Source organism: Nocardia sp. Tas62D01 (assembly GCF_055232035.1).
In genome coordinates this window covers 5,881,726-5,939,396 of sequence record NZ_JBUYUZ010000001.1, presented here as the reverse complement: position 1 = coordinate 5,939,396, position 57,671 = coordinate 5,881,726, and the positions used below count along the sequence as shown (strand labels likewise).

Genomic DNA, 57,671 nt, shown 5'->3' with positions numbered 1-57,671 from the left:
GAGCCAGGTCGGGACGCTTGACGTAGTCGGTAAGCCCGATCACATTCCCCCAAGGATCGGCGACCTCGACACTCCACCCGGTACCCACCTCGAAAGGGGCACCGAGCAATTCGACTCCGAACCTTTCCAGTTCCGCTGCCGCGTCCCGCGCGTCGGGCACCTCCAACCACAGCCGCATCCCGGATAGTCCGCCCTCACCCGCACGCGGATCCGTCCGCGCCATGACCCCGGCCATCTCACCACCGACATCGAACACCACGATCCCTTGCTCCGGCAGCGTGAACTTCACCCCCAGCCCCAGCATGCCCTCGTAAAATTCCACCGCGGCCGTCAGGTTACCGACCGGAACCAGCACGTTGTCGATACCTCGGATCTCCATCACGCCATGAAACCACGCCGATGCCGCTCACATCGGAGCTGTCGTTGAATGGCCCACGCGCGCCGCCCAGGGCGGATCAGGTTGTGGGCGAGGCGGATTCCGGTCCGGACCTAGAACGCGCAGCAGATCGAGCTGCGGGCGAGGCGAATTCGGCGTGGGGGGCGCAGAGTGCGGCCGCGATGACGATGCCATCGATGGTGCGCTTGGGGATCGCGAGCGGACCGTGGGCCGCCAGCATCGCGGCGGCCTCGGCGACACTTGCGGTGCCGAGTGCGGATCGGGTGCGCGAAGACGGGTTGGGGACGGGCACGCAGGCAAGATCGGCGGCGGTGTAAGCGCGGACCGGAACGGCCAGATGGGTAGCGGCGGCTCGGAGGCCGGGTTCGTCGGCTCGGCGGTCTACGGTTGCGAGGCAGCAGATGGGATTGTCGCCCAGCGCTTCCCGGATAGCGGCCAGGATTCGGCCGGCCGAGTTGCCGGGTCGCAGGCCGACGCCGACGGCGAACTCAGGTGGTGGCACGGGTGCGGGCGTAGTCGGCGGCCGCAGCGACGAAACGACCGATGGCTTTCGGGTTTCCGGCCGGGTGAGTGTGCAGGTAGGAGGCGTGCACGCGGTGGATGAGCGCGCCTTCGCGAACCCGCTCGCCGCCGACATGCCAACCCCAGGCCGGAGTGTCGGTGCCGGTGGTGACCAGTCGGGTCCGGTGGAACTCGTGTCCACGTACCCGCTCCCCCGCTCGCCACAGCGGGGAATCGGTGAGCGCCACCGCGTCTCGATAGCCGAGGGTAAGTCGCGGACCGAACTCCGCCACGGTATCGACCACTCCGGCCATCGAGTGGCCATCCAACGATCGGGTGAGATACAGCAGCCCAGCGCATTCGGCGTGTACAGGCATCCCGCGCCGAGCTTGTTCAGCCACCCGGCCCAGCAGCCGAGTGTTGGCCGCCAGTTCCGCAGCATGCTCTTCCGGGAACCCGCCGGGCAGCACCAGACCTGCTGTACCAGTGGGAAGTTCGTCGCGTATCGGGTCGAAAACAACCACCTGTGCGCCCGCGGCGATCAACAGTTCGCGATGTTCGGCGTACCCGAAGGTGAACGCAGGCCCGCCGGCCATAGCGATCATGGGTGCGAACCCCGTTGCGACAGGCAGTACGTCGGCATCCGTCACCCGCACCTCCACCCTGGGATCCCATACCGGGCCGGACACGGTCGAGTGGGCGAGAGCGGCGATGGCGCGCAAATCGACATGCGCGGCAACGAGATCCGTCATCGCCTCGACTGCGGCGGTTGCGGCGCCACCGTGTTCGACGGCGGGAATGAGGCCGAGGTGGCGGGAGGGGACTTCCAGCTCAGCCATGCGCGGCAGCGATCCGAGGACAGGCAGACCGACTCGGTCGCAGGCGGCGCGCAACACCTGGTCGTGGCGCTCACTGCCGACACGGTTCAGGATCACGCCGCCGAGCCGGATGGCGCTGTCGAAGGTGGCGAATCCGTGCAGCAGCGCGGCCAGGCTTTGACTGTGCCCGCGCGCATCAACCACCAAAATGACTGGCGCGCCAAGCAATCCGGCAACCTGGGCGGTGGATCCCTCGGCAATCGGCCCGGACTGATTCTCATTGATGCGACCGTCGAAAAGCCCCATCACGCCCTCGACCACCGCAAGATCACAGTCCTGCGCACCGTGCCGATACAGCGGCACCACACGTTCGATGCCGACGAGCACGGGATCGAGGTTGCGCCCCGGCCGCCCGGCGGCCAGCCCGTGATACCCGGGATCGATATAGTCCGGCCCAACCTTGAACGGCGCCACCCGATGCCCCGCCAGCCGCAACGCCCCGATTAACCCGGTCGCCAACGTCGTCTTCCCACTCCCCGAGGCCGGCGCCGCAATCACCACCGCAGGAACGCTCACAGCACCCGCCCCCCTTCTGGCAACCCGCACCCATTCCGAGCCCCTGCCAGGAGCGCGGCTCCGCAGAAGACCCACGAACTTGCCACGGTGGCCTTCCCGGATGCGATCACGCCTAACAGTTGCGCGAGTGGGACATGGCGGAGAAGGCCACTCGCTGTTTGCCGCAGCCAGGTGCCGTTCGGCGCGGCGACGATCACCATTCGATGCCGCGCTGGCCTTTGCGGCCTGTGTCCATAGGGTGCTTGACCTTGGTCATTTCGGTGATGAGGTCGGCGGCGTCGAGGAGGGCTGGGGGGGCTTCGCGGCCGGTGATGACCACGTGCTGGTTGCCGGGGCGGTTGCGCAGGGTTTCGACCACCTCGTCGATGTCGACCCAGCCCCACTTAAGCGGGTAGGTGAATTCGTCCAGGACGTAGAAGCGGTGCTGTTCGGCCTGCAGCCTACGGGCAATCTCCTGCCAACCGGCCAGAGCAGCGGCCGCGTGGTCCTCGTCGCTGCCCTGTTTGCGGGTCCACGACCAACCTTCGCCCATCTTGTGCCATTCGACCGGGCCGCCGGCGCCGGTCTCCTCGTGCAGCTTGCCGAGGGTGCGAAAAGCGGCCTCCTCGCCCACCTTCCACTTGGCGCTCTTCACAAACTGGAAGACCGCCACATCGAAGCCCTGATTCCAGGCGCGCAACGCCATCCCGAACGCCGCGGTCGACTTGCCCTTGCCCGGCCCGGTGTGCACCGCGAGCACGGGCTGATTCCGGCGCTGCCGCGTGGTCAGCCCGTCGTCGGGGACGGTCTCCGGCACACCTCTAGGCATTGCTGTTCCTCTCTGATACTTCGTTCGCCCGGCCTGCATGGACAGTTCTCGCCTGAATGCGCGGGGAGGGCGCGTAACTCATCGGAAGTGTCCGTTCAGATGGGGTCACGCGGGCGGGCACTCTGGGCGGCGTTCGGCGCTGGGCACCGACTTCGCTGGTCCCGTTGTGCCCGGACACTATTCGCCCGAAAGCGCAGGGAGCACGCATTGGCGATCGAAAGTGTCCGCTGGGGCCGACTCATGCGGCGCGCTGCCCCGCGTTCGAACGACCAGCGCGTACGACATCAGCGACGGAGTCACCCGTCAGCTCACCTAGCCGCAGGTAGCCGGCGCGCAGGGCGCGGGCGAGGTCGGCGGCCAGGCCGAGGCGGATCATGCCGCGCTCGCAGTCGACCACGATCGATGTGATGGCTTCATGTGCCAGCATGCCCGCGGCGGTCCTGGCGCGAAGAACCGGATCGGTACCACCTGTGGCGCGGCCGTCGGTGAGCAGTACGAGCATCGGTCGGCGGCGCGGGTCGCGCACCCGCTCCCGGTGCACTACCTCGCGGGCCTTCAAAAGCCCCGCGGCGAGCGGGGTTTTACCGCCGGTCCGCATGCCGGAGAGGCGGCGCACCGCGATGTCGACCGAGGATGTGGGCGGCAGGACGAGTTCCGCGTCCTGGCCGCGCACGGTGATCACGGCGACCTTGTCGCGGCGCTGGTAGGCGTCGCGCAGCAGGGCGACCACGGCGCCGGTAACGGCGGAGAGCCGGTCCCTGGCCGCCATCGATCCGGAGGCATCGACCACGAAGATGACCAGATTGCCTTCGCGCCCTTCGCGATACGCGCCGCGCAGGTCGTCGGCGGCCAGCACGAGTGGGCCGTCGGAGCGGCCTCGGGAGCGCTGATGCGGTGCGGCGGCGAAGACGGTACCGAGCAGGTGCAGTCCGCCGGAGGTGTCGGTGCTCGAGCGGACCGTACGGCCCTGCCTGGTCTGGGCGCGGGAACGGCGACCCGCCGCGCCCTCACCGACGCCGGGGACTTCCCAGCGCGGCGGTGTCACCGAAGACGAAGCGGGAGACCCGGTTCGGCCTTCGCGAGCGGACGGCGACTGCCCGCCGCCGGGGCCGCCGTTCGGGGAGTCGGGGCCGTCCGGACCACCGTCGGGTCCGTCATTCGGGGAATCACCGTTGTTCGGGCCGAGATCCGGATTGTCGTCACGCCTCCGGTCGACATCTGAGTTGTCGGAGTCGCCCGCCCCGGATGGAGGCTGAGCATTCTGCGACTCACCCGATCCGAATTCTTCACGCTCCGTGGCGTTTTCGTCGCCATGTTGCTGATCCGAGGCCCGTGCTGCTTCCGCACCGGCATCCCGCATCGCGTCGTCGAGCTGCTCTTCACTGATGCCGGGCTCGTCGAAGGGATCGCGGCGGCGGCGGTGCGGCACCGCGAGTTCGGCGGCTACCCGCACATCTTGTTCGCTCACGGCGTCGGCGCCACGCCAGGCGGCATGCGCGGTCGCGGTCCTGGCCACCACCAGGTCGGCGCGCATCCCGTCCACGTCGAAAGACGCACAGAGCGCGGCGATTCGGCGCAGCTCGACATTGTCGAGTACGACCTGGGCGACGCGGTCGCGAGCAGTGAGGATTCGCTCGGCGACCTCCCGATCAGAGGAGGCATAGCGAGACCCGAACCCCGCTGGATCCGCCTCGTAGTCCAGTCGACGCCGCACCACGGCCATCCGCACGTCCACGTCACGCGAGGCGACGACATCGACCGTGAGCCCGAACCGGTCCAGCAACTGCGGACGCAGCTCGCCCTCCTCCGGGTTCATGGTGCCCACCAGCACGAACCGCGCGGGATGCGAATGCGAGACGCCGTCGCGTTCGATGTGCACCCGCCCCATCGCTGCCGCGTCGAGCAGCACGTCTACCAGATGGTCGTGCAGCAGATTCACCTCATCGACGTAGAGCACGCCGTGATGGGCCGCGGCCAGTAGCCCCGGCCGGAACGCCTGTTCCCCGTCGCGCAGCACCCGCTCCAGATCGAGTGAACCGACCACCCGGTCTTCCGTGGCGCCGACGGGCAGTTCCACCAGCTTCGCGGGCCGCGCACCGGTCTCGTCCACGACCGGCGGCAGCAACTGCGCGAGCGCCCGCACCACAGTCGATTTCGCGGTGCCCTTCTCCCCACGCACCAGCACCCCGCCGATCCCCGGATGCACCGCGCATAGAATCAGCGCCAGCTGCAATTGCTCCTGCCCCACCACCGCCGAGAACGGAAATCTCACCTCGCCGTCCGCCTGCGAACGCGAACCGGTCAACGAATCGGCTGATCGTGCAGTTTCGGCATGGGACAAAGACACGCCCTGACTCTATTCGCGCCACCCCCACCCCTCACGAGCGCCCTCTCCCCACCACCACACCCGCCGAGCGGTACATAGCTGCGGCAAACGTCGAGTAGTGCTCCCCACCATGTACCACTCGGCCATTGGTTCGGCCTGGTCGCCGCGCTGGGGCGGCAATCGGGTGACGACGACATAGGGTTTGGCCCGGCGCAACCGCGGTCGCCGGGCACCTGCCGTCGTTGCACACCCCCGCAACGAGCGAACTCGAGGTTCCCAAAGCACCGCACCCGCATCAGAAATCTGGTGCGGGTGCGTACACAGCGAGTGGGATCAGCCCCTGCTCGGGACTCAGCCCCTGCGCATGGGCAGGTGCATGATGCCGTCGTCGTCGAACTCGTCGCCGTCGGGCTTGAAACCGTGCTTGGTGTACATGTCCATCAGGTAGGTCTGCGCGTTCAGGCGCACGGTGGCGGAACCGACCTCGGCGAGGGCGGCCTGCAGCAAGCGGGTGGTGTAGCCGTGACCGCGGGCGGGGACCGCGGTGCACAGGCGTCCGATGCGGAAGGATTTCACGCCGTCGTCGTGCTCCTCGCTCAAACGTAACGTCGAGATGACCTCACCTTCGTCGTCGAGCCAGAAGTGTCGGGTCTCCGGCAGCAAGTCCAGCCCGTCCAGTTCCGGGTAGGCGCACTTCTGCTCGACGACAAAGACTTCGACGCGAAGTTTCAAGAGCTGATAAAGAGTGGCGGTGTCGAGATCCTGCGCCCATGACCGTTTGAGTGCAACCGTTGACATCATCGAGTTTTGGTACCACACCTACGCCGTCGGCGCGACCACCTTGTCCTTTGGCGTGTTGTCCGACACAGGCGTGAGGTTCAGCGTCTTGGACGTCCAATCCCACACTTCCTGATACAGCGCCTTGTTCTCCGAGAGCCTTACGCCCAGTGAGGGGACCATTTCCTGGAGCTTCGGCGTCCAGTCGGCGTACTTGCGCGGGAAGCACCGCTGCAGCACATCGATCATGGCGCTGACACCAGTCGACGCGCCCGGCGACGCGCCGAGCAGACCGGCGATGGTGCCGTCCTCGGCCGCGATCACGGCGGTGCCGAACTCGAGCACACCGCCCGCGCCCTTGCGCCGGATCACCTGCACGCGCTGACCCGCTGTGATCAGCTCCCAGTCGCGTGCCTCGGCCCGCGGGATGAACTCCGAGAGCGTGTACACCTTGCCCGCCTCGGACTTCAGCAGCTCACTGATCAGGTACTTGGTCAGCCCCAACTCGGTGACGGCGACACCGAGCAGGGAGAAGATGTTGTTCGGCTTGACCGACTTGAACAGATCGATGTTCGAACCGTCCTTGAGGAACTTCGGCGTCCACCCGGCGTACGGGCCGAACAGCAGGCCCGGCTGTCCCTTGATGATGCGAGTGTCCAAGTGCGGCACCGACATCGGCGGCGCGCCGACAGCGGCCTTGCCGTAGACCTTGGCCGCGTGCTGCCGGATCAGGTCAAGGTTGGTGCAGCGGAAGAACTGACCGCTGACCGGGAAGCCGCCGTATCCCTTGGCCTCCCTGATGCCCGCCTTCTGCAGCAGCGGCAGTGCGCCGCCACCGGCGCCGACGAACACGAATTTGCTGACCAGCGTGCGGGTTTGGCGGGTGCGCAGGTTGCGGACCTTCACCAGCCACGAGCCGTCGGCCTGCTTGGTCAGATCGCGGACCTCGTGACCGAAGGCCAGATCGACGCCTGCCGAACCCAGGTAGGCAAGCAATTCGGTGGTGAGCGAACCGAAGTCGATGTCGGTGCCCGCGTCGGACCAGTTCAGTGCGACCGGATCGGAGAAGTCACGGCCCTTGGCCATCAGCGGAAGCCGACGGGTGAACTCGCCCGGGCTGTCGATGTACTCCATGCCCTCGAACAGCGGGTGCCGCGACAGCGCCTCGTAGCGCTTGCGCAGGTAGTGGACGTTGTCGGCGCCGTGCACGAAGCTGACGTGCGGGATGGGGTTGATGAAGGCGGAAGGATCGCCGAGCAGACCGTTCTCCACGCCATAGGACCAGAACTGGCGCGAGACCTGGAATCGCTCGTTGATGTCGATGGCCTTGCTGATGTCGACCGAGCCGTCAGGGTTCTGCGGGCTGTAGTTCAACTCACACAGCGCCGAGTGTCCGGTGCCCGCGTTGTTCCACGGGTCGCTGCTCTCCGGCGCGGCGGCGTCGAGCCGCTCGAAGAGGGAGATCGACCAGTCCGGCTGCAACTGACGAATCAGCGCACCGAGAGTGGCACTCATGATGCCGGCACCGATGAGTACCACATCGGTCTTTTCAGTCATGGCAGCGTTCGGCACGGGTAGATCGACTTCCTTGTCACTTCTGTGGCTTTCCACCGGCATGGTGGCCTGCCTGGGCACGGGCGCTATGTGTTTTTTGCGAGCCTGGCGTGACTCGGCGGAGAGAAGGTTACCCGCCGTTCACCTATGCCAATTGTGCGCCTCACCGCTCCGGTCAACCGTAACGAACCTACCGAATGTGACATAGATTCCTTCCGGGTTCGATCGTCGATCCGCGGCGGACGTCACCTAGATTGGAGGTCGTGACGAACGAAAACTCGCTAGGCGTGTCAGACATCACGACCGGCGAGCAGTGGCATCCGGACGTGCTCGGCGCGGGCTATGAGCAGCGCACACTGCCGCTCGGCCCCGATCCCGACGGCGAAGGGGACGCCGTGGCCACGCTGGTCCGGTACACCCCCGATTCCGGCGCCGCCGCCACCGAACCCGCGGTGCTCTACGTGCACGGCTTCACCGATTACTTCTTCCAGCAGCATCTGGCCGAGCACTTCGCGGGCCGAGGGCATCGCTTCTACGCACTGGATCTGCGCAAGTGCGGGCGCTCGCTGCGCGACGGCCAGACGCCGCACTACGTGACCGATCTGGCGCTCTACGACGACGAACTCAACGAGTCGCTGCGGATCGTGCGGGAGGAGACGGGCGGCGAGGTGCTGCTGGTCGCGCATTCCACCGGCGGGCTGATCGTGCCGCTGTGGCTGGACCGGCTCAACCGGGCGCAGGGTACCGTCGCGTCCGGCATCACCGGCCTGGTGCTTAACAGCCCCTGGTTCGACCTGCAGGGGCCCTCCTACTACCGGACCATCGGTACCCCGGTGATCAAGACGCTCGGCCGGTTCCGCTCGATGATCGAGCTACGGGGCGGGAAGATCAGCTCCTACGGCGACAGCCTGCATCACAGCGTGGCGGGCGAATGGGACTACAACCTGGATTGGAAACCGCTGGAGGGCTTCCCGGTCCGCTTCGGCTGGCTGCGCGCCATCCGCAACGGGCACGCGCGGCTGCAGGCGGGTCTCAATATCGGGATCCCCACGTTGATCCTGCGTTCTCGGATCACCAAGTTCGCGCGCACGTACGGCCCGGCCGTCGACGTGGCGGACGCGGTGCTCGATGTCCGGCAGATCCAACGGTGGTCGGGTTGCATTGGCGATCGCACCAATATCGTCCCCATCGACGGCGCGCGGCACGACGTGTTCCTGTCCTCGGCCGAACCGTTGGCGCAGGCGTTCAGCGAACTCGACAGCTGGCTGGATTGGCTGGCGGTCTACCTGCGCAAGTCCGGGTCACCACAGGCTGGTGCGTAGCACGATCTCGGTGGCCAGCTCGTGGTCGGCCTCGGTCGCCACGTTGTCGACATCGATCTCCACCACCCGGAATTCGCCGTAGACGTAACGCCCGGAGGCATCGGCGACCGCGCGCGGCAGATTCTTGGTGACCAGTATGGTCGCGGGCAGTTCGACCGGTCGGCAGGTCGCATCGGCGACCTTGCCGTCCGCACCTGGCGCGGCGGGATGACCGCGGTCGGCGACCACGAGGCTGATGAACCGGCCGAAACCGCTCGCGCACAGCTGCCAGGCCAGTTCCGCGCCCGCGCCGCGTCCGGCGACGTTGACCCACGGCACGCCGAGCTCGTCGAGAATGGCGTGCACACCCGCGGTATCCAGGTCCGATACCGATTCCACCGCGATCGTCCGCAAGTCCGAAGTGTGCAGTCGGGCACATACCTGGTCGTACACGTCGACGGGATCACCCGCGTCGGGCAATAGCAGCACGCTGTGCCGAGACTCGGGCCCGTCTACCCGCACAGTCCAAGCCCGGTCACCGACCGTGATCCGCCGAGATTTCATGCCGGAAGACGGTACACGGCTTGGTTGAACACAACCGCGTGTCCAATTGCCGCGAGTCAGCGAACGAGCCGTAATCCAGGGTTTTTCGCGGCGGCCGCTGCCGAAGGTGACGGCGTTATCACACTCGGCCTCCTGCGGGAGTGGCGGCGGCGACAGTGGGGAGGCCCACCGGTGCGCCATCGGCGATCAGACGCTCGATGTGTCCGATGTCGAGGTTGTGCTCGATCAGATCGGCGAGCAGGTCGAGTTGGGTCGATCGGAGGTCGGCGACGGAAGTATTCTCGGCGCTGGTGAAACCGGTGCGTCCAGCGCGTTCGGCGACCTCACCAAGCCAGGCGCGACGAAACTCGTCGGATTCCAGCAAGCCGTGCAGGTGCGTGCCCCAGACCGCGCCGCGGACGCTGCCCTCCAGCGCACCGCCCAGCTCGAGCCAGGGCGAATCGCCGCTGCGAACGACCTGGCCGTGATGAATCTCGTAGCCGTGCACCGGGATACCGAGCTCGACGCTGTGCCCGGTGGTGCGTCGCAGCACCTTCGGGTCGGCGAATTCGATCTCCAGATCGAGCAGGCCGAGTCCATCGACGGTGCCCGCGTCGGATTCGACCCGGTCGACGATGCTCCCGCTCAGCATCTGATAGCCGCCGCAGATGCCGAGGATCGGACCGCCCGCGGCCGCGCGATTGCGCAGCGCGTCGGCAATGCCGGTGCGCCGCAACCACTCCAGATCGGAGACGGTCGCTTTGCTGCCGGGCAGCACCACCAGGTCGACGCCTGCCAGCCGGGAGGGGTCGCTCACCCAGCGCACCGCGACCCCCGGCTCGCATGCCAGGGCCTCTACGTCGGTGGAATTGGAGATGCGCGGCAGCCGGATGGCGGCGACGGTCAGCCATTCGGTGCCGACGGGCGGTTGGGACCGGCCGACCGGTGCGTCGGCGACGGTGCCGAGCGAGTCCTCCGCATCGATCCAGAGGTCCTCGGAGTACGGAATCACGCCAAGTGTCGGGCGGCCGGTGAGTTCGGTGAGTCGGTCCAGGCCCGGTCGAAGCAATTCGACATCACCGCGGAACTTGTTGATCACGAACCCCGAAATCAGTTGCTGGTCTTCGGGTTCCAGTACCGCGACGGTGCCGAAAAGGTGCGCGAGCACGCCGCCGCGATCGATATCGCCGACCACAAGCACCGGCAGCTGCCCCGCCTGCGCCAGCCCCATGTTCGCCAGATCCGTTGCACGCAGGTTGATCTCGGCGGGCGAACCGGCCCCTTCACAGATCACCACATCGAATTCCGCACGCAGCGAGGCGAGTTCGGCGGCAATCACCTCCCGCAGCTGCCGGCGATGCCGGAAGTAGTCGCGCGCCCCGACGGTGCCGACTGCCTTACCGCGCACCACCAGCTGGGAACGCCGGTCACTGCCCGGTTTGAGCAGCACCGGATTGAATCGCACGCTCGGGTGCAGCCCACACGCCTGCGCCTGCAACGCCTGCGCCCGTCCGATCTCGCCGCCGTCGAGCGTGACGACGGAGTTGTTGGACATGTTCTGCGCCTTGAACGGCGCGACCCGCACCCCACGCCGTGCCAGCATTCGGCAAAGTCCCGCTACGACAACACTTTTCCCCGCATCGGAGGTTGTTCCCGCGACGAGCAGCGCTCCCTTCACCGGGTCGCGACCAAGACTTCCCCGCCCACGCCTCGGCTTTCGCCGGAACGACAGAGCGGGGCGTTCGGGGTCAACCGATCAGCCGCGCGGATCACGGCAGGGTAAGGACTTCCACGCCGGTTTCGGTGACGACCCAACGGCGCAAGCCTCGAACTGCGCGGTCCAGCACTCACGGCAGGGTAAGGACTTCCACGCCGGTTTCGGTGACGACCCAACGGCGCAAGCCTCGAACTGCGCGGTCCAGCACTCACGGCAGGGTAAGGACTTCCACGCCGGTTTCGGTGACGACCCAACGGCGCAAGCCTCGAACTGCGCGGTCCAGCACTCACGGCAGGGTAAGGACTTCCACGCCGGTTTCGGTGACGACCAGAGTGTGCTCGAACTGCGCGGTCCACTTGCGGTCCTTGGTGATCACCGTCCAGCTGTCGTCCCAGATCTCGTAGTCGACGCCGCCGAGGTTGATCATCGGTTCGATGGTGAAGGTCATGCCGGGTTCGATGATGGACTCGATGGCGGGCTGGTCGTAGTGCAGGATCACCAGGCCGCTGTGGAAGGTGGGGCCGACGCCGTGGCCGGTGAAGTCGCGCACCACTCCGTAGCCGAATCGATTGGCGTAGGACTCGATCACTCGCCCGATCACATTGAGCGCACGACCGGGGCGGACCGCCTTGATGGCGCGGGTGGTGGCCTCCTCGGTGCGCTCGACCAGCAGCCGAACCTCGTCGTCCACATCACCGGCGAGGAAGGTCTTGTTGGTGTCACCGTGTACCCCGTGGATGTAGGCGGTGACGTCGATATTCACGATGTCGCCGTCCTCGATCACCGTCGAGTCCGGGATCCCGTGGCAGATAACCTCGTTCAGCGAGGTGCAGCAGGACTTCGGAAAACCCTTGTACCCCAGCGTCGACGGGTACGCCCCGTGATCGCACATGTACTCGTGCGCGATCCGATCCAATTCGTCGGTGGTGACGCCGGGCGCGACGGCCTTGCCCGCCTCTTCCAGCGCCTGCGCCGCGATCTTGCCCGCGATCCGCATCTTCTCGATCGTCTCCGCCGTCTGCACCCAGGGCTCATTGCCCTCGTTGACGGTCTTCTTCCACGCATACTCCGGACGCTCGATCGAGCGCGGGACTTCCCGAGTCGGCGAGAGGGTCCCGGGAACAAGCGGCTGGCGGGTACGCACTGACATGCGTATCAGACTATCCGCACCTTCCGTCGCGCACGCCGTGACGTCCATCGGCTGACGTGCCGATCTCCCCCGGATGCCCCGCACGCCTACCGCATCGAGCACCCCCTACACCGCCGACAGAATAGTCGCGGACCGTGGTCCAGCGTTCGACCTCGGTACGGCCGATGCTCGCCGAGCGCAGTCCCTTCCGACCCGCAGAAACGGGCCGGTGGCGACACCGGCACCGCGCTGCGGGCCGACTCAACCACCCCGGCGCCCAACTGCGGTTCACCGGACGCGTCGTCCGGTGAACAAGCAACGCCGTCGCCTCACCCGAGCCGCGGTCCAACTCCGCGATCCAAGCGTGGGGCTGCACCGAATGGCTGGTCTGGCTGTGACCTTCTGTATGAAGACGCCCGGAGCGACAGCCGGAACACCTTCTTCCATGCGGAGGCGACTTGCTGGCCGAGCGAGCCGGTGGTGTAGGTCAGGTTGTACCGCTCGAAGAGGGCGCGCACCTGGGGTGTGATCTCCTCGTACCGGTTGCTCGGTAGGTCCGGAAACAGGTGGTGCTCGATCTGGAAGGAGAGGTTGCCGGTCATGCAGTGCATGAGCGGGCTGCCGCTGATGTTGGCGGAACCGAGCATCTGCCCCGCGAAACGCTAGGGGCCTTCGCTGGTCGTCCGGTCGCGGTGGTCATTCCAGCTCGGCGCTCGTTTCGCCACGAACGCCTCGACCGCGTTCCGGAAGTCAGCGGAGCTGTAGACGCGCGAGACAATGTCGGTCAGGTCAGCGTCGCGTCCGCTGCGATGCAGTCTGCGCAGCCCTTCTTTGGATGCCCACATGCTCAAGGGCGCGTGGGCGAGGATGCGTTCAGTGATCGTTTCGGTTGCCTTTTCCAGATCGTCCGCCAGCGCCACGAGGAATCCCGCCGAATGGGCCTCCTCGGCGCTCATCAACTCGGCTGTCAGCAAGAGCGCGATCGAGCGTGGGTGACCGAAGTTCTGGACGAGCAGGTCCAGGGTGGCTCCCGAGACACAGTTCCCGAGAGTACGTGCGATCGGAACTCCGAATTTCGATTGGGGTGTCGCGACGCGGAGGTCGACCGCGCAGGCGATGCCGAGACCGCCCCCGACGCAGTAGCCGTCGATCGATGCGACGGTGGGAATCGTCACGGCCTGCAGCCGGTCGAGCACCGCGGTCACCCGGCGCTCGTAGTCCACACCATCCTGACCCGTGGAGAACTGGGTGAACTGGCTAATGTCCGTACCGGCGACGAATGCGCGACCGCCGGCGCCGCGCAGGACCATGACCCGGATGGCGCTATCGGAGTCGGCCCGGTCGCAGGCTTGCTCGAGCGCCTCATACATGGCCCAGGTCATTGCGTTTCGCTGATCCGGCCGGTTGAACGTCACGGTCAGCACGTGGTTCTCGGCGCTGATCTCGACTTCGGATGTGCTCATTGCTACTCGTCACCTTCCCGGTCGACGTGACTCATTTCCGCGCGGACCGTTGCGGTCGAATCGCCCAGTGGTGGTCCGGCATGCGCCCGCCGCACGGGGGTGCGGGAGAAGCGCATCGGGGACCCCAGCTGCTCGGCCGAGCCCAGCGTGGGGTGTGGTGCGTCCCAGAAGAAATCCCGTTGTCGCAACGTCTCGTTGGTGAACACCTGTGCGTAATCGAGGATCGGGGCGCACGGCACCCCCGCCAGCTCGAGGTCGTCCACAATGGACCGCGACGTCCGGGTTGTGGTGATCTTTTCGATGGCCTCGATGAGCTCTTCGCGATACTGCAGCCTGGAATAAGCATTGCCGTATCGCGGGTCGGAGAGCAGGTCGTCGAGACCCAGTGTGTGGCAGAACGCCGGCCAGGTCTTCGGCGTGGTCGCGCCAATGGTGACGTGCCCGTCAGCGGTCCGCACCGCCTGGTAGGGCGCGTTGTTCTGATGCGCGGATCCGTGCGGGCGCGGGACGGTTCCGTCGGCGAAATACATGCCGGCTTCCCATATCGCAAGGGAGACGCCTGATTCCAGCAGGGAGACATCGATGTGCTGCCCTTCCCCCGACCGGTCTCGCTCGCGCAGCGCGGCGGTCACTGCCAGGGCGACGTAAAGGGCGCACGTGAGGTCGCAGATCGGGACGCCGACCTTGGCGGGGTCGTGACCGGGAAACCCGGTGATGCTCATCAGGCCACTGCGTGCCTGCGCCATGATGTCCAGACCAGGGAGGTGGGCGAGGGGGCCGTCCTGGCCCCACCCCGACGCCGAGGCATAGATCAGCCGCGGGTTCTGCTCGCGCAGGGTCGGATAGTCGAGTCCCAACCGGCTCATCGCTCCCGGCCGGAGGTTCTCGACCAGGACATCTGCCGAGCGTACGAGCTCCCGGAACGCGGCATTGTCGCGTTCGTCTTTGAGATCGAGCGTGACCGATTCCTTGTTGCGGTTCAGCCGCACGAACGGGGAGCTCTCCCCGTGGATGAACGGTCCGGTGGCGCGGACGGGATCGCCACCGTCGGGATTCTCCACCTTGATCACGCGGGCACCGAGGTCGGCCAGTTGCATCGTTGCATACGGGGCGGCCATAAACGCGCCGACCTCGAGCACGGTCACGCCGGACAAGGGTGGGTTCGATTCTGTCGTCAATGTATCCTCCGCCTCCATGTTTTCCCGCCGTGGGAAGAAAATCGCGGTTCGATCAGCCCCGGTCGGCCACTGTGTTGCGAAGTGTGCCGATACCGGAGATTTCGACCTCGACGATGTCACCGGGCACCATCGGCCCTACCCCGGCAGGACTGCCGGTCAGCAGCACATCGCCGGGTTCGAGAGTGATCCATCGGGTGACGAACGCCAGCAGCTCCCCTACCCCGAACACCATGTCCGAGGTCGATCCATCTTGGACGACCTGGCCGCCGAGCCGGGTGGTGATCCGCAACGCCGACGGATCGGCTATGTCGGTCTCGATCCATGGACCCATTGGGCAGAATGTGTCCGCGCTCTTCGCGCGGGTCCACTGGCCGTCGTCGCGCCAGTCGTGCGCGGTGACGTCGTTCGCGCAGGTGTAGCCCAGCACGAAGTCCGCCGCACGATCGGCCGGCACGTCCCGGGCGGTGCGGCCGATGACGACGGCCAGTTCGCCCTCGTACTCCAGGCGCTGCACCTCTTTAGGCCGCAGTATCACCGCGTCAGGGGCGGTGATCGCGTTGGGGGCCTTCAAGAACAGTGGTGGTTGCTTCGGCCAGGGCCTGCCCTTCTCGGCGATCTGACCGGCGTAGTTGCTGCCGGCACAGACGATCGTGCGAGGATCGCATGGGGGAAGCAACGCCAGCTCCGCCAGCCTCCCCACCACCTCGCCCGGCTCGGCATACCCGTCGGGAAACTCGCGCACCACATCCCCGACCACCACGCCACGCCCGGCCTGGCCGTCCAACAAGTAGCGAACAATACGCATGATCTCTCCTATTCTCGACCAGGACCGGCCAGCGCCTCGCGCACCAGCTCAACCGGGTGCCACGCGGTGCGGCCCGCTCCATGGAAGATCTGCTGCCGGCATGACACACCGGTCGCGGCCACGATCGTGTCCTCCGGCTCCGCCGCGAGGGCCGGGAAAAGCCGATCTCCGCCGATGGTGATGGACGTCTCGTAGTGCTCCGACTCGAAACCGAACGAGCCGGCCATCCCGCAGCAGCCGGAGTTGATCTCCTCCACCTGCACACCCGGGATCCGGCGCAGCAGCGCCATCGTGGTCGCCGTGCCGACCTCGGCCTTCTGGTGGCAATGACCGTGATACACGATCCGGCGGCCCGCGAACCGGGAATCCGCTCGCAGCGTCAACCGCCCCGCATCGATCGCCTCGACCAGCAATTCCTCCACCTGCTTGACCCGCCCAGCAACCTCTCGCAACGCCTCCGAATCCGGCAGCAGCGCCGTGTGCTCGTCGCGCAACGTGAACAGACACGACGGCTCACAGCCCACGATCGGCGAGGCCGGATCCGTCGCGGCCAGCGACGCCACCAACCCCGCAGCCTTCTTCTTCGCGTCGTCGAGCAGTCCCTTGGACAGGCTCGACCGGCCACAGCAACCGCCACTGGCAAGCTCGACCTCCCACCCCGCGCGCTCCAGCAGCTCTATGGCCGCACTGCCGATGTGTGGCTCGGTGAAGGTCGTGAACGAGTCGGCAAGCCACTGCACGGTGCCCAATGGCGCACGGCCCAGGGGCACAGCCCGCTGGTGCCGGCGGAACCAGCGCAGCAGGCTGACCCGTTCGAAGACCGGCAGCGGGCGGGCAGCTGTGATGCCGAAGGCGCGCTCCATGATCCGGCGCGCGAATCTGTTGCGGCCGGGCAGATTCGACAGCGGGGCGGTCGCGGAGCCGATCCGGTTGAGCAGGCGGATGGAGCCGAAGATCCTCGAGCGCAACGGAACTCCGTGGATCTCATGGTGATGATGCAGCGTCTCGGCCTTGAGCGCGGCCATGTCCACGCTCATCGGGCACTCGCTCTTGCATGCCTTGCACATCAGGCACAGGTCGAGGATCTCGTGCAGCCGCTCGCCGCCAAGCGCGGCGTGTGGGTCCGGTTCGGACAGTGCCTTCACCAGCGCGTTGGCCCGGCCGCGGGTGGCGTGCTCCTCGTTGTTGGTCGCGATGTAGGACGGGCACATCACGCCCGAGGTGGACTTCCGGCACAGGCCGATGTTCATGCAGCGATCCGCGGCGCCACGCATGCCGCCGACGACCTCGAACTGCAGCGTCGTCTTCAGTGGCGGGGCGGGTGGCAGCGCGTCGCGGTCGCGCAGGTTCTCGGTCATCGGCGGCGCGTCGACGATCTTGCCCGGGTTCATGCCGTTGCCGGGGTCGAAGATGCGCTTGACCGTGCGCATCACCTCGTACAGCTGGTCGCCGAAGATCTCCCGGTTGAACTCGCTGCGGGCGAGGCCGTCTCCGTGTTCGCTGGAGTTCACCCCGCCGTACTCGGCGACGAGATCTTTAACCGCTTCGGCGACGGTGCGCATCTTGGCCACCTCGTCCGGTTTGGTCAGGTCGACGAACGGGCGGATGTGCAGGCAGCCTACCGAGCAGTGGCCGTAGAACCCCGCCTCCAGCTGGTGGTCATCGAGGATCTGCTTGAACCGCTTGGTGTATTCGGGCAGCTGAGCCGGATCGACGGCGGTGTCCTCCACGAAGGCGAGCGGGCGGCGAGTGCCCTCGCCAGCGGCCATCAGCAGGCCAAGGCTGGACTTGCGGACCTTCAGCAACGCCCCTTGATCGGCGGGAGTGACCGCGCGCAGCGTGTGGTAGCCGTGCCCGTTCTGTCGCCACAGCTCGTCGAGCCGGTCCAGCTTGGCGATCTGGCTCGCTTCGTCGTCACCGGTGAACGAGACGAACAGCAGTGCGCCCGGGTCGCCGACGAGGATGTTCCCGAGCTCGGCGTACTCGATCTTCTGCCGGGACAATTCCAGGATCGTGCGGTCCATCAGCTCGACCTGGTGGGGTTCGCAGCTCAACGCGTCCGTGGTGGCCGCGATGGCGCTCGCGGTGTCGGTGAAGTGGCCGACGGCGTAAACCGTGTGCGCGGGCTTGGGCACCAGCTCCACCAGAGCGTGGGTGACGACCACCAACGTGCCCTCCGCACCGACCACGAACTTGGCGAGATCAAACGAGTTGTCGTCACCGAAGCCCACCAGGCGGTCGAGCCGGTAGCCGCAGGCACGACGCCAGAACACCGGCATCCCGGCCTTGATGATCTCCTCGTTCGCGACGACCAGGTCCGGAAGTGCCTGGTAGATCCGGCCCTCCAGCGTATCCGCCATCGCCCGGCGTTTCCGCTCGGCCTCGTCGACGGGTTCCAACCGGGCGCGCGAGCCGTCGGAGAGCACCGCGTCCAGTGCCCGCACGTGATCGATCGTCATGCCGTAGGTCAGGGAGCCGCTTCCCGCGGAATTGTTGCCGATCATCCCGCCGATCGTGGCCCGGTTGCTGGTTGAGGTGTCCGGGCCGAACATCAGCCCGTGGGCGGCGGCGGCCTGGTTGAGCTGATCCTGCACTACCCCGACCTCCACCAGCGCGGTGCGGGCCACCGGGTCGATCTCCACGATCCGGTTCATGTGCCGGGACAGGTCGAGCACCAGGCCGGGTCCCACAGTCTGGCCGGCCAGGCTCGTTCCCGCGCCCCGGGGCACGATCGGCACGCCGAGCTCACCGGCGGCCTGCACCGCCGCGGCGACGTCGTCGGCATGACGTGGAAACACGACGCCCAGCGGAGTTATCGAGTACATGCTGGCGTCGCGGGAGAAAATGTGGCGGCTGTAGTCGTCGAAGGCAACCTCGCCGTCCATCGTCGCGCGGAGCGCATGCTCCAAGCGCGGGGCGAGGGCTGACTGATCAGTCGCGGCTGTGTCAGTCGTGGGCAAGGTCATCACGAGTCCTTTCTAGCCGTTGTCATTCGCAACAGACACCACCACCGCGGCGGCCGATCCGTCAGGCGGACCCGCCGCCGCGGTGGCTTAGATGAGTCAGACAGGGTTCGACGCCGGTTCTTCCTCCGTTCGTGCGGCCGCTTGGAGGTTCGTCGCCTCGCGCAGCTTCTTGCGCAACGTCAGGACGAGCAGTGCAGCGACGCCGAATACCACACCGAAGAACACCTGGGTGAGCGCGTATCCCCCACCGCTGAGGTCACTGAGCCATCCACCAATGTAAGGCCCGAAGAAGCTGCCCAGGTTCCCGACGCCGTTGATGAGGCCAATCCCCGCGCCCGCGGCCGCCACGGGGATGAGCTTGGTGACCGTCGCCCAGAACGGCCCGTACCAGGCGATAGACGCCGCCGTGCCGAGGATCATCGCCCCGAGCACAAGCCACTTCTGTTGCGTCGAGATCAGGCTCGCGCCGGCGAGAATCACCGCCGCGCAACCGAGAACCACCGACATATGGGCGACGTGCCCGCCCCGGCGGTCCGCCGACCGGCCGACGAGAATGATGGCGGCACCCGCGGCGACCTGGGGCAGCATCGCGACGAGACCCACTTGCAAGTCGGTGTGAAAAGCCTTCTTGAGCACGCTCGGCAGCCACAACGTGAGGCCGAGCAGGCCCATCTGCGTCAACGTGTAGATGAGGGCGAACTGCCACACGATCCCGCTCGTCAAGGCGGCCTTGAACGTCCCGCGGGACTTGAGGTCCTCGCCTTCCTCGATACGAGAACTCTCGATGAAGTCGCGCTCGGTCTCCGACAGCCAGCTCGCTTTGGCGGGCGTGTCGCGGACCACCGCCAGCCAGGCGATGAGCCCGATGACCAGCGGAGCCCCGCCCTGGATGATGAACATCCAACGCCAGTCCGCGTAGGTCAGGATGATGCCGGAGAACGGGGCGGCGACTATCGCCGCGATCGGTGTGTACAGCTTGAAGATCGCGTATGCCCTGCTTCGTTCGGCGAACGGGAACCAGGACCGGATGGTGGTCATCAGCGCGGGTTGCACGCCACCCTCGGCCACCCCGAGGAGGAAACGGGCGAGGATGAGTTGGCCGAAGCTGTGGGTGAAGCCGGAGGCCATCGCGGCCACACTCCACAGCACCATTAGGATCGCGACCCACCGTTTCGCGCTCCACCGTTCGGCCATGTATCCGCCGGGGATCTGCAGCAGCAGGTAGCCCCAGAAGAAGATGCCGCTCGCGAGACCCTGTTGGGCCCCGCTGAGATGCATGTCGGTCTTGAGGTGGGGCAGCGCGAAAGCGATGTTCGTTCGGTCTATATAACAGATGACGTAGATGAAGACAATGATCGGCAAGATATAGGTCCACCGCTTCATGTGGGCCAGGCGCCGGACAGGGGAAGTGCGCTCGGTCAACGACCTACCTCCTTGTAGGTAGCCGGCGCGGTCGGCGTCGGCTGGTGTTGGAGCAAATGAGAGTCGAAACAGAAGGCCGGCGCCGGGTTCCAGCGCCAGGCCTCGCGGACCTGCCGTGCGGCTGGCCTTAACGCCCATGCCGTCATAGTGGGCTTACGACGTGATCCGCCGAGCCGGGAGCGAATGGTTCAAAGGAAAGCCCGGCACTCGCCCAGGTTTCATTCCGTGCGCAACACCTCCAGTGCAGCTTGGAGGCCGGCTGGGTCGACGGCCACGCCGGCCAGTTCGAGCCCCATCTGGACGCCGGAGAGGGTTCCGGCGAGCGTCAGGTCGTTGAAGTCGCCGAGGTGGCCGATTCGGAACACGCGCCCGGCGAGCTTGCTCAGGCCGGCGCCCAGTGACATGTCGAAGCGGTCCAGGATGATCTGACGGACCTTGTCCGCATCGTGTTCCTCGCCCAGCAGAATGGCGGTCAGGACACTGGAGTGCTCGCGCTCGTCGGCGCACAGGATCTCGAGGCCCCAGCCCCGGACGGCCGCCCTGGTCGCCGCGGCGTGGCGGTTGTGCCGTGCGAACACGTTGGGCAGCCCCTCTTCTTCAAGGAGGAGCAACGCTTCCCGAAGGCCGTAGAGCAGGTTGGTGGACGGCGTGTAGGGGTAGAAGCCGCGCTCGTTGGCCTCGAGGATGGGCGCCCAGTCCCAGTATGCCTTCGGCAGCCGTGCCTTCGGTGCGGCCGCGAGCGCTTTCTCGCTGATCGCGTTGAAGCCCAGACCCGGGGGCAGCATCAGCCCCTTCTGCGAGCAGCTGATCGTCACGTCGACGCCCCAGTCCTCATGCCGGTAGTCGATGGACCCCAGCGAGGAGATCGTGTCGACCAGCAGCAGCGCGGGATGATTCGCCTCGTCGATGGCTGCCCGGATCTCCGGTATCCGGCTGGTGACCCCGGTCGAGGTCTCGTTGTGGACGACCATCACCGCCGCGATGCTGTGTGCCGTGTCGGCGGCCAGCCGTTCGGCCACGGCCGCCGGGTCGACACCCCGCCGCCAGTCGCCGGGGACGAAGTCGACGACCAGCCCGAGGCGCTGCGCCATGTCACGCCACAGGCTGGCGAAATGACCGGTTTCGAACGCCAGCACGCGATCGCCGGGCGAGAGGGTGTTGACCAGCGCCGCTTCCCACGCCCCGGTGCCGGAGGAGGGATAGATGACGACCGGACCACTGGTGCCGAACACCGGCTTGACCCGTTGCAGGAGGTCCCGGGTGAGCTCGGCGAAGTCGGGTCCGCGGTGGTCGATGGTCGGTTGCGCGATGGCGCTCAGCACCCGGTCGGGGACGTTGGTTGGTCCGGGGATCTGCAGGAAATGCCGTCCACTGTGAGTGGTCACTACACCTATTTCCAATCTATGCCGTTAGGTGGCACACTGTGCCGGGAGAAGGTTCAGCAATAGTAGGTATGAGCGATCGAGGAGTCAAGACATTGCGAAACGTCCTGAACACGCTCCGCGTGCTGGAAGAGGTCGCATCACGGCAGCCGATCGGCGTCGGCGAGTTAGCTCGTGTACTGGACATGCCCAAGAGTTCGGTGCAGCGTGCGCTGGTCACGCTCGACACAGCTGGGTGGATTCGCCCCGCTTCGGGCGAGGTTACCCGGTGGGTGATGACCACCAAGGCACTCGCTGTCGGCGGTCGTGCCAGCGGAGATCTCGATCTGCGCGGCGCGGCCGTGCCGATCATGGAGGACCTGCGCCGGCACACCGAGGAAACCATTCACCTGACGGTCCCCGAGGACGGCAAGATGGTCCTGATCGAGCGGCTGGAGACCGACAAACCGGTACGCACCAGCATGGCGCTGGGGCACGCACTCCCCCTGCACGCGTCCGCCAACGGCAAGGCAGTACTCGCGTACAGCAGTCCCGAGGTCATCAGCCAACTGCTCGCCGACGAGCTGCCGCGCTACACCGATACGACGATCACCGACCCGGATGAGCTGCGCGCCGAGCTGGCCGCGATCCGGGGACGGGGGTTCGCCGTCAATCGCGGGGAATGGAGGTCCGACGTCGGCTCGGTCGCCGCAGCGGTCATGGGAGGCCACGAGAAGCCGATCGCGAGCCTCAGTGTGAACATCCCGGTCAGCCGCCTGACCGAGGAATCCGAAGCCGCCTTCGGCGCCGCGGTGAGTGAGGCGGCCAACAGTCTCACCGCCCGGCTCGGCTAGGCGCCCGGCCCTGCCGAGACTCCGTTGGTTATCGGGTAGTCAGCAAGCTCGACAACATCTGCTGGCGACGGCGTGGCGCTCGATGTCCAAATCAGCGGTTCGCCGTTCGCCGGGACGCCGGATCAGTTGGCGGAGAAGGTGGCCGACGTGCGCGAACCCTCGGGCTCGATCGGTTCACGCTGCACACCGGCGTCGGCACGCTGCTGCACGAAAAGGCGCTGCACAACATCGAATTGCTCGGCGCGAAGGTGGCTCCGCAGGTTCGCTGAGCGGGACCACGCAACCGAAACCCCGAGCGGCCGTCAGCTGCTCAGTTGAGCTTCGAAGGCGATGCGGTCGCCGCGATACAGGGACCGGACCCGCTCGATCGGCTCGCCCTGCTCGTCGACGCTACGGCGGTGCAACAGCAAAAGCGGTAGGGCCGTGGTGCATTCGAGCAGGGCGGCCTCGCGCGGGGAGGCGAGGACCGTCTCGATGCGCTCGGTCGCCTTGCCGAGATGCACACCCATGGCACGCACCGCCGCGTACAGCGATGTCGTCGGGTCGTAGGTGTCGTACAGGTCGCGGAATCGGGCGAGCGGAAGGAAGGTGCTCTCCAGGCCGATGCGTTCCACGTCAGCCAGCAGCACCCGCTCCACGTGCATGACCGGAGTTCCGACCGCAAGGCCGAGCGCGTTGGCGGTATCGGCATTGGCGGACACGTCCTCCCAATTGACCAACAGTCGACCGGGAACCCGGCCGTGGCTGATCGCCCCTTCGGTGTAGGACCGTAACTGCAACGGCTGCACCATCTTCGGGCGCGACACCACCGTGCCCCGACCCTGCCGGCGAATCCTGCCCTCCACCAACAGGTCTCGCAGCGCCTGCCGGACGGTTTCGCGCGCGACCTCGAACCGCACCGCGAGGTCCCGTTCAGAGGGAACGGGATCACCCTCCGCGAGGTCGTCGATCATCTGCCCGAGCTCGGTGCGCACCAGATACGCCTTCGGCAATCGGGCACCGACCCCCACCACGTCCGTCGGGTCCATGCCGCACAGCGTACCCGTGATTGGTCTATACCAATTGTTAACCTGGCGTTAGCGCAGGAAACACCCATCGGTCTAGACCATTACTCAGTATGTGTTCCATGCGATTGGTCATCATCGGAGGTGGGATCCTCGGCACCACACACGCCCTGGCCGCGATCGGTCGCGGGCACGAGGTCGTGCAGTTGGAGCGGGAGCCCGAGGCCCGCGGCGCGACTGTTCGCAATTTCGGATTGGTGTGGGTGTCCGGGCGTTCGGCCGCGGAGCTCGACCTGACCCTGCGCTCCCGGCAGCTGTGGGAGGAGATCGGCGGCCGGGTGCCCGGTGTCGGCTTCCGCCCGGCCGGGTCGATAACCCTGGTGCGCACCCCCGCTGAACTCGCCGTCGCCGAGGCCGCCGCGGCGGGTCCGAGTGCGCAGGCGCGCGGCTTCGAACTGCTGGAGCCGGAGCAGGTGCGCGCGGTCAATCCCGCGCTGCGCGGCAAATTCCTTGCCGGACTGCATTGTTCGACCGATGCCGCCGTCGAGTCACGCCAGGCGCTGCCCGCACTGCGCGCGTACCTGGCGGCGAGGGGCCGCTACACCTTCCACCCGAGCACCGAGGCGATGTCGATCACCGACACCGGCTCCGGCGCCACCGTCGTAGACGACCAGGGCCGCAGCTTCGAGGCCGACCTGGTGTTGGACTGCCCCGGCGCGGCGCACTCCGGCCTGACCCGCGAGCTGGTCGGCACCATCCCGGTGCGCCGGGTCCGGCTGCAGATGATGCAGACTGCGCCACTGGACGAGCCGCTCACCACCGCCATCGCCGACGGCGACAGCTTCCGCTACTACCCCGGGTTCGCCGGTGCCGAAACCGACATCCTGAACCGGGAGCAGTCACAGACCGCCATTGCCGCCGAGCACCAGATGCAGCTGCTGTGCGTGCAGCGCCTGCACGGCGGACTCACCATCGGCGACACCCACGAATACGCAGAGCCGTTCGCATTCGACGTGGACGAAGCGCCCTACGAACACCTCACCGCGGTGACCGAGGAACTGCTCGGACGCAAACTGCCGCAGGTGGTTCGGCGCTGGGCGGGTGTCTACAGCCAGAGCATCGACCCCACCACCATCGTCACCCGCGCCAAGGCCGACGAGCACATCTGGGTGATCACCGGCCCCGGCGGCCGCGGCATGACCCTCGGCCCCGTCCTCGGCGAGGAAACCGCCGACGCACTCAACCTGTGAGGTTTGCCTTGTCGGACAAAAACATTCAGCTGGCCGTACTTGACATGGCGGGCACCACCGTCGCCGACGGCGGACTGGTGCTGCGCGCCTTCGACGCGGCCGCGACCGCCGCGGGCATTGAAACCCAAGGTCCCGAGCGAGATAGGGCCCTCCAGTATGTGCTCGACACCATGGGTCAGTCCAAGATCGCGGTATTCCGTGCTCTGCTCGGTGACGAGGAGCGCGCTCAACTGGGCAACCGCGCCTTCGAAACCGCCTACGACCAGCTGATCGGCGAGGTCGACATCACGCCGATTCCCGGTGCCGCCGAGGCGATCGGCGCGCTGCGCGGCGCGGGCGTCAAGGTCGCGCTCACCACCGGCTTCAGCCGCGGCACCCAGGATCGGTTGCTGAATGCGCTGGGCTGGAACGACATTGCCGATCTGACGTTGGCGCCCTCGGATGCCGGTCGCGGCCGCCCCTACCCCGACATGGTCCTGACCGCACTGCTGCGCCTCGGCGTCGATGCCGTGGATCAGGTTGCGGTGCTTGGCGATACGACCAGCGACATCGGCACCGGCCTCGCGGCGGGCGCCCGGATCGTCGCCGGAACCCTGACCGGCGCGCACAACGCAGAGCAGCTGCGCGCCGCGCGTGCGACACACGTGGTGCCCTCGGTCACCGAGTTCGCGGAACTGGTCCTCGCCGACCGCACCTGAGCACCGTCACCCCCCCTTCGACACCACACTCGACACGAACCGAAAGCTTCAGCAATCGTGCGTACTTCGAACACGCAGGGCCCCCTGGCACGCACCATCTCCCGCACCGCGCTGATCCTCGCCCCGGTCTCCGCCGTCGCGCTCACCGCGGCCTGCGGTGGCACCGGCGCCGACAGCGGCGAAGTATTCAACGCCGCCGCAAGCACCTGCCTGCTCCTACTGGTCACCCTGGTAGCCCTGGCACTGCTCGGCCACCTCGAGGGCCGTGCCGCACTGCGCTGACTCCGCGGATCGGCAGTCGACCCCACCGCCTCCTACGATGGCCGGGTGTCAGCACTACCTCTGATCTTCACCGCGGGCTGGGCGAGCGGGGTCAATGCCTATGCTGTGGTGCTGCTGCTCGGTATCTTCGGTGTGACCGGCATTTCCGACCACGTGCCCGAGGGGCTGCAGCGCACGGATGTGCTGATCGCGGCGGGCGTGCTGTTCCTCATCGAGGCGGTGGCCGACAAGATCCCATACCTGGATTCCTTCTGGGATGCCGTACACACCATCGTGCGGCCCGCGTCGGGCGCCGTGGTCGCGGCACTGCTGGCCGGTCAGGATGGCTCGCTCCCCCAGCTCGCCGCGGGCGCGGTGGGCGGAACCACCGCGCTGGCAAGCCATTTGGTCAAAGCCGGAACGCGGATGGCGATCAACACCTCACCGGAACCCGCCAGCAACATCGCGATGAGCGTCGCGGAGGACGTATCCGTCGCCGGAATCGTCACCCTCGCCGTCTTCCATCCGATAGCGGCGGCGGTGATCGCGGGCATCCTGCTGGTTATTGGCGTGAGCCTGGTGTGCTTGTTCGCCAGCCGAATTCGCCGTTACCTCCGCCGCCGACTGCGCCGCGAGGCACGGCGCGCGGCGACTGTCTGAGCGGCTACGGATACACGAGCTACCGAGCGGGCGTGCCGCGCCAGTCGACCACGCGGCACGCCGGGCGGGCGCCCCGTTGCGCCCGCCATCACTGCGGCGACGTGAACATCCGAATGGAGCCACTGGTCGGATGACTCGACACCCGGGACGTCGCCATGATGTTAGTGACGCTGTCAGGGCAGTGTCACTAATGCGGAACCGGCGGTCGCGGAGTCACTGCACTGGCAATCGTCGGCGGCCACCGGCCACGTCGGTTACGAGATCAGTGTAGCCGTCCACTAGTTCGGCCAGGTGATACCAATACTTATGGGTATTGTCGCTGCGCGCGCCATCCACATCAATGGCTTGGTTCGCATCGACCCAGCTTCGTGCCATCCGGTCGACCACCGCGCCGAGGCTTTCGGTATGCAGTGACGCGCCGTTGCGGTGCTGGGGGATCTCCTGCGCGATCCACTCATTGATGTCGTCGACCAGTTCGCTGCGACGACAATCGATTTCGGCCACCATGTGCACGTCGCGCAGCACCTCCCTGCGGCGTGCGTGCAGCTCAGCGAGCGCGTGCGCGGATCGTAGCAATTCGCGATCTTGAAAACGGCGCCCCTGGAAGGCGCACAATATTTGCGGAGCGGTCGGCAGCACCCCTACCGTCGGCGCGCTCATCGCCAAACCCCGAATACACCTGTCACCAACGCGCTTTGTACCAACATAATTGGCTCTCGATTCGGTTATACCGGTCATCGGATTGGTTGTTCAAACTAGGCTAGCTGGATCATGCTCTTACAGATGCAAGAACGCAAGAGTGCGACCGCATTTCTGCGCTAAGCGGGTTCTTGCACCATGAAGATGCCTGTATCCGCAGCGACACAACGACTTCGACGTCTCCTGAGTGGGGGTGTCGCCGATGGGCGCCAGCGATGTAAACCCCCTGGTCCTGCGACCAGCAACCCCCGACGCACCCAGGCACGGGCTCGTTCCCCACTTCCGATTCCGTCGCTGGGACCGGCCCCGGCACGACCTGAGCCGAGGTTCGTCTACGGCGTCCATGCCCTCGACGCGTCGGGGCGAGTGGCGGATCGGAGGATCCTCGACGCTCTGGGATCCGGTGCGGGCGACCGCGTGTGCTGGCGTGCGGACGATGGTCGGATCACTCTGTTCCGGTCCGACGAGGGCACTGTGCGGGTCGGCGCGGCCCTGGTCCTGGTCTGCGGCGCGCTCGATGAGATCGCCAGCCGGTTGCTCGCTGAGCTCGCGGACGTCCATGAGGTGCGGCCATGAGCACGCAGCCGATTGCATCGGACGCCGAGATCGTCGCAGCGAGACTTCTGCTGGATCGGTTGCATGTCACGATGGAAGACCTACTGGCGATGCCGCAAACGCGTGAGCCCGCACCGGCTTTCGCCGACTACACGGTGAAGGTGCAGGAGGCGATGAAGCCAACCCGCACCCGCGACACCTACCGGTCGGGGTTCCGGCACCGGCCGATGCGAGCCATGCTGGCGGCCTTCAACTCCTCGGGATTCGCCGTCGACGACATCGTTGTGCCCGACCCGCAGCCTGAGATGGCCGACATCGCGCCGGATGCCTACCAACGCCTCACCCGCACTCCACAATTCATCTTCTTCACTCTGACCGCACGTTGACGCGCAAGCGTCCGGCGGCAGGGCAGCCCGAGGCGTTCTCTGTGGGGCTACACAGTGTTCACCAGCACGCTATAAATCAGCGTGCACCAGCGGTGCCGACTGGTGTTCTGGAGCTGGGTGCTCGGCGCGCTTGGAGCACTGCTGGGTCCCGATGGCTCTGCTCGTCAAGGCGGCTTCGGCTGGATAACCGATTGGATGACGAAGTTGAGCACGCTGTAGAGGACGATCACCCAGATCATCAGCTCCGGCCCGCTGTCCAGCAACGCCAGCAGGGCCGGCGGAATCACGCCGATGACGAAGCCGACGTTCGGGATGCGATGTCCGAGACCGGGGAACGGCCCACCGGACGCCGTGTTTTTCGCCTTTCCCAGGCGGTCCTCCCGGCCCTGTGCAAGCGTGGCAGAGCTTCCCGGCTCGTGCAGGAAAGGGTTTCCCCTTGTTCTATGTTCTATGGCGGTCGAGCTACTGGTCGGCTACTGTTCTTATTGCGCCGTCGCAGTAGTGGGTGGGTCAAGAGAACGATATTGAATGCATGGGTGCGCTGGTTTCTCACCCGGGTTGTTTGTTTGTGTGGCCCCGTCCCCTTTGATATGTGCGGAGCCATCGAGGGTGACGGCTCACGGAGCGACCCCATTCGTTGGTGTCGGGTGCGATTTCCAGATTTCCTGTCGGAGCGTCGTGCGTTTCTCAACGCCGTTTCCACAAGGTCGCCGCAGCTGCTCCAGAGCAAGCATCCAGCAAGTCACAGAGCTGAGCTATCTCGTTGAGGAGGCGGGATTGCGTGTATTGCTGTTCGGAAAAGCAACGCTGGCGGTGACCAGTTCCATCCGGTGTGGCTGACAGCGGGCAACATTGGCAAAGACCTACGCGTCCGGCCCGTGCGATGCATGCCGGTCGGCGGGACGGAGGACCGAGAGATGTCACCGAAGGAATACAGGCCAGGAACTGCTTTCCCCGGAATCATCGGGCGAACAACCGATGTGTCGAGCCCGGCTTGGCCGCAACCGGTGCGGGCCGTACCGGGGGCGCCAAACATACTGTTCATCGTGCTGGATGACACCGGGTTCGGACAGCTCGGCTGTTACGGCAGTCCCATCGCCACTCCGAATATCGACGCGCTGGCCGAGGGCGGGCTGCTGTATAACAATATGCATACGACGGCGCTGTGTTCGCCGTCGCGGTCGTGCATCATCACGGGGCGCAACCACCATGCCAACGCGATGGCTGGCATCACGGAAATTGCCACGGGATATCCGGGCTACAACGGCAACATTCCGTTCGAGAACGGATTCGTCTCGGAGATGCTGCTGCAGCACGGATACAGCACTTACATGCTCGGCAAGTGGCACCTGGTGCCCTCGGAGCAGGAATCGGCTGCCGGTCCATACCAGGGCTCCGGCGTTGTCGGTCTGCAAGCCGGTGAGCTGCGGTAATTAGCTGTGCGACACGCCGTTTCGGATGCGAGGCGGACACGGGTGGCTCGAGGAGGATGAAGGTTCCTTAGGCCAGAATCTTCCCCGGAGTCGCCCGTGTCCGTCTGTTCAGTATCCCTTGTCGAGCCCGTTGTGGAGGTGTTGGATCGACGGCGCGTCGAACCGGAAACCCACACGGTCGCACCGTGTTTGCTGGAGGTGCTGAAGACGGTTCCCGACCCGCGTGATCCCCGTGGAATCCGGTACCCGTTGGTGGGGTTGCTGGCGATCATGATCCTGGCCACGGCGGCGGGGATGCAGTCGGTGGCCGGGTTCGCCACCTGGGTGCGTACCGCGCCACCGGAAGTGTTGGCAGAACTGGGCATCCGAGTGCGTCGCCCGAGCGAGAAGACGTTGCGAACCCTCATCGCCAGACTCGACGCCGCGGATCTGGATCGCCGGTTGGGTGACTATTTCGCCGCCGTGGCCGCTGCCGCGGACTCCGGCGGACTGATGGCGGTGGCCCTGGATGGCAAAACCGTGCGCGGGGCGCGCCTGGGCGGGGGCCGCGCACCGCACCTGGTGTCGATCTTCGCCCACCACGCGCGATTGGTCCTCGGCCAGCTGGCAGTCGCCGCGAAGTCCAACGAAATCCCCACGGTGCGAAAGCTTCTGAAGGCAATGAACCGGACCGGGCTCATCGCCACGATCGATGCGATGCACACGCAGGTCGCCACGGCGAAACTGATCTGCGGGCAGCTCAAGTCGCACTATTTGATGACGGTGAAGGCGAATCAGCCCAAGCTGTTGGCTCGCATTATCGCCCAGCCGTGGGCCGAGGTCCCCATCGCCCACCGTGACGCCGACGCCAAGCCATCGCACGGCAGGATCGAGACCCGCACCATGAAGGTGCTGAGCGTGCCGCGCGGGATCGGGTTTCCCTACGCCCGCCAGATCATGCAGATCACCCGCGAACGCGTCCAGGTCACCACCGGGAAACTGACGGTCGAGACCGTATACGCCATCTGCAGTGTCACCTTCGAGCAAGCCAAACCCCGACAGTTAGCCGAATGGTTGCGAAACCATTGGGGAATTGAGAATGCGATCCACTGGGTCCGTGATGTGACCTACGACGAAGACCGCAGCACCCTGCGGACCGGCACCGCTCCGCAAGTCGCCGCGACGCTCCGAAACACGGCGATAAGCCTTCACCGCATCGATGGTGCCGCCAACATCGCCGAGGCCTGCCGGACGACAGCCTTCTCACCGAACAGAGGCCTCCACCTGCTGACGAACACCCAAAACCCTTGGTCGCAGGCTAGTTAGGCGACAACGCCGGAGCCCTGCGGTCCATACGAGCGTTGGCCGCTCGGCCGTGGTTTTGAGCGGTTCTACGGCTTCCTCGGCGGCGACACCAGCCAGTGGTACCCGGACCTGGTCTACGACAACCACCAGGTCGAGCCTCCCGCCACCCCGGAGGAGGGCTACCACCTGACCGCGGACTTGGTCGACAGGGCGATCTCCTTCATCTCCAGCGCGAAGCAGGTCGCTCCGGACAAGCCCTTCTTCATGAACTTCTGCACCGGGGCGACGCACGCACCGCACCATGTGCCGAAGGAGTGGGCGGACCGTTACCGGGGCCGGTTCGACGACGGCTGGGACGCCTACCGCGAGTACACCTTCGACCGGCAAAAGCAGCTGGGTGTTGTGCCACCTGACGCGCAGCTCTCCCGCCACGACCCGGATGTGCCGGACTGGGACTCGCTGCCACCTGACGCGCGCCGCCTGGCCGCGCGGATGATGGAGGTCTACGCCGGATTCCTCTCCCACACCGACCACCACATCGGGCGGCTGCTGGACTTTCTCGAGGAGACCGGCGAGTTCGACAACACGCTGATCATGGTCGTCTCCGACAACGGGGCCAGCCCCGAGGGCGGAGTCGCCGGGACCACGAACGAGCTGCAGTTCTTCAACAACGCCCCCGAACCGATCGAAGACAGCCTCCGAGTGATCGACGAGCTCGGCAGCCCGAGCACGTTCAACCACTACCCGTGGGGCTGGACCTGGGCAGGCGACACCCCCTTCCGGCGGTGGAAGCGCGAGACCTACCGCGGTGGTGTCAGCGATCCGTTCCTGGTCCACTGGCCCCGCGGCATCACGGCGCGGGGTGAGGTGCGCACTCAGTACGCACACCTGGTCGACATGGTCCCCACCGTCCTCGACGTGCTCGGAATCGAACCCCCGGCCACTATCAAAGGCGTACCCCAGTCGCCCCTGCACGGTGTCAGCTTCGCTCACACCTTCGACAACCCGGCCGCACCGTCCCTGCACCACACGCAGTACTTCGAGATGTTCGGCCACCGCGCGATCGACCACGACGGATGGCGGGCCGTGTGCCCATGGCCGGGCCCCTCCTTCGCCGAATCGGACAAACCCTTCGGCACCCCCATCACCGCCGAGGACCTGGGCGAGCTGGACGCCCACCACTGGGAGCTGTACCACATCGACGAGGACTTCGCCGAGACCCTCGACATCGCCGCCGAGCACCGGGACAAACTGATCGAGATGATCTCGCTGTGGTACGTGGAGGCCGGCAAATACAACGTGCTGCCCATCGACAGCAGCACGTTGCAACGGCTGACAGTGGAGCGCCCCCAGATCACACCGGCGCAGCTGCGCTACACGCTTCGCGCCGGCACCGAGACGCTGCCCGCGGCCGTCGCACCCCGGGTGATCAACCGGCCGCACAGCATCACCGCCGATGCCGAGATCCCGCCCGGCGGCGCCGAGGGCGTCCTGCTGTGCCAGGGCACCAACGCGGGCGGCTGGTCCTTCTACATCAAGGACGGCCGGCTGCACTACGCCCACAACTACGTCCGGCGCAGCCTGCACCGCGTCTCCTCCACGGACACGATCCCCGAAGGCCGCCACGAGCTGCGCTTCGAATTCGAACCCACCGGCGAGCCCGATATCGCCCACGGCAAGGGCACACCAGGCCGCGCCCAGCTCTACATCGACAACCGCTTGGTCGGCGAGGCCGAAATCCCCGTCACCACGCCCATCGCTTTCAACCCCGGCGGCATGACCTGCGGCGCCAACCCGGGCTCCGCGGTGACACCCGACTACGAACCGCCCTTCCGGTTCACCGCCACACTGCATACCGTCACCGTCGACCTCTCCGGGGAGCTGATCACCGACATCCAAAGCGAGATACGCATGCACATGGCCCGGCAGTAGGGCATTCTGCCGCGCCGACGGCCGCCCCGGCTCGACAGACCCGCCAACGACTCCGCGACCATTCACCGGACACGGCGTTGGTCCCACCTTCCACAGCGGCCTGGTCATGCTGTACGACCAGCACGCCATCGAGTCGATTATCGAACCGGGCATGACCTTCACCATCGAACCGAATCAACCTCGGCGGCATCGACTACGAGATCTGGTGCAGCCGTTGCAGTTGCGCTCCTACACCGAGGGCGCACCTGACGCGAGACTTTCGCGCCGAGGAATTCGACGTCGTGCAGCAGCGTGCCCACGCTCATCCTGCTCGGAGTGTCGTCACTGCGGCCGAATCATGTGCCCACTGGTAGCCGTGGCCGCGGCGCGTGATGATCAGGTGGGGCCGGTTCAACTTGGTGCGCAGTCTGGTCATATGCACGTCCAGCGTCCGTGATACCGCGACGAATGCGTCGCCCCACACACGATCCATCAACTGGGCTCGACTCACCGCGCTGCCGGGCCGCTCCGCGAGGATCCCCAGCAGTTCGAATTCCGTCGGGGTGAGTCGTATCGGCTGCCCGAACACCCGGGGGTCGAGGCCCGGCTGCACGCCGAAGTCGACCGGGTGCTCGACGGCAGGCCGGCCGAGTACGCCGATGTCCGGCAGCTGACCTACACCGCCCAGGTGATCAATGAAGCCCTGCGGTATTACCCGCCGGCCTGGCTGGCCACCCGGCGTGCGACCGAGGATGTGGACCTCAAAGATCTCCACGTTCCCGCGGGCGCCACCGTGATGTTCAGTGCCTATGTCGTGCAACGGGATCCGCGATTGTTCAGCGAACCCGAGAAATTCGATCCGGACCGATGGTCACCGGAGCGGGCCGATGAGATCCACCGGGACGCCATCGTGCAATTCGGTGGCGGGCCGCGTAAGTGCATCGGGGACGTTTTCGCTGTCGTCGAGGCGACACTGGCTCTTGCGACGATCGCCGCACAATGGCGTCTGCGCGTCACACCCGGCGTCCGGATGCAGAAGGTTCCCGGAACCACGTTCACCCCGCGTGATTTGATGATGACCGTCGAGCAGCGTCAGCCCGCCCGGCAACCGACGCCGATAAGCTGATCCGCTTGGCGTAGCACGGGTTTCGGTGCAGGGCCGCAGTGTGGCCGCTGCACCGACGGCGGGCGGCCTGCGGACCGGCCGTCGGAGGTTACGTAGTCGTTGTGTAGACATCAAGATCACCGCCACAGGGCGCGGGGACCGCTCGTGTGGATTACTGTCAGAGGGTCAATGTTCTCTGTCCGGGATTGTTTACATGGATGCGGCAGATCACGTCCTGCTAGCCAGACTCCCTCTCGACGCCACCGGGCTGAGCGAGCCGGTACGGCAGCGGCTGGCCCGCGAAGCCGACATGCCCGACTGGGTGTTGTCCAGCACGGGCGGTACGTTGCCAGGTGGCTTCCAGCAGCGTCTGTGGGAGCTGGTCGAGCATGAACTGGGCGATTCGTCCGTGGCGCTGCGGGCCGGAGGAGCGTATGTCGCAGGGCAGATGGGGCTCAACGATTACCTGTTCATGACGGCACCCAACCTGGCCGAGGGGTTCACCCGGTCCGTCGCGTACCTGGCCGCTCTCACGACAAATTTCTCGCTCTCACCCGCCGCCGAGTCCGCAGAAGAAGTGAACTTCGATGTCGGGCTGCGCAAGGGCGAGGGTCATGGCCGCGAGCTGGCGATGCACTATTCCCTCGTGGGCCTGGCCCATCGCACTCGGTGGGCGACAGGCGGAGTGGTGAATCCGGCACGGGTCTGCTTTCGACAGGGCGCACCTCGACGCCACGATCTCTACACCGAGTTACTCGGCACCGACCGGGTCGAATTCGATGCTCCCACTGACCAACTCACCTTCCGGACGGCCGACCTGACCCGACCGCTCCAGACCGCGGATCCCATGCTCGCCAAGATCCTGCTCCGGTACGCCGCGACCTTGGCACCGCCACCGCCACCCACCACGACCTGGTCGGAGCAACTGCAGCGCGTGCTGACCACCATGCTCGGAGACGGTCCGGTCACCCTCGACCGCGCGGCGCGGCACATGGCCGCGAGTCGACGGAGCCTGCAGCGACGGCTCGCGGAGGAAGGAACCACCTGGCGTCGTGAACTCGACCGGGCTCGGCGCCAGGAACTGGAGAACCAGTACCCCCAGCACTCGCACAACCGGAACGATATGGCCCGCCAACTCGGTTATTCCGACGCCCGCGCCCTCCGCCGGGCCTACCACCGCTGGTCGACCGAGGACTGACGATGTTTCCCCGGTCAGGTCACGACCGCTTCACCTCCTGTCGGCGAGTAGCGGCTCAGCGCACCTGAGGGGCGACCTTCTCGCCCAGCAATTCGATGTTGTGCAGCACCTTATCGTGCGGCACCGTGCCGACGCTGGTGTGCAGCATGAAGCGATCCAGTCCCAGGGTGTCGCGGACGTCGGCGACCTTCTCCGCCACGTAGTCCGGTGTGCCGACGAAGAGGGAACCGCTCTGGGAGCGTAGGGCGTCGAACTGGGCGTGGGTCATCGGGCCCCAACCGCGTTCGCGACCGATGGTGCTCATCGCCAATGCGTACGGCTCGTAGAAATCCGCCACGGCCTGCTCATCGGTATCGGCAATGTAGCCGTGCGCGTGCACCGCCACCGGCTGCTTCTTGTGTCCGCCCTCGGCCAGCGCCCGGTGATACAGATCCACCAGCGGCTTGAAGCGCGCGGGCTCCCCGCCGATGATCGCGATCGCCAGGGGCAAGCCGAGCAGTCCGGCGCGTACGACCGATTCCGGGCTGCCGCCCACCGCGATCCACACCGGCAGTGGCCGGTTGTCGGTGCGCGGGTAGACGACCGCATCCCGCAGCGGCGCGCGGAATTTGCCGTCCCAGTTCACCGGCCCGTCCTCGCGAATGTGCAACAGCAGCGCCAGCTTCTCCTCGAACAGCTCGTCGTAATCGGACAGGTCGTAGCCGAACAGCGGGAAGGATTCCGTGAAAGAACCACGCCCGGCCATCAGCTCCGCGCGTCCATTCGACAGGCCGTCGAGGGTCGCAAAATCTTGGTACACCCGTACCGGATCGTCAGAGCTCAGCACGGTCACCGCACTGGTCAGCTGGATCCGCTCGGTCTTGCCCGCGATGGCCGCCAAGACGACCGCGGGCGAAGACGCCGCGAAATCCTTGCGGTGATGCTCCCCGACGCCATAGACATCGAGCCCGGCGCGCTCGGCGGCGACGGCCTCGTCCACCACCTCGCGCAGGCGTTCGGCCGCAGTTGGTGCGGGCCGGTCGCCGACCGGGTAGAGCTCGGCGAATGTCGTGAGTCCCAGTTCCACAGCTCGAATCCTGTTCGTGAGTGGTTTCTACGTCAACTACTACCCTAAACGGACCGTGGTCCGCGCCTATTCCTGCCCGCGATCATGGGCATTCGAATCACGCGGAGCGAAGTCGGCGCGGGACGACAACCAGCAGATCGGCAGGTAGGGCCACGCGTGCACGAATACGCCGGATTCACCGCCGCGCAACTGGCCTCAAAGCTCGGCAAATGGCGTCCGCCGCAAGGCTATACGCTCGTCGACCGCCACCCGGAGCTGACCAAGGTCTGCGACGAACTCACCGCCGGACAGATTCTGCGCGCACGCCTCGCGCAACCCCAGGCTCCGCCGTACCCTGATTCTGCAGCGAGAGCGAGGTGATGACCAGACGACACCGACCATCGCCACCCCGCCCACGACCAAGGCCATCGCCCCGCTGCGGCAAGCCCGCCTGGCGAAAAACGTGACCCTGGACCAGATCTGCGCCGACCTCGACCCGCCTCCGCCGACGGCTCCTCCGGTGTCCACCCCGGCATGCCGGCTGTGACAGTCTGGTGTGGAAATCTCGTACCGAGAGTCCCCTCTACATACCAGCATCCACACTCCGACCAGCCCAAAGTTACCAAATGCCCTCTTGTACTTGATGATTCGATATTCATTGCTACAATCAACAGTGTGCCGTTAGGTTAGCTAACTAGCGGCAGCACTTGATCCGGGTTTGCCCACGGCCGTGGGCCCCCGGAGTCGGTCCCGTGCCGGTGCGGGCGCACTATCCGTTGTCAGCAGTTGCAGGGAGTTTGCTATGGGGTCTAAACCGCATGTTCTGGTAATAGGTGGAGGTCCGGCCGGTTCGACCACGGCAGCCTTGCTCGCGCGATCGGGGATTCGAGTGACCCTCCTGGAACGAGAGAAGTTCCCCCGGTATCACATCGGGGAGTCGCTGCTCGCATCGTGCTTGTCGACACTTCGCGTGTCCGGTGCCTACGACCGGGTTGCTGCTCATGGTTTCCAGGTGAAGTGGGGCGGGTTTTTTCAGTGGCAGGACGATACCTGGCTGTTGGACTGGTCCAAGCTCGTGGACGCGGAAGCCTGGTCGTGGCAGGTCAACCGAGCCGAGTTCGACAAAATTCTGCTCGATAACGCATCCGAACAGGGCGCCACAGTGATCGAGCAGGCCACTGTCAAGAATGTGCTGTTCGACGGCGACCGTCCGACAGCCGTCGAATGGACCGGGCTCGGTGACGATCGAACCCGGACTACCGAGTTCGATTTTCTCGTCGACGCCTCGGGAAGGGACGGCCTGTTGTCCAAGCGACATTTCGGTATGCGCCGATCGCACCCGGCGTTCCGGAACATCGCGATCTGGTCGTACTGGAAAGGCGCCCACCTGCATCCGGATAGTCCGGAAGGCGCAATCAACGTCGTATCGACCGCCGAAGGCGGCTGGTTCTGGCACATTCCGCTTTCCGACGGCCGCTTCAGCGTCGGCTATGTGATTTCCGCACGCCAGGCCGCTGAGAAACTCCGGGAGCACGAATCACGGACCTCGTACTACCTCGACGCCATCCGCGACACTAAGGCAATGAGCGAGCTGCTCGAGGGAGCAGAGCAGGTCGCCGACGTCCGGGCCGAGCAGGACTACTCTTACACATCGGATCGGTTCTGCGGTCCGGGCTATGCCATCGTCGGTGACTCGGCGTGCTTCCTCGATCCGTTGTTGTCCACCGGCGTACATTTGGCGACGTACTCGGGGCTGGTCGCATCGGCGGCGATTGCGACCACCTTGCGGGGCGAGATGAGCGAGACCGACGCACTGGCCTTTTACGAGTACACCTTTCGACGGGCGTACACGCGATTCCTGTCCCTGGTTTCGCGAATGTATGAACAGTACGTCGGATCCGACGAATATTTTTCGCATGCCAGCAGCCTCACCGCGGCGCGCGATGGCGACACCCCGCAGGAGTCGTTCACCCGGATCATGGCGGGGCTGACCGATGTGGACGAGTCGTCGGGAGAGCAACAGCGCGCCGGGACCGACACCATCGTCTCCGAGGCCGAACGTCTCCACGCGGAGTCGGACGGGGTGAATATCAAATACATGGGTGGCCTGGATATGTCCCCGGTGTGGGACCACTGGCGCGACCCGTTGGCGGACACGGTGATGGGTGATGTGCGAATTACGACCGAGCCGGTACTCGGCCTGACCAGTCGAGCCCGCACCGCCGCGGAGATGGAGGCCGTGGCTCGCCCAGTCTTACCACCGACGGGTGCTGGCGGCACCACACATTAGGCCCTGGTTTTCCGGATTTCTCGTGAAAACAACTGCGCGGAGCCGACGGCTGTGACGATAACTCAATCCGTCCCCGAACCACCGGGCGATTCCCCGGCCGGTGGTTCGGATTTCCGGATGAACAGAGACGAGATCGGGCAATTCGGCCACCCGCTCACCAGGATGCTGCTGGTCAGCGACGGCTTCACAATGCCGGCACTCGAGGCGATACTCGGCACGGAACTCCAGGTTCGTGTGCTCCGCCAAGACGATATGGCGGCCAGCCGGCTACCCACCACCGTCACCGATGCATTGCAGTTGTCCGGTACCGACCGCGTCATTGTCCGCCGCTCATGTCTGATCAATTCCGACATGGTCGCCGTATCTGTCAATCATGTCGTCGCCGTGAGCGGACCCGCGGCCGCGTGTGGAGTGGACGATATGCAGATGCCGATCGGTTACAGCCTGATTTCTCGGGGTGTATCCCAGCGCCGTCACATACTGCGGGCGGGCTTGACGAGATGGCCGGACGGCCGCCTCTGTGCTGCGAAGTCATACGTAATCGTGCTCGGAGATCGGCCCCTCTGCTATATCCGGGAATCCTTCAATCCCGCCGTCATTCCGCCGGACCACGCCCATACCACTGACGGCGATCTGCACTGGGCCGACGAGCCGGAAACCCCGGAATCGGGACCGACCGATCTTTAGATAGCATCACTGGCGACCTACGAGACCTCGGGAGGCGACCGCTGGCACCGGAATGTCTTTCCACGGCAGCGATTTCACGCGGGTGTGCAGGCCGGGCTGGTTACGTTTCATGGTGAGCACGTAGTGGCCATCGCGGTCGCGGATGGCCTGGGCGGTCGCACCGCCTTTGACGGTCTTGCCATCGAAACTGATCACCCCGCCTCCCGCGGATCGTGCTGGTGCGCAGCCACATCCACGCACCGATCACGGCATCGATCCGGTCTGCGGCGAGCTTGCCTGCCCAGTCTGTGGATCGTCGATTCCGATGGCACCGCGCCGGCAACCCCCAGCCTGACCAGCACGCCCGCCGGGCATCAGCAGCCCAGTCTGCGATCGCGGTGAACGACCGCGCCCCGGCCAGCGTGGCCGGTACCGCGATCGCCAGCACTAGGCAACCTCGTTCCAATGTTGCTAGCGTGGGCGAGTCGCCAGTTCTGGACGACAGGTCATGGAAGTCTGTAGTTTCGAACCCGTCAACGACGAGAGAGCTGATGAATCAAGAGGTCGCCGTGGTGTTTTCATGGTTCTGGCCCCTCACAGGGCTGATCGCCGTGGCGGTCGCGGTCTGCGGTGCGGTACGTGAAACAGCAACGGGCGCGCGCCGACGCGCTGGCGCACGAACAGGGGCCCTACGAGGAAACTCTCGAGCCGTTCGCCGGAGCACTGCCGTCGGTTTCCGAGGCGATCAGGCTTCGCGGTGCCGGTGAACGTGGGGGCAATGCCTTGGGTTCTCGGGGAGCGCAGCGTGTCGTATTCGTTTGCTGTCAACCAGTTCGAGGGTGTTAAGCGTTTTGCGCCCAACGAAGCTCGTGAAGCGTTCGATCTGAAACCCGGCACGCCAATGACCTCGCTCGATGCACGTGATCGAGGCGCGTGTCTGCGCTCACTGATCACTCTCGCCGAATCCCTGTTCCATCGTCTGGAGTCACGTCTTTGACCACACCACAGTCCCCAACGTCCGCGCCTAACACCACTGCCGGAACTTGCCCCGTCCAGCACGGATCATTTATCGATACCGATGACCCCCGAGTTTTGCTGTATACACCGGAGTTCGTCGCTGACCCACATCGCGCCTACCGCGAGATGCGGCGTCAGTACGGCTCGCTGGTTCCGATCGAATTGGCACCGGGTGTGCCTGCCACTCTTGTGATCAGCTACACGGCCGCGGTGCGAATCCTCAACGACCCCCACCACTTTCCAGCCGATCCACGAACCTGGCAGAAGACCATTCCCGAGGACTCTCCCGTTCGGCCGATGATGGAGTGGTATCCGGCCGCGAGGTACAACAGCGGAGCTGCGCATGCGCGCTATCGGCAGGCCTCCGTCGCGAGCATCGACGGAATCGATGTGCATGCCCTGGATTCCACAGTCGAGAAAATCGCCGTCCCGCTGATCAATACCTTCTGCGAGACCGGTTCCGCCGACTTGGTGACCCGGTACGCGTTTCCGCTCGTCCTCGAGGTCCTCAACCAGATGGTCGGCTGCCCGGCCGAGATCGGCCAGCGGGTCGCGACCGGTATGGCCGCGCGCTTCGATACAGTCAAGGGCGCCCAGGGCATGGAAATGCTCAAAGAGGCACTGATGGAGCTGATTCGGCTCAAGCGCGCCCAGCCCGGTGGCGATGTCACCTCACGGCTGGCGCATCACCCGGCCGACCTCGACGACGTGGAGATATTCGCCCAACTGATGAGCTTTTACGGTGCGGGCTTCGAAGCGCAGCGCAATCTGATCACGAATGCACTGCTGCTGATAATCACCGACGACCGGTTCCGGTTCGGCGATGTCCTCGGTAGGAACCTGTCGACCGTCGACGCGCTCGACGAGGTTTTGTTCAACGACCCGCCGATATCGAACTTCTGTACAACGTACCCGCGGCAGCCGATAATGATCGACGATGTCTGGTTGCCCGCAGACCAGCCGGTCCTCATCAGTCTCGCCGGCTGCAACAACGACCCCCAGATCCGCGGGAACGACGACCTCGGCGGGAGCCATATCGGCAATCGCTCGCATCTGGCGTGGAGCGCTGGGCCGCACGCCTGCCCGGCCAGATCCGTAGCGTACCTGACTGTGCAGTACGCCATCGATCAGCTGCTCGATGCCCTCCCCGAAATACAGCTGGCCGTGCCTGCGGACAAGCTGGTCTGGCGGCCGGGTCCTTTCCACCGGGCTATGACGGCATTCCCGGTTGTCTTCCCCAAGTCCCCGCCGTTGAGCATCGTGTAGGGAGACTCCGGTGGGTGCGCGGCCCGCCATCGAGCAGCAACCCGGCCGGTGGCCGGGTGCGGTCGAGGCATTCGTGGTCCAACTTTCGTACGAGTAGATGGTGCCCAGTAACCAAGTTGTAGTGCTGCTGGTTGATCTCGTTCTCATAATGGCGGCGGCACGCTTGTTGGGCCGCTTGGCCGAGCGAGTCGGCCAGCCCGCAGTGATCGGGGAGATAGCGGCGGGGATCATAGCCGGACCCACTGTTCTCGGGTCGCAACTGTCGGGCGTGATCTTTCCGCAGGACATCCGTCCGTACTTGAGCGCGTTCGCCAACGTCGGCGTGATGATCTTCATGTTCGTCGCTGGGTTGGAGATCGACCGAGGATCGTTCGCCGGAGGCCGGCGTCGTGTGGCCACAGTGTCGCTGTCGGCCTATGCGGCTCCGTTCGTGCTGGGATGTGTTCTAGCCCTTGCGGTTCTACCCCGCCACCGTGGCGGAGACCGGTTGAGCTTCGCTCTTTTCCTCGGTTGCGCGCTAGCGGTGACGGCGTTTCCGGTCCTGGCCCGGATCTTGCACGATCGTGGCCTGACAGGCACCCGCATCGGTCAGCTCAGCCTCGCCTGCGCCGCGATCGACGACATCCTGGCCTGGTGCGTTCTCGCCGTAGTGCTCGGCATCGCTCGCCCTGGACTCAGCCAGCAGTGGCGCCTGGCACTGCTGGTGCCGTTGGCCCTCGGGGCGTGGTGGATCGTTCGTCCGCTGCTCGCTCGCGTGGCCGCCGCGACCACTCGTCAGACGATGATTTTCGCTGCCGTCTCGGGCGCACTCCTTTGGGGTGCCGCGACTGAATGGATCGGCCTGCACCTGATCTTCGGGGCCTTCCTGTTCGGCGTTATCTTCCCTCGCACGCACCGGTCCGCGGTCGAGCCCGGTGCTCGTCTGCTGAGTTCGGTGTTCCTACCTGGCTTCTTCGTTGTCGCAGGGCTACAAGTCGACCTCGGATCGATCGACCGAGCGGGTGTCGCCGAGCTGCTGGCCATCCTGTTGGCCGCGCTCGCCGGGAAGCTCGGCGGTACCTTCCTGGCGGCCCGTCTCACCGGGATCGACGCCCGGTCAGCGGGCGCCCTAGCGGCCCTTCTGAACACGCGTGGCTTGACCGAACTCATCATCCTCAATGTGGGGCTGACCACCGGACTCATTGGAGCGCAACTGTATTCGATGCTGGTAGTCATGGCGCTGGTGACGACGGCAATGACGGCACCCCTGCTCCGTGTGCTCGAGGTACCCGGCGATGTGCCCGGCCGCCCGCCACACGGTGAAGTTGCACCAGGAGTCCAGATAGCCTCATGACCGCCGCCGACCCGCACTTGGCGCGGGTTGCGCATGGACAAAACGCCCGCGAAGTCACACGTGAGCCGCAACCCAAAGCGGGGCCGAACCACTGCCTCCACAACGTCCCACGACAACTCATCCACGGGCACTGACGACAACTCGGCCTCGACCGCGGGTCGGGTGGCCCAGAACAGCCCGAACGGGTGCCGTCGTATTCCCTATGCGGAACTTGGTGTCACAGCAGTTCGGCGTACATGTCTCCCCCGCGGGTGCCGAACTCGATCTGGGTGGGGAACATCGAGGGGTTACCGGCGATGCGGTGGCGATAGTGCAGGTCGATCAGGGTGGTCGCCCACTCGAACAGCGGATCGGGTAGGCGGAAGGTTCGGCCGTCGGTGCAGCGTACATAGGCCGGTGCGGCTGGATCGTCGATTCCGACAGCGGCGATATCCAGGACAAGCCCGGTTTCTTTCGCGGAACTGACCGTGGGTGGTCGGAGTTCGTTGTCGTCCATGCTTGGGCACGGTAGCGCGAACCGCGGGCCGAGGACGCCGTCTCCTGCGGCGTGTCCGCTTCCGACGCAGTCTCTACCAGGGGTCATAGCCGGTACTGATGACTGTTACCGATTCGATACGCCACCGGCCCCCTGTGGCGCGGAGTGCCTCTGGACTCGTCGCGTCCCGATCGGGAATCGGGACGTTGCAGGGCGGGGCCAGCGACGCCCGAGCTGCCCGCCATCGCTGTACGACGGCGATGAGGTCTCATCATCCCTTGCGGACCTCACCACTGCACAGCGCGGTGCAGCAGGGCGGCGGCGCGGTTGGAGGCGATAAGAATGCTGTGGCGAGCGCGGCCGAGGAAGGCCGCCGGGTAGTCCGAGTAGGCGGTGAGCACACCGCATGCCATGGCGCCGCGGGTGATCAGCGGCTGGCAGTGCAGCGATCTAACACCCAGCGCGCGCAACTGGGCACAATAGTCCGGCCAGCGCCGCTCGCCATCGAGGTCGGCCACCGTGACCGCGACCCCGCTGGCCACAGCTTCTAGCCCCGGCCCAGCCTGGTAGATCAGCTGCGTTTCCTCCAAGATCCGTGCCCGCGCCGCCGATTCCGCGACGACCACGAGGTCACCAGAGCGACAACTGGTGATCGCGACCGCGGGGCGGCCCGTCAGAGTCGCAGAGGTGAGCGCAGCGAGCTGATACAGAATGCCCGCGCCCGCACTATCGATCGGTTTTCGCCCGCCAACGGCGGGATCGGTCAGCTGTGAACGCATGTGAACCCCTCGGACGGATCGACGACCGAAACGGCATACGCAATGCGGGGGTGGTGCAGAACCCGCCCAGCCCGTCTCCACAGAGTGCCGGGCGGGTTCTGATCCCGCCAGCCACACAACACCGGGAGATTCGTGTGACTCAGGCCACTATACCGGCTGGTCGGTTTCTGATGTACGGGTCGAACCCCATCGATCCACCAGCTCCCGACACTGTTGTCGCTGCCCAGAGTGAATTCCACTGGTCCGGGCAGGCCGAGATCGCGCTCGGGGTCGGTGCGCCAATTCGCCGGGCTTGCGGGTCCGGGACGCATGCGGCGACACATTCGTCCAGCATCCGCTCGACTTCGTCGTGCACACCCTGGCACATGCTGATCCAGCCGATCAGGGCCATCGCCGATATCTGGAGCTCGACAGGCTGTGGATCGCGCCCACGCGTGACCGCCAGTGTCCGCTCGGCCCAGCGGCAGTAGCCGCTGGCAGAGCACCAGTGCGCGGCGAACGTCGCACCGACGCCCACAAGTATGTGCCGGACATCGGTAGCGCCGCGACGCGCCGATCCGATCCGCCGGCCACCGGAAATCATCACCCCATTGCACCGAAAACCCTGAACCGCGTTGTTACGGAAGGCGGTAGGCTCGGACGCTACGAACACCGTTGCAAATGTGCAGCGCGTGGCGAGCTCTCACACATGCAAGAACGCAATGGTGCGTCCAGGTAGTGCGCCGGGTGAAAGGGTTGTTGTCATGGCAGGCAAGCGGACGGTCCTGACCGCGGGATTGCGCCGACTCTCGGTACTGCTGTTCGACATGCGCGAACAGGCTGGTCTCAGCAAGGAAGAGGTCAGCGGCAAGACCGGAATCAACATCACCACGCTCTACCGGATCGAGACGGCGCAGGCCCGGCCGCAGCGGCGCACCCTGATGACGATGCTCGACCTGTACGGCGTCACCGATCAGCAGCGCGAGGATGCCCTCGAGCTGCTGTCGGACGCGCTCAAACCGGGTATGTCGCGGCCCTACGAGGCCAGCCTGACCGACGTGTACGCCGCGTACATCAACTTCGAGTCCGAGGCGCTCTCGGCCCGGCACTACCAAACCTCGTTCATCCCAGGGCTATTGCAAACCGGACAATATGCGATAGCGGTCATCGACACCTCCATGCCGAAACTCGAGGCGTCGGCCCTGGAACGCCGCGCGCAGGCCCGGCACGACCGCGCCGCCGTACTGACCAAGAGCGATCCGCTGGAACTGTGGGTGGTGCTGGACGAGGCCGCGATACGACGGAAGGTCGGCGGACCCGAGGTCATGAACGGACAGCTGATGCGGCTGCTCGAGGAGACCAAGAAGAAGAACGTGATCCTGCAGATCCTGCCGTTCGAGGCGGGCGCCCATCCCGGCATGGCCGGATCCTTCACGCTGCTGGACTTCCCCAATCCGGCCGACCCGGAACTGGTGTATGTGGAGGGCATCGCAGGCGACGACTTGATCGAGGGTCACACCGAAATCCGCCGCTTCGGAGTGATTTTCGACCAGCTGCGCGCCATGGCGCTGAGTCCGCGCGACTCTATGAACCTGATCAACGAGGCCGCCGAGCACATGCGCTGAGACAGCTTGCTAGGCCCGGCTGGCACGCCGATACCCGACCGCGGCGGGGATCGCGAAGAGCACCATCGCGCCGACCGACCAGGCCATGCTGGCCAGCAGCGGCGCGCGCACCGCGCCGCCGAGCGACAGTCCGCGCATGGCCTCGATGGCATAGGTCATCGGCTGGTGCTCGACGATCGGGCGGGCCCACCCCGGGTAGGCGAACAGCGGCACGAACCCGGTGCAGAAGAACATCATGATCGACGATCCCAGCGAAACCGCCTCGACCAGAGCGGCTTTCGCACTGAACACGGCAACCGCGGTGACCAGTGTCGCGAAGCCGAGCCCGAACAGCATCGGCACCCCGAACATCGCGATCCCGGCCAGCACGCCCCGCTCGAATCGGAAGCCGAGCACCACACCGACCGCGAAAATCACTACGGTGCACAACAGGATCCGGACACCCTCGGCGACGATCCGCGCGGCCGGCCCGGACGCACGGTGCACCGGCAGCACCCAGAACCGCGCGAGCAACCCCTGGTCGCGTTCCCGGCCGAGGGTGACGGCGCCGGCCAGTGACCCCGACATCACCCCGACCAGCGACACCATCGGCACCGATCCATACAGCGCGCTCGCACCCGCGAACGACGAAATCTGGCGGCCCAGCACCGTATTGAGCATGATCAGCAGCAGCGCCGGGTAGACAAGCGACTGAATGACCGTCAGCGGATCACGCCACCACCGCATCAACAGCCGCTTGGTCTGAATCATCGTCTGCGGCAGCAGCAACCGCCAGGTCTCGGTGCGGCCGGACACCGTCGGCAGGGCCCGCGCGGGCGTCAGCGTCCGCGTCATGCCGACCTCCGCATGGCGACGACCGCGCACGCACCGCCGAACACCACGGCCAGACCGAGCGTCCAGGCCAGCGCGGGACCGAGCACCGGCCAGCCCACCGCGCCCGCGTTGGGCGTCGAATCACCGGCGAGCGCCCGCAACCCCACCACGAATTGCGACACCGGCTGGTTGCGCGCGAAACCCTGTATCCAGGAAGGAAATTGCTGGGCGGGTGCGAAGCCGGTGGACACCATGCCGAGGATCAGCTGCGGCAGGATCAATACCTGGGTGGTCGCTTCGGGGCTGCGGGAAATACTGCCGAGCAGATCGGCGCCGAGGCACAGCGCCAACGCGATCAGCAGCGCGAAGCCGAGGAAACCGACTGTGTCCCACCAGCTTCCATAGAATCTGAACCCGATCAGCGCGCCGCACACCAGCGCCGCGGACAGGGCGATCAGCGCGCGATAGAGCGCGGCGGTGATCCGCGCGGCCAACGGCATCACCGCCGCCATCGGCATCGAACCGAACCGGAGGTTGAGCCCATCCCTGGCGTCGGTGGCCGCCCGGAACGCGGCCGACGTCGAACAGAAGGCGACCGCCTGCATCACGATCATCGGCATCAGGAACTGCGCGTAACTGCTCAGCCCGTGCCCGAAGACGGTCATCACCAGGTTCAGCGGTACATAGAACGCAATAGTGAACATCGTCGGCGCGAGCACCGCCGTGAGGACCTCGCCATTGCGCCAGGACGGCCGGATCAGGCGGCAGGTCAGCACCCACCATTGGGCCACCCGCGCGGTGCGCGGTCGCGGCGCGTCGACTAGCCGATCGCTGCTCATCTGCACAGCTCCATCCTCCGTGACAGCCATGCTGATCGGCCTGGAACCGGCTGTTGTCCGCTGTCGCTCGGAACAGAGTACGTATCGAACTCGGCGAAAGTTCGGCTCTGCTCGACGAGCCGGGTGCAGACGGCCAGGCCGAGGCGGGATCGAATTGTCCGACGTCGGAATCGATCACGGGTGTTATGCCGGAATCGCGGAAGTGACGGCCGACTCGCGGATCGGTAAGGTGTGCCTCGATGACCAGCATGGAAGCTCGTTTCCGTGACGCTATCCGGACCGTGCCACACCCCAGCCCATGGAACCTGTCTGCCTATCTGGCAAGCGTAGCCGCGCACCGCGGCCGGTCGATCTCGCTGCGTCCCGTCCCCGCGGCGATGCTCGCGGAGGCCGGCTGCCGAGGCAGCGGTCTGTGGGTGGCGCGCAAGCACGACGACATCATCGTGTACGACTCCGAAGCCACCGAACGCAATGCCGACCACATCATCCTGCACGAAGTGGGACACATGCTGCTCGGGCACGGCCGCGACGACGCCGATCCCGCCACGCCGCTCGCACCGACCCTGGCCGCGCTGCTGCCCTCCATCTCGCCGGTATCGATCCGACATGTCCTCGGCCGCAGCGACTTCGGCACCGAACGCGAGCAGGAGGCGGAGGTGTTCGCCGATATGACCATGGTGTACGCGACGCTGCCGCGGCGGCGGGATCGGTCGTTCCGGCTGTTCGGCCGCGGAAAGTAGCCGCTAACCCGTGCCGTCGGGTAGTCGCCTGGTTCCGGCACGCAATTCGTCAACCAAATCCTGGTAGGCGTCCGCCAACTCGTTGAGCTGCACCCAGGCGTCATAGAACACCGGCTCCGGGGCCAGCGCCAATGGCACGAAAGCCAGCGTGGTCATCCGCGCGAGCCGATCCACGATCTGCCCGACCGTTTCGCCGTGTACGCCCGCGATACAGAAGGGCACAGGCATCGCCAACGTCACCCACAGATCGATGGCCCGCACCAGCTTCGCGCGCCGCCGATCCAGCTTGGCCATCGCGCACACCGGCGTCTGCTCACGCAGTTGGTGCAGCTGAGCCAACTCTCCGACGGCCTCCAACATCGGATGATCATCGTGCGGCAACCCGCGGCAAGCCGCGATCAGCAGGTCCCGACCCGGCACCATCCGGTCGTTGTCCGGGTATCTCATCTCGGTCTCCCCCCGACGCCGAGTACCGCCGCCGTTCGCCAGTCCGAACAGCAACGTCTGAACCGCACCGCCCGACCGGATCCCACTCTCCGATTATCGTTCCGAATCCCCCCGCGACCACCCGAAACGTCGGATATTACTGCCGGGCGGGACCGCATCGAGGTAGGTTCGACGCACGGCCGGGTTACAGCGTGGCGAGGTAGTCCTCGCCACCCACGTAACTGGTGTGGCCGGGCTCGTCTCGGGTGTTGGTGGCCGCGGCGACGGCGGCGGCGAAGTCTTCGATCGTTGGTAGCGCACCGTGGTGGCGGCGGGCCGAGACCGCGTCGGGGTTTCGACGTTCCAGCAGGCGCACAATGATGGTGCCGTCGATCATGTCGCCGGAGACGACGTTCAGGCCCAGGCCGTGTGCGGTGAGTTCCGGAATCATCGCGCGCAGGGCGTCCTCGCCCGCGCGCTTACTCTCGGCGATGGGCTCGTAATCGGCGGGGACCGGTTTGCGGCCGTGGAAGTGCGCTTGGTGGCTGGTGACGAAGACGATGCGGCCACCGGAAGGCAGGATCGGCAACGCCAGTCGCACAAGGCGCAGTTGCGCATCGCGATTGATCGCCATCGCGTACCCGGGGGCGGCATTGCGTTCCAGCCCACCGGATGCGTTGAGCACCAGCACATCCAGACGGCCGAAGCGCTCCGTGACTCCGTCGATCAGCGCGCCGGCGGAGTCCGGGTCGGCGATATCCGCACCCGCCGTCGAGGCGCTGCCGCCCGCAGCGACGATCTCCTCGGCGAGCTTCGCCGCGCGCGTGTGCTTTTCGCGATAGTTGATGATCACGTGGTCACCGCTCGCGGCCAGCATACGCGCCGTTTCGGCGCCGATGCCCCGCGAAGCCCCGGTGATCAAGATGATCCGCTGTTCGGTCGAGTTTCCTATTTCGCCCACCGTCTCCCTCTCGATCGCGGACCAACCCGCGGCAATGCTTCTGATTTAGAATCACTATGGTAGTTCGAAATGAGAAGTGCAAGCGGAGCGAAACCATCGCGGGGCCACGCCGATCCGGCGAACGAGCCGATGCTGGCGGCGATGGAACTTATCGGCCAGCGGTGGATGCTGCGGGTCCTGTGGGAGCTGGAACCCGGCTGCCTCGGCTTCCTCGAACTACGCCGCCGGATGGGCAACTGCTCGTCGAGCATGCTGTCGACGCGCCTACAGCACCTGCAAACCGCCGGCCTGATCGTGAAGAAACCCGACAAGAGTTATGAGCTGACGATCGCGGCAACCGAACTCGGCACCGCGTTGCAGTCGGTCTGGGATTGGTCGGAGCGATGGGCTTGTGCGGTGGAGGCCCCGCCGAGCGACGCCGAATAGCCGCGGGACATACGACAAAAGCGGCTCCCATTGCATGATCGGGAGCCGCCGTGGCACATAGCCGATTACTTCAGCCGGAGCTTGCCGAACAGACCGTCCTTCTCGTCCTCCGGACCCGCGGTGAAGTACAGCGAGTTGGCGTCGCCGAGGCTTTCGCCGTTGCCGAACATCAGCGCCCAGAGGCCGGGAATCTCGACCGGCTTGCCGTCGGCGTCGCGCAGGTAATCGACGCTTGCCGGTGGCGTCGTCGTAGGCGAGCACGTGACCGAGGCCGCCGAAGTTGCCGACCAGCAGCTTGCCGCTGATATACGGGTTAGGCTGTCGGCCGTGGTCGTACCCCAACCCTCCGTCGCCCCCCATCCCGATATCGCTCCGCTGGCACCGCTGCTGGGCACCTGGCGCGGACCCGGGCACGGCGAATACCCGACCATCGAGCCGTTCGATTACCTGGAGGAAATCAAGTTCGGCCATCTCGGCAGGCCGTTCCTCACCTATCGCCAGCGCACCCGCGCCACCGACGGCAGCAGGCCGATGCACGCCGAAACCGGCTATTTGCGCTGCCCGCAACCGGATCGGGTGGAGTTGATCCTCGCCCACCCAACCGGCATCACCGAAATCTGCGAGGGCTCACTGTCGGTCACCGACGACGAGGTGTACATGGAACTCGACTCGACCAGCATCGGCCGCAGCAGCACCGCGAAACTGGTGACCGCCCTCGGCCGTTCGATTCGGCTGTCGGGCAACACCATCGACTACACGCTGCGCATGGCCGCGGTCGGCGAGCCGATCCAACACCATCTCGCCGCAACGTTGCACCGCGCCTGAACCAGCCGCGCGCGGAAGTGAAAAAAGACCTCGTAAAATGTGATCCAAGCCATAAACTCGAAGACGATGTGCGCCGGACGCTTTGTCTTGCTCGGCCGATCAATCTCGTTCTACGGTTCACAGGCCAGCAAAACTCAGACAATTTCACCGAATTCCCCCGCGGAGCAGCTCGAACCCTTCCAAGTCGATACCCCTGACCCGAGGGAGCCGAACCATGAAGCGTTCCACCACCATCCTCGCCACGGCCGGTCTGATTCTGGGCGGAGCCGCCGCCATTCAGGTGCTCGACAGCCGCGATGCCGGAACCGCCGCGCCGGTCGTGGAAGAACACCGGCAGAGTAGAGCTGTCGGTTTCCAGCAGCGAATGCACTCAGTACCCCGCGGGCAGCGCGGCGAACATATCGCGGGTGACCGCGACCGCGTGGTCCGAGCTGCCGCCCCGGACCAGTAGCGTGGCAAACGCGATATCGCCGCGGTAGCCGACGAACCACGAGTGCGACCCGCCGTCGACCTCGGCCTCTCCTGTCTTGCCGAACACCTCGCCCTGGTCGGCGATCCGTTCGGCGGTGCCGCCGGTGACGACCTTGCGCATCATCTCGCGCAACCCGTCGATCACCTCGGGCGCGATGGCCGGGCGCTCGCCCTCGATCTCGGTATCGCGACCGGCGATCAGATACGGCACCGGCGCGGAGCCGTGCGCGATCGTCGCCGCCATCACGGCCATGCCGAACGGACTCACCACCACCTTGCCCTGCCCGATCCCGTCCTCGGTGCGCTGGATCATGTCGTCGGCGGGCGGCACCGAACCCGACGTGGTCGGCAGTCCGGCGATGGTATAAGCGGGTCCCACCCCCAGTTTCGCGGCGGTCGCGTGCAGCGCATCGCCCGGCAACTCACTGGCTAACTTCGCGAACGACGTGTTGCAGGAACGCTCGTAGGCCCTGGCCATCGACACGTCGCCGAGCTGGAACAGGTCGTAGTTGGGAATCGTCCGCTCCCCGATCACGATCCGGCTCGGACACGGCAGCATAGTGTCCGGAGTGGCCATTCCGGCGGACATCGCGGCGGCCGCGGTGACCGTCTTGAACACCGAGCCCGGCGGATACTGCCCGATGGTGGCCACCGGACCGTCCCGGTCGGCGGCCTGGTTCTGCGCGACCGCCAGGATCGCGCCGGTGGACGGACGCAGCACCACCGTCATGGTCTGCTCGGCGCGGGCGTCGACGGCGCGCTGCGCGGCATTCTGCACGAACCGGTCCACGCTGAGGGAGAACGACGGAGCGGGCTGCGAGGCCACCTCGGTGAGCACGTCGGTGTCGGCGCCGTTGGCGTTCATGGTGACCACGCTCCAGCCCGCCTTGCCGTCCACCTCAGCGATCACCGTCTTGCGCACCTGCGCGAGCAGGTCGGGCGCGAAGTTCCGATCGGTGGCGACCATGTCCCACTGCTGGGTCAGCGTCACCCCGGGCAGCCCGATGAGATCCGCACTCACTCGGTCGAATTCGTTCTCGCTCAGCAACGCGACGGTGTAGGCGCCTGTGGCGGATCGCGCCGAGCTCAGGATCTTCTCGGGGGTGAGCCGCTCGTCGAATCGGTTCAGCGCCGCCGCCAGGGATGTCGCGACGAAACCCTGGTCGGGGGCGTCGGCCGCGGTGAAGGCGACCCGGGAGACCTTGCCCGGCACCAGCACGTCGCTGCCGGACTGCTCGTTGACCCTGGCGCGCGGCGCGGGGTTGGTGCGCAGGGCCATGGTTTGGGTGTCGCCGAGTTTCGGGTGGATGTCCGAAGAGGTCCAGCGCACCATCCAGCGGCCGTCGCTGCGGCCCATCTGCAGCTGGCCGGTGTAGCGCCAGGTCCGATTCTTGGGCAGGCGCCACTCGTAGGTGTAGTCGACGGTCGCGGTATCCCCGGTGACCCTGGCCGCGCCCGTATGTGCGGTCAGCCGTTCGGCCTGCAACTTGTTCCACGCGGAACCCAATGCGGCGGTTGCCTTCTCGGGCTGGCTGGTGAGCTGGGCCGCGGCTTCGAGGTCGCGGTCGGCGAAGGCCCTGACGAAGGCGTCGGCAGCGGGGACCGGTCCCTGCGGGCTCGCCGAACAAGCGGTTCCCGCGGCCGCGAGCGCCACGACAGCCAGCGTGATGAGAATGCGTGTGGACATCGGCACCGATGCTAGTAGCCAACTGCTGGCAAACGCCTGTGGCGCACCGAAACTCAGTCCAACAGCACGGTGGCGAAGGTGGCGATCTGCCGGAACCCGACCCTGCCGTAGGCCCTGCGGGCGATCTGGTTGAAGTCGTTCACGTACAGGCTGGCGGTCCGGCCGGAGGCGACCACCGCATTCGCGACCGCGGCAGTACCCGCGGTGCCGAGCCCGGCGCCACGATGTTCCGGGTGCACCCACACGCCCTGGATCTGACCGGTGCGCCGGGACAGCGAGCCGACCTCGGCCTTGAACACCACTTCACCGTCCTCGAAACGTGCCCAGGCCCGGCCGGATTCGATCAGGCTGGTGATCCGGCGGCGATATCCGCGGCCGCCGTCACCCGCTCGCGGGTCCACGCCGACCTCCTCGATGAACATGGCGATCGCCGCGGTGAGGTAGCGGTCCAATTCGTCGGGACGAACCGGGCGGACGTCCGCGTCCGCGGTCGCAAGCGAGGGCTGGGCGAGGGCGAGCAGCGGCTGCTCAGCACGCACTTCCCGCTCCGGTCCCCAATGCGAGGCAAGCATTTCCCACAGCGGCAGCGCCAGTTCTTGACGGCCGACCACCGAGGAACACACCCGAGGCCAGCACCTCGCGCGCTCGGCGAACGCGCGCAACGCATCCTGGCCGCCGCGCAACGGCACCATGTTCGCGCCCGAAAAGCACAGCGACTCCGACGGATCGCCGCGGCTCCACAACTCGCCGTACCCGCTGCCGGTCTCCAACCCGAACTCCTGCAGTCGTGCCGCGACCATGCACGAAGCGACCGGATCGGCATCCAGTACTCGGAGGACCTGTACCAGGTCCCGGTTCGCGAGCTGACGCGCGGCGGCGTACTTGGCCCGTCGCGTCGGCTCCAACAGACTCCGCACGAATGACAGCCTGCCACGAATCGCCCGGATGTGGTACGCCTATCCCTAATAGCAACGCAACACTGCGGTCGATATCCGATCGGCGGCGGGGGAATGAAACGACGGTGACTAGCCGACGGTGACGACCGGCTCCCCGGCGCCGGTGTCCTCGCCCATCTGCTCGGCCAAGCGCAAGGCCTCCTCGATCAGCGTCTCTACGATCATTGCCTCGGGCACCGTCTTGATGACCTCACCCTTCACGAAGATCTGCCCTTTGCCGTTGCCGGAGGCGACACCGAGATCGGCCTCGCGGGCCTCACCGGGACCGTTCACGACGCAGCCCATCACGGCCACCCGCAGCGGTACTTCCATGCCCTCCAGTCCGGCGGTCACCTCGTTGGCGAGGGTGTACACGTCGACCTGGGCGCGGCCGCAGGACGGGCAGGACACGATCTCGAGCTTGCGCGGCCGCAGGTTCAGCGACTGCAGGATCTGCCCGCCGACTTTGACCTCTTCCGCGGGCGGCGCGGACAGCGACACCCGAATCGTGTCGCCGATGCCGTCGGACAGCAGCGCTCCGAACGCCACCGCCGACTTGATGGTGCCCTGGAACGCCGGACCGGCCTCGGTGACGCCGAGGTGCAGCGGGTAGTCCGACTGCGCGGCCAGCTGCCGGTATGCCTCGACCATGATCACCGGGTCGTTGTGCTTGACCGAGATCTTGATATCGCCGAAGCCGTGCTCCTCGAACAGGCTCGCCTCCCACAGCGCCGACTCGACCAGCGCCTCCGGGGTGGCCTTGCCGTACTTCTCCATCATCCGCTTGTCCAGCGAGCCGGCGTTCACGCCGATGCGGATCGGAATGCCAGCGGCGCCAGCGGCTTTCGCGACCTCGCCGACCCGGCCGTCGAATTCCTTGATGTTGCCCGGGTTCACGCGGACGGCGGCACAACCGGCATCGATCGCGGCGAAGATATAGCGGGGCTGGAAGTGGATATCGGCGATGACCGGAATCTGACTCTTGCGCGCGATGGTGGCCAGCGCGTCTGCGTCCTCCTGACGCGGACAGGCCACCCGCACGATGTCGCACCCCGAGGCGGTCAGTTCCGCGATCTGCTGCAGGGTGGCGTTGATGTCGTGGGTCTTGGTTGTGGTCATCGACTGCACCGAGATCGGATGATCGCTGCCGACGCCGACATTGCCCACCATCAACTGGCGGCTCTTGCGGCGTGGCGCGAGAACGGCCGCTGGTGCGGTCGGCATCCCCAATCCGATTGTGCTGGTCACTTTCGGCTGCCTACTTTCGTGCGTTCTGTGGTGAGCCGGTCGCCTACCGAGCTTAGTCGCGCGGCGGCCGCGCACCCTGTGACGACCATGACATGCTGCTCCCCAGTGCCCGCGACAGGGTACCTCGTCAAGGCGAACAGCCGGAACGGATCGGGGATGTCGCCGTCAGGGGAACAGCTTGATGGGGTTGACGATGTCGGCGGCCAGCGTGAGCACCATGTACGCGCCGCCGATCACCACCGCGGCGTAGGTCACAGGTAGCAACTTCATGTAGTCCACGGGTGCGCCGGGCGCGAGGCCCTTCCAGCCGCGGATGGAATTGCGAATCTTCTCGTACAGCACGACCGCGATGTGGCCGCCGTCAAGCGGCAGCAGCGGCAGGATGTTGAAGGCGCCGAGGAAGAAGTTCAGGCTGGCCAGCACGAGGATGAACACGCCCCACAGCCCGCGCTGGGCGGTCTCGCCGCCGATCTTGCTGGCGCCGTAGATGCTGACCGGGGTTTCCGGGTCGCGCGCGCCACCGGTTACCGCGGTCCACAGCGCCGTGACCTTCTGCGGCATCTGCGCCAGCGACTGCAGCGTGCGCACGGACATGTCACCGGCAAACGCGCCCGCCGCCGGGATCGCAGCCAGCACGTTGTACTTCACGGGCTCGTAGTACTCCGAGCCGACACCGACGGCGCTGACCTCCTTGCCTGGCCCGCCGTCGGTCGGGTACCGCATCACCCGTTCCGGGGTCACCGGGATGGTGAGAGTCTTTCCGTCCCGCTCGACGGTGTAGGCGAACGGTCCGGTCTGCTTCTGGGTTTCGGCCTGGAACTCCTGCCAGGTCTTCACCTTCACCCCATTGACCTCGGTCACCACGTCGCCGCGTTGCAGACCAGCCTGCTGCGCCGGGCCGGTGCCGGAGCAGGTCTGCAGCGTCCCGTCCACATTCTGCTGCGCGACGCAGCTCATCTTGCCGATGGTGGTGGCGGGCGGCTGGTCGAAGCGCGGCAGGCCCCAGCCGATGGCGAGGATAACCACGAGGATGAAGCCGAGCAGGAAATTCATCGCGATGCCGCCGCACATCACCACCAGGCGCTTCCAGGTGGCCTGCCGGTACATCGCCCGGTCCAGATCCTCCGGCGCCAGTTCATCCAGCGCCGTCATGCCCGCGATATCGCAGAAGCCGCCGAGCGGCAGCGCCTTGAGGCCGTATTCGGTCTCACCGCGCTGGAAGGAGAACACCTTCGGGCCGAAGCCGATGAAGTAGCGCCGCACCTTCATGCCGGTTGCCTGAGCAGCCCACATGTGCCCGCATTCGTGCAGCGCGACCGACATCGTGATGCAAAGAGCGAACAGCACGAACCCCAACGCGAACACCATTTGGTTTACAGCCCTCCTGCATTGCGCAGCTCGCCTCGATGAAATGCGACCAGCGGCCGCCGCACGCACGCGACCGCTCTCGGCCGCGAGCACCTCGACCACAGTAACTGGACGCGGCCCAACCCTCTCGGCCCAGTCTGCCAGGCCGCCGTCCTACGGCGCGCCCGATCACCCCGTAGCCGGAGCTGATTACCCGGCGACAAGCGCCCGGGCATACTCGCGCGCCCAGGTGTCGGCGGCCAGCACCTCCTGCAACGTCTCGGGTTCCGCGCGCCACCGACCGGCCGCCTCGATCGCGCGGGCCACGGTGCGCACGATCTCGGGGAACCGGATAGCGCTGTCCAGGAAGGCCTGCACCGCAATCTCATTGGCCGCGTTGTAGACCGCGGTGACGCTGCCGCCCGCGGTGCCCGCCTGCCTGGCCAGTTCCACCGCCGGGAACACCGAGTCGTCGAGCGGCTCGAACTCCCATGTCGACGCGGTGCTGAAATCGCAGGCCGCCGCGGCGCCGGGCACCCGGTCCGGCCAGCCGAGGGCCAGTGCGATGGGCAGCTTCATATCGGGCGGACTGGCCTGCGCCAAGGTGGAGCCGTCGGTGAAGGTGACCATGGAGTGCACGATCGACTGCGGGTGCACGGTGACGTCAATGCGGTCGTAGGGAATGCCGAACAGCAGGTGCGTTTCGATGAGTTCCAACCCCTTGTTCACCAGCGACGCCGAATTCATGGTGTTCATCAGACCCATCGACCAGGTCGGATGTACCTTCGCCTCAGCGGGAGTCACCGATTCCAGCATCTCGGCGGTCCAGCCGCGGAACGGGCCGCCGGACGCGGTCAGCACCAAGCGGTCCACCTCCTCGGCGCGTCCGCCGCGCAGGCACTGTGCCAGCGCCGAATGTTCCGAATCGACCGGAATGATCTGGCCGGGGGATGCCGCCCGGGTCACCAGTGAACCGCCCGCGACCAGCGATTCCTTGTTCGCCAGGGCCAGCCGGGTGCCCGACTGGAGTGTGGCCAAGGTCGGCTCCAAACCGAGCGAGCCGACCAGCGCGTTGAGCACGACGTCGGCCTCGGTGCGGCGCACCAACTCGGTGACCGCACCGGGACCGCCCAGCGTGAGGTCGAGCTGCTGAGCCGCGGCCGGATCCGCGACGGCGACATTGCGGGTCCCGGTCGCGGCGATCTGCGTGGCGAGCACTTCGGTATTGCCACCGCGGGCGGCCAGGCCGACCACCTCGAACTTGTCCGGGTTTGCCGCGATCACCTCGAGCGCTTGGGTCCCGATGGAACCGGTGCTGCCGAGCAGTAGGACTCTCACGATGTCGGACACGGCCCCATTGTGGCAGGGCCTGCTGGCTACGACGACCAGTCGTATGCCACGATATCGACAAGTACTCGACCCACCAGCTGAGGAGCGATCGTGGCCGCCACGGAACTCGAAACCACCCACAGTGACAGCGGCGTCCTCACCCATGTGGACACCGCCGAGGTTCCGTCCGCCGCCTGGGGTTGGAGCGG

Annotated in this window: 55 protein-coding genes and 4 pseudogenes (2 of these 59 only partly in view); 25 read left to right on the top strand and 34 right to left on the bottom strand. The window is 66.2% G+C overall.

All coding sequences use genetic code 11. The features are described 5' to 3' along the window. From ACV7NQ_RS28225 to mqo, 7 genes are all read right to left on the bottom strand, one after another. Positions 1-379, bottom strand: the 5' portion of a protein-coding gene (locus tag ACV7NQ_RS28225; RefSeq protein ID WP_463365844.1) for a VOC family protein. The gene continues 14 nt to the left of window position 1, outside the view; the window shows 379 of its 393 coding nt (coding positions 1-379); its start codon is at positions 377-379; the stop codon falls past the left edge of the window. 76 nt (positions 380-455) lie between these two features. Then, entirely contained in the window at positions 456-899 is a 444-nt protein-coding gene (locus ACV7NQ_RS28220; protein ID WP_463362388.1) for a cobalamin biosynthesis protein, read from the bottom strand. After that, on the bottom strand, positions 886-2,292 hold the full coding sequence (locus ACV7NQ_RS28215; protein ID WP_463362387.1) for a cobyrinate a,c-diamide synthase: 1,407 nt from the start codon (positions 2,290-2,292) through the stop codon (positions 886-888). Before ACV7NQ_RS28215 ends, ACV7NQ_RS28220 begins: the two co-directional genes overlap by 14 nt. A 193-nt stretch (positions 2,293-2,485) precedes the next feature. Next, the gene (cobO, locus tag ACV7NQ_RS28210; protein WP_463362386.1) at positions 2,486-3,100 is read right to left on the bottom strand and encodes a cob(I)yrinic acid a,c-diamide adenosyltransferase; all 615 of its coding nucleotides are present in this window, start codon (positions 3,098-3,100) and stop codon (positions 2,486-2,488) included. Between the two features lie 238 nt (positions 3,101-3,338). Next, a complete protein-coding gene (locus tag ACV7NQ_RS28205) occupies positions 3,339-5,372 on the bottom strand; it encodes a magnesium chelatase subunit D family protein (protein WP_463362385.1) in 2,034 nt (677 codons plus the stop codon). A gap of 405 nt (positions 5,373-5,777) precedes the next feature. After that, positions 5,778-6,227 (bottom strand): GNAT family N-acetyltransferase, encoded by a 450-nt coding sequence (locus tag ACV7NQ_RS28200; RefSeq protein ID WP_463362384.1) that lies wholly within the window; start codon positions 6,225-6,227, stop codon positions 5,778-5,780. Between the two features lie 18 nt (positions 6,228-6,245). After that, positions 6,246-7,760 carry a malate dehydrogenase (quinone) gene (gene mqo / locus ACV7NQ_RS28195; protein WP_463362383.1) on the bottom strand — a complete coding sequence of 505 codons (1,515 nt, stop codon included), beginning with the start codon at positions 7,758-7,760 and terminating at the stop codon, positions 6,246-6,248. Positions 7,761-8,044: 284 nt separating this feature from the next. On the opposite strand from mqo, the gene ACV7NQ_RS28190 reads away from it, so the two are divergent. After that, positions 8,045-9,079, top strand: coding sequence for an alpha/beta hydrolase (locus tag ACV7NQ_RS28190; RefSeq protein ID WP_463362382.1), 1,035 nt, complete (start codon positions 8,045-8,047; stop codon positions 9,077-9,079). Here the strand turns inward: ACV7NQ_RS28190 and ACV7NQ_RS28185 are convergent. The 10 genes from ACV7NQ_RS28185 to ACV7NQ_RS28140 form a co-directional block, all read right to left on the bottom strand. Next, positions 9,059-9,622: an alpha/beta hydrolase gene (locus ACV7NQ_RS28185; RefSeq protein ID WP_463362381.1), complete on the bottom strand. Its 564-nt coding sequence runs from the start codon at positions 9,620-9,622 to the stop codon at positions 9,059-9,061. The two genes, ACV7NQ_RS28190 and ACV7NQ_RS28185, sit on opposite strands and share 21 nt — an antisense overlap. A gap of 118 nt (positions 9,623-9,740) precedes the next feature. Continuing rightward, on the bottom strand, positions 9,741-11,279 hold the full coding sequence (locus ACV7NQ_RS28180) for a cobyric acid synthase (protein ID WP_463362380.1): 1,539 nt from the start codon (positions 11,277-11,279) through the stop codon (positions 9,741-9,743). 325 nt (positions 11,280-11,604) lie between these two features. Further along, positions 11,605-12,468, bottom strand: coding sequence for a type I methionyl aminopeptidase (gene map / locus ACV7NQ_RS28175; RefSeq protein WP_463362379.1), 864 nt, complete (start codon positions 12,466-12,468; stop codon positions 11,605-11,607). A gap of 308 nt (positions 12,469-12,776) precedes the next feature. Then, positions 12,777-13,094, bottom strand: a complete 318-nt coding sequence (locus ACV7NQ_RS28170) for a fatty acid desaturase family protein (protein ID WP_463362378.1) — start codon at positions 13,092-13,094, stop codon at positions 12,777-12,779. A gap of 15 nt (positions 13,095-13,109) precedes the next feature. Further along, complete coding sequence (locus ACV7NQ_RS28165) at positions 13,110-13,910, bottom strand: enoyl-CoA hydratase/isomerase family protein (RefSeq protein ID WP_463362377.1); 801 nt, start codon at positions 13,908-13,910, stop codon at positions 13,110-13,112. Between the two features lie 2 nt (positions 13,911-13,912). Next, a complete protein-coding gene (locus ACV7NQ_RS28160; RefSeq protein WP_463362376.1) occupies positions 13,913-15,088 on the bottom strand; it encodes a CaiB/BaiF CoA transferase family protein in 1,176 nt (391 codons plus the stop codon). Positions 15,089-15,140: 52 nt separating this feature from the next. Beyond that, complete coding sequence (locus ACV7NQ_RS28155; RefSeq protein ID WP_463362375.1) at positions 15,141-15,893, bottom strand: fumarylacetoacetate hydrolase family protein; 753 nt, start codon at positions 15,891-15,893, stop codon at positions 15,141-15,143. 8 nt (positions 15,894-15,901) lie between these two features. Next, positions 15,902-18,859, bottom strand: coding sequence for an FAD-binding and (Fe-S)-binding domain-containing protein (locus ACV7NQ_RS28150; protein WP_463362374.1), 2,958 nt, complete (start codon positions 18,857-18,859; stop codon positions 15,902-15,904). A gap of 96 nt (positions 18,860-18,955) precedes the next feature. Beyond that, a complete protein-coding gene (locus ACV7NQ_RS28145) occupies positions 18,956-20,281 on the bottom strand; it encodes an MFS transporter (RefSeq protein ID WP_463362373.1) in 1,326 nt (441 codons plus the stop codon). Between the two features lie 218 nt (positions 20,282-20,499). Further along, positions 20,500-21,666 carry a pyridoxal-phosphate-dependent aminotransferase family protein gene (locus ACV7NQ_RS28140; RefSeq protein WP_463362372.1) on the bottom strand — a complete coding sequence of 389 codons (1,167 nt, stop codon included), beginning with the start codon at positions 21,664-21,666 and terminating at the stop codon, positions 20,500-20,502. 68 nt (positions 21,667-21,734) lie between these two features. On the opposite strand from ACV7NQ_RS28140, the gene ACV7NQ_RS28135 reads away from it, so the two are divergent. Beyond that, positions 21,735-22,496, top strand: a complete 762-nt coding sequence (locus tag ACV7NQ_RS28135; protein WP_463362371.1) for an IclR family transcriptional regulator — start codon at positions 21,735-21,737, stop codon at positions 22,494-22,496. A gap of 302 nt (positions 22,497-22,798) precedes the next feature. Here the strand turns inward: ACV7NQ_RS28135 and ACV7NQ_RS28130 are convergent, their stop codons facing one another. Then, the gene (locus tag ACV7NQ_RS28130) at positions 22,799-23,506 is read right to left on the bottom strand and encodes a GntR family transcriptional regulator (RefSeq protein ID WP_463365843.1); all 708 of its coding nucleotides are present in this window, start codon (positions 23,504-23,506) and stop codon (positions 22,799-22,801) included. Between the two features lie 116 nt (positions 23,507-23,622). On the opposite strand from ACV7NQ_RS28130, the gene ACV7NQ_RS28125 reads away from it, so the two are divergent. From ACV7NQ_RS28125 to ACV7NQ_RS28110, 4 genes are read left to right on the top strand one after another with little or no spacing between them, the layout of a single operon-like run. After that, on the top strand, positions 23,623-24,750 hold the full coding sequence (locus ACV7NQ_RS28125) for a TIGR03364 family FAD-dependent oxidoreductase (RefSeq protein ID WP_463362370.1): 1,128 nt from the start codon (positions 23,623-23,625) through the stop codon (positions 24,748-24,750). 8 nt (positions 24,751-24,758) lie between these two features. Beyond that, complete coding sequence (locus ACV7NQ_RS28120; protein WP_463362369.1) at positions 24,759-25,448, top strand: phosphonatase-like hydrolase; 690 nt, start codon at positions 24,759-24,761, stop codon at positions 25,446-25,448. Between the two features lie 57 nt (positions 25,449-25,505). Next, positions 25,506-25,730: a hypothetical protein gene (locus ACV7NQ_RS28115; protein WP_463362368.1), complete on the top strand. Its 225-nt coding sequence runs from the start codon at positions 25,506-25,508 to the stop codon at positions 25,728-25,730. Positions 25,731-25,775: 45 nt separating this feature from the next. Further along, the gene (locus ACV7NQ_RS28110; RefSeq protein ID WP_463362367.1) at positions 25,776-26,369 is read left to right on the top strand and encodes a DUF4126 domain-containing protein; all 594 of its coding nucleotides are present in this window, start codon (positions 25,776-25,778) and stop codon (positions 26,367-26,369) included. A 213-nt stretch (positions 26,370-26,582) separates the two neighbouring features. On the opposite strand, the gene ACV7NQ_RS28105 is transcribed toward ACV7NQ_RS28110, so the two are convergent. After that, positions 26,583-26,945 carry a DUF4254 domain-containing protein gene (locus tag ACV7NQ_RS28105; RefSeq protein WP_463365842.1) on the bottom strand — a complete coding sequence of 121 codons (363 nt, stop codon included), beginning with the start codon at positions 26,943-26,945 and terminating at the stop codon, positions 26,583-26,585. A 489-nt stretch (positions 26,946-27,434) separates the two neighbouring features. On the opposite strand from ACV7NQ_RS28105, the gene ACV7NQ_RS28100 reads away from it, so the two are divergent. Then, a complete protein-coding gene (locus ACV7NQ_RS28100) occupies positions 27,435-27,644 on the top strand; it encodes a hypothetical protein (RefSeq protein ID WP_463362366.1) in 210 nt (69 codons plus the stop codon). Beyond that, a complete protein-coding gene (locus tag ACV7NQ_RS28095) occupies positions 27,641-28,009 on the top strand; it encodes a hypothetical protein (protein WP_463362365.1) in 369 nt (122 codons plus the stop codon). The genes ACV7NQ_RS28100 and ACV7NQ_RS28095 overlap by 4 nt, the downstream gene beginning before the upstream one ends. A 173-nt stretch (positions 28,010-28,182) precedes the next feature. Here the strand turns inward: ACV7NQ_RS28095 and ACV7NQ_RS28090 are convergent. After that, positions 28,183-28,323: pseudogene (locus tag ACV7NQ_RS28090) on the bottom strand (AI-2E family transporter); the annotation flags it as partial. 573 nt (positions 28,324-28,896) lie between these two features. On the opposite strand from ACV7NQ_RS28090, the gene ACV7NQ_RS28085 reads away from it, so the two are divergent. From ACV7NQ_RS28085 to ACV7NQ_RS28070, 4 genes and pseudogenes are all read left to right on the top strand, one after another. After that, entirely contained in the window at positions 28,897-29,442 is a 546-nt protein-coding gene (locus ACV7NQ_RS28085) for a sulfatase-like hydrolase/transferase (RefSeq protein WP_463362364.1), read from the top strand. A gap of 96 nt (positions 29,443-29,538) precedes the next feature. Next, the gene (locus ACV7NQ_RS28080; protein ID WP_463358437.1) at positions 29,539-30,747 is read left to right on the top strand and encodes an ISAs1 family transposase; all 1,209 of its coding nucleotides are present in this window, start codon (positions 29,539-29,541) and stop codon (positions 30,745-30,747) included. Positions 30,748-30,804: 57 nt separating this feature from the next. Continuing rightward, a pseudogene (locus tag ACV7NQ_RS28075) lies at positions 30,805-32,658 on the top strand (arylsulfatase); the annotation flags it as partial. Positions 32,659-32,713: 55 nt separating this feature from the next. Beyond that, positions 32,714-32,864 (top strand): annotated as a pseudogene (locus ACV7NQ_RS28070) (M24 family metallopeptidase); the annotation flags it as partial. Between the two features lie 95 nt (positions 32,865-32,959). Here the strand turns inward: ACV7NQ_RS28070 and ACV7NQ_RS28065 are convergent. After that, positions 32,960-33,226 (bottom strand): annotated as a pseudogene (locus ACV7NQ_RS28065) (winged helix-turn-helix domain-containing protein); the annotation flags it as partial. Between the two features lie 39 nt (positions 33,227-33,265). Here ACV7NQ_RS28065 and ACV7NQ_RS28060 point away from each other — a divergent pair. Next, positions 33,266-33,763, top strand: a complete 498-nt coding sequence (locus ACV7NQ_RS28060; RefSeq protein ID WP_463362363.1) for a cytochrome P450 — start codon at positions 33,266-33,268, stop codon at positions 33,761-33,763. 193 nt (positions 33,764-33,956) lie between these two features. Beyond that, positions 33,957-34,940, top strand: coding sequence for an AraC family transcriptional regulator ligand-binding domain-containing protein (locus tag ACV7NQ_RS28055; protein WP_463362362.1), 984 nt, complete (start codon positions 33,957-33,959; stop codon positions 34,938-34,940). 55 nt (positions 34,941-34,995) lie between these two features. Here the strand turns inward: ACV7NQ_RS28055 and ACV7NQ_RS28050 are convergent, their stop codons facing one another. Next, positions 34,996-36,006, bottom strand: a complete 1,011-nt coding sequence (locus ACV7NQ_RS28050; protein ID WP_463362361.1) for an LLM class flavin-dependent oxidoreductase — start codon at positions 36,004-36,006, stop codon at positions 34,996-34,998. 156 nt (positions 36,007-36,162) lie between these two features. Between ACV7NQ_RS28050 and ACV7NQ_RS28045 the strand changes: the two genes are divergently transcribed. The 3 genes from ACV7NQ_RS28045 (at position 36,163) to ACV7NQ_RS28035 (ending at position 38,962) form a co-directional block, all read left to right on the top strand. Then, positions 36,163-36,366, top strand: a complete 204-nt coding sequence (locus ACV7NQ_RS28045) for a hypothetical protein (RefSeq protein ID WP_463362360.1) — start codon at positions 36,163-36,165, stop codon at positions 36,364-36,366. Positions 36,367-36,787: 421 nt separating this feature from the next. Next, complete coding sequence (gene qhpG / locus ACV7NQ_RS28040; RefSeq protein ID WP_463362359.1) at positions 36,788-38,275, top strand: flavin-dependent monooxygenase QhpG; 1,488 nt, start codon at positions 36,788-36,790, stop codon at positions 38,273-38,275. A gap of 117 nt (positions 38,276-38,392) precedes the next feature. Continuing rightward, positions 38,393-38,962 carry a hypothetical protein gene (locus ACV7NQ_RS28035; RefSeq protein WP_463362358.1) on the top strand — a complete coding sequence of 190 codons (570 nt, stop codon included), beginning with the start codon at positions 38,393-38,395 and terminating at the stop codon, positions 38,960-38,962. A gap of 6 nt (positions 38,963-38,968) precedes the next feature. Here ACV7NQ_RS28035 and ACV7NQ_RS28030 read toward each other — a convergent pair whose 3' ends face one another. Further along, positions 38,969-39,157 (bottom strand): hypothetical protein, encoded by a 189-nt coding sequence (locus ACV7NQ_RS28030; RefSeq protein ID WP_463362357.1) that lies wholly within the window; start codon positions 39,155-39,157, stop codon positions 38,969-38,971. 562 nt (positions 39,158-39,719) lie between these two features. Between ACV7NQ_RS28030 and ACV7NQ_RS28025 the strand changes: the two genes are divergently transcribed. From ACV7NQ_RS28025 to ACV7NQ_RS28015, 3 genes are all read left to right on the top strand, one after another. Then, positions 39,720-39,938: a hypothetical protein gene (locus ACV7NQ_RS28025; protein WP_463362356.1), complete on the top strand. Its 219-nt coding sequence runs from the start codon at positions 39,720-39,722 to the stop codon at positions 39,936-39,938. After that, complete coding sequence (locus ACV7NQ_RS28020) at positions 39,935-41,224, top strand: cytochrome P450 family protein (RefSeq protein WP_463362355.1); 1,290 nt, start codon at positions 39,935-39,937, stop codon at positions 41,222-41,224. The genes ACV7NQ_RS28025 and ACV7NQ_RS28020 overlap by 4 nt, the downstream gene beginning before the upstream one ends. A gap of 121 nt (positions 41,225-41,345) precedes the next feature. Continuing rightward, positions 41,346-42,557 carry a cation:proton antiporter gene (locus ACV7NQ_RS28015; protein WP_463362354.1) on the top strand — a complete coding sequence of 404 codons (1,212 nt, stop codon included), beginning with the start codon at positions 41,346-41,348 and terminating at the stop codon, positions 42,555-42,557. Positions 42,558-42,774: 217 nt separating this feature from the next. On the opposite strand, the gene ACV7NQ_RS28010 is transcribed toward ACV7NQ_RS28015, so the two are convergent. Next, positions 42,775-43,053, bottom strand: a complete 279-nt coding sequence (locus tag ACV7NQ_RS28010) for a hypothetical protein (protein WP_463362353.1) — start codon at positions 43,051-43,053, stop codon at positions 42,775-42,777. A 266-nt stretch (positions 43,054-43,319) separates the two neighbouring features. Further along, positions 43,320-43,811: a GAF domain-containing protein gene (locus ACV7NQ_RS28005; protein ID WP_463362352.1), complete on the bottom strand. Its 492-nt coding sequence runs from the start codon at positions 43,809-43,811 to the stop codon at positions 43,320-43,322. A gap of 743 nt (positions 43,812-44,554) precedes the next feature. Between ACV7NQ_RS28005 and ACV7NQ_RS28000 the strand changes: the two genes are divergently transcribed. Further along, complete coding sequence (locus ACV7NQ_RS28000) at positions 44,555-45,415, top strand: helix-turn-helix domain-containing protein (protein ID WP_463362351.1); 861 nt, start codon at positions 44,555-44,557, stop codon at positions 45,413-45,415. A gap of 9 nt (positions 45,416-45,424) precedes the next feature. Here the strand turns inward: ACV7NQ_RS28000 and ACV7NQ_RS27995 are convergent, their stop codons facing one another. Beyond that, positions 45,425-46,249: an ABC transporter permease gene (locus tag ACV7NQ_RS27995; RefSeq protein ID WP_463362350.1), complete on the bottom strand. Its 825-nt coding sequence runs from the start codon at positions 46,247-46,249 to the stop codon at positions 45,425-45,427. Continuing rightward, complete coding sequence (locus ACV7NQ_RS27990) at positions 46,246-47,067, bottom strand: ABC transporter permease (protein ID WP_463362349.1); 822 nt, start codon at positions 47,065-47,067, stop codon at positions 46,246-46,248. The genes ACV7NQ_RS27995 and ACV7NQ_RS27990 overlap by 4 nt, the downstream gene beginning before the upstream one ends. 239 nt (positions 47,068-47,306) lie before the next feature. On the opposite strand from ACV7NQ_RS27990, the gene ACV7NQ_RS27985 reads away from it, so the two are divergent. Then, positions 47,307-47,807, top strand: a complete 501-nt coding sequence (locus ACV7NQ_RS27985) for a hypothetical protein (protein WP_463362348.1) — start codon at positions 47,307-47,309, stop codon at positions 47,805-47,807. Positions 47,808-47,810: 3 nt separating this feature from the next. On the opposite strand, the gene ACV7NQ_RS27980 is transcribed toward ACV7NQ_RS27985, so the two are convergent. Further along, positions 47,811-48,254, bottom strand: coding sequence for a hypothetical protein (locus ACV7NQ_RS27980; RefSeq protein ID WP_463362347.1), 444 nt, complete (start codon positions 48,252-48,254; stop codon positions 47,811-47,813). A gap of 184 nt (positions 48,255-48,438) precedes the next feature. Next, positions 48,439-49,194, bottom strand: coding sequence for an SDR family oxidoreductase (locus ACV7NQ_RS27975; protein ID WP_463362346.1), 756 nt, complete (start codon positions 49,192-49,194; stop codon positions 48,439-48,441). Positions 49,195-49,335: 141 nt separating this feature from the next. Between ACV7NQ_RS27975 and ACV7NQ_RS27970 the strand changes: the two genes are divergently transcribed. Both ACV7NQ_RS27970 and ACV7NQ_RS27965 read left to right on the top strand, forming a co-directional pair. Then, positions 49,336-49,620, top strand: a complete 285-nt coding sequence (locus ACV7NQ_RS27970) for a winged helix-turn-helix transcriptional regulator (protein ID WP_463362345.1) — start codon at positions 49,336-49,338, stop codon at positions 49,618-49,620. A gap of 318 nt (positions 49,621-49,938) precedes the next feature. Then, on the top strand, positions 49,939-50,445 hold the full coding sequence (locus tag ACV7NQ_RS27965; RefSeq protein ID WP_463365841.1) for a peroxynitrite isomerase: 507 nt from the start codon (positions 49,939-49,941) through the stop codon (positions 50,443-50,445). 370 nt (positions 50,446-50,815) lie between these two features. On the opposite strand, the gene ACV7NQ_RS27960 is transcribed toward ACV7NQ_RS27965, so the two are convergent. The 5 genes from ACV7NQ_RS27960 to dxr form a co-directional block, all read right to left on the bottom strand. Continuing rightward, positions 50,816-52,603, bottom strand: a complete 1,788-nt coding sequence (locus ACV7NQ_RS27960; RefSeq protein ID WP_463362344.1) for a penicillin-binding transpeptidase domain-containing protein — start codon at positions 52,601-52,603, stop codon at positions 50,816-50,818. 53 nt (positions 52,604-52,656) lie between these two features. Next, on the bottom strand, positions 52,657-53,520 hold the full coding sequence (locus ACV7NQ_RS27955) for a GNAT family N-acetyltransferase (protein WP_463362343.1): 864 nt from the start codon (positions 53,518-53,520) through the stop codon (positions 52,657-52,659). A gap of 108 nt (positions 53,521-53,628) precedes the next feature. Beyond that, positions 53,629-54,786, bottom strand: coding sequence for a flavodoxin-dependent (E)-4-hydroxy-3-methylbut-2-enyl-diphosphate synthase (gene ispG, locus ACV7NQ_RS27950; protein ID WP_463362342.1), 1,158 nt, complete (start codon positions 54,784-54,786; stop codon positions 53,629-53,631). Between the two features lie 165 nt (positions 54,787-54,951). Next, positions 54,952-56,154, bottom strand: coding sequence for a M50 family metallopeptidase (locus tag ACV7NQ_RS27945; RefSeq protein ID WP_463362341.1), 1,203 nt, complete (start codon positions 56,152-56,154; stop codon positions 54,952-54,954). A gap of 189 nt (positions 56,155-56,343) precedes the next feature. Then, positions 56,344-57,483, bottom strand: coding sequence for a 1-deoxy-D-xylulose-5-phosphate reductoisomerase (gene dxr, locus ACV7NQ_RS27940; RefSeq protein ID WP_463362340.1), 1,140 nt, complete (start codon positions 57,481-57,483; stop codon positions 56,344-56,346). Positions 57,484-57,573: 90 nt separating this feature from the next. Between dxr and ACV7NQ_RS27935 the strand changes: the two genes are divergently transcribed. Further along, positions 57,574-57,671, top strand: the beginning of a protein-coding gene (locus tag ACV7NQ_RS27935) for a DUF2631 domain-containing protein (protein ID WP_463362339.1). 172 nt of this gene lie beyond the right edge of the window; only the first 98 of its 270 coding nucleotides appear in the window; its start codon is at positions 57,574-57,576; its stop codon lies off the right edge, out of view.

Bases quoted from the DNA above. Each gene is read 5' to 3' on its own strand.
- cobO (WP_463362386.1), bottom strand. From the start codon at position 3,100: ATGCCTAGAGGTGTGCCGGAGACCGTCCCCGACGACGGGCTGACCACG.
- ACV7NQ_RS28200 (WP_463362384.1), bottom strand. From the start codon at position 6,227: ATGATGTCAACGGTTGCACTCAAACGGTCATGGGCGCAGGATCTCGAC.
- mqo (WP_463362383.1), bottom strand. From the start codon at position 7,760: ATGACTGAAAAGACCGATGTGGTACTCATCGGTGCCGGCATCATGAGT.
- ACV7NQ_RS28185 (WP_463362381.1), bottom strand. From the start codon at position 9,622: ATGAAATCTCGGCGGATCACGGTCGGTGACCGGGCTTGGACTGTGCGG.
- map (WP_463362379.1), bottom strand. From the start codon at position 12,468: ATGTCAGTGCGTACCCGCCAGCCGCTTGTTCCCGGGACCCTCTCGCCG.
- ACV7NQ_RS28170 (WP_463362378.1), bottom strand. From the start codon at position 13,094: ATGCTCGGTTCCGCCAACATCAGCGGCAGCCCGCTCATGCACTGCATG.
- ACV7NQ_RS28165 (WP_463362377.1), bottom strand. From the start codon at position 13,910: ATGAGCACATCCGAAGTCGAGATCAGCGCCGAGAACCACGTGCTGACC.
- ACV7NQ_RS28155 (WP_463362375.1), bottom strand. From the start codon at position 15,893: ATGCGTATTGTTCGCTACTTGTTGGACGGCCAGGCCGGGCGTGGCGTG.
- ACV7NQ_RS28150 (WP_463362374.1), bottom strand. From the start codon at position 18,859: ATGACCTTGCCCACGACTGACACAGCCGCGACTGATCAGTCAGCCCTC.
- ACV7NQ_RS28135 (WP_463362371.1), top strand. From the start codon at position 21,735: ATGAGCGATCGAGGAGTCAAGACATTGCGAAACGTCCTGAACACGCTC.
- ACV7NQ_RS28125 (WP_463362370.1), top strand. From the start codon at position 23,623: ATGCGATTGGTCATCATCGGAGGTGGGATCCTCGGCACCACACACGCC.
- ACV7NQ_RS28095 (WP_463362365.1), top strand. From the start codon at position 27,641: ATGAGCACGCAGCCGATTGCATCGGACGCCGAGATCGTCGCAGCGAGA.
- ACV7NQ_RS28085 (WP_463362364.1), top strand. From the start codon at position 28,897: ATGCCGGTCGGCGGGACGGAGGACCGAGAGATGTCACCGAAGGAATAC.
- ACV7NQ_RS28055 (WP_463362362.1), top strand. From the start codon at position 33,957: ATGGATGCGGCAGATCACGTCCTGCTAGCCAGACTCCCTCTCGACGCC.
- qhpG (WP_463362359.1), top strand. From the start codon at position 36,788: ATGGGGTCTAAACCGCATGTTCTGGTAATAGGTGGAGGTCCGGCCGGT.
- ACV7NQ_RS28035 (WP_463362358.1), top strand. From the start codon at position 38,393: ATGAACAGAGACGAGATCGGGCAATTCGGCCACCCGCTCACCAGGATG.
- ACV7NQ_RS28025 (WP_463362356.1), top strand. From the start codon at position 39,720: ATGCCTTGGGTTCTCGGGGAGCGCAGCGTGTCGTATTCGTTTGCTGTC.
- ACV7NQ_RS28010 (WP_463362353.1), bottom strand. From the start codon at position 43,053: ATGGACGACAACGAACTCCGACCACCCACGGTCAGTTCCGCGAAAGAA.
- ACV7NQ_RS28005 (WP_463362352.1), bottom strand. From the start codon at position 43,811: ATGCGTTCACAGCTGACCGATCCCGCCGTTGGCGGGCGAAAACCGATC.
- ACV7NQ_RS28000 (WP_463362351.1), top strand. From the start codon at position 44,555: ATGGCAGGCAAGCGGACGGTCCTGACCGCGGGATTGCGCCGACTCTCG.
- ACV7NQ_RS27995 (WP_463362350.1), bottom strand. From the start codon at position 46,249: ATGACGCGGACGCTGACGCCCGCGCGGGCCCTGCCGACGGTGTCCGGC.
- ACV7NQ_RS27990 (WP_463362349.1), bottom strand. From the start codon at position 47,067: ATGAGCAGCGATCGGCTAGTCGACGCGCCGCGACCGCGCACCGCGCGG.
- ACV7NQ_RS27985 (WP_463362348.1), top strand. From the start codon at position 47,307: ATGACCAGCATGGAAGCTCGTTTCCGTGACGCTATCCGGACCGTGCCA.
- ACV7NQ_RS27980 (WP_463362347.1), bottom strand. From the start codon at position 48,254: ATGAGATACCCGGACAACGACCGGATGGTGCCGGGTCGGGACCTGCTG.
- ACV7NQ_RS27970 (WP_463362345.1), top strand. From the start codon at position 49,336: ATGGAACTTATCGGCCAGCGGTGGATGCTGCGGGTCCTGTGGGAGCTG.
- ACV7NQ_RS27960 (WP_463362344.1), bottom strand. From the start codon at position 52,603: ATGTCCACACGCATTCTCATCACGCTGGCTGTCGTGGCGCTCGCGGCC.
- ACV7NQ_RS27945 (WP_463362341.1), bottom strand. From the start codon at position 56,154: ATGGTGTTCGCGTTGGGGTTCGTGCTGTTCGCTCTTTGCATCACGATG.